This window comes from Stenotrophomonas sp. 21LCFQ19 (assembly GCF_056861425.1).
Map to the genome: position 1 here is coordinate 3547 of NZ_JBSPUF010000025.1, position 46115 is coordinate 49661.

Genomic DNA, 46115 nt, shown 5'->3' on the forward strand with positions numbered 1-46115 from the left:
TGTAGTGCCGAGCCATGCTCGGCAGAGGCGTTCCCGGTAAATCTCCTGCCGAGCATGGCTCGGCACTACGGCAGGGTGCTGGGGTTTGTAGGAGCGGCGTGAGCCGCGAGGCTGGTGCTGCTTGAAAGGCTGCAGAGCTACCCCTCCCCAGCCCTCCCCTTGCCTGCGGCAAAGGGAGGGGGCACAGCAGGCAAAGGGAGGGCAGAAAACAAAACCCCGCCTTTCGGCGGGGTTTTGGGTATTACCAGCAGCGGTGAGGCTGCGGTGGACTTAGAAGTCCATGCCGCCCATGCCACCCATGCCGCCCATGCCACCGGCGCCGCCCATTGCCGGCTCGTCCTTCTTCGGAGCTTCGGCAACCATGGCTTCGGTGGTGATCATCAGGCCAGCGATCGAGGCTGCGTTCTGCAGTGCCGAACGGGTCACCTTGGTCGGGTCCAGGATGCCGAATTCCAGCATGTCGCCGAATTCGCCGGACGCAGCGTTGTAGCCGAAGCTGCCGGTGCCTTCCTTGACCTTGTTGACGATGACCGACGGCTCTTCACCGGCGTTGGCAACGATTTCGCGCAGCGGGGCTTCCATCGCGCGCAGGGCGATCTGGATGCCGTGGTTCTGGTCTTCGTTGTTGCCCTTCAGGCCGGCCAGAGCGGAGACAGCGCGCACCAGGGCGACGCCGCCGCCCGGGACCACGCCTTCTTCGACGGCTGCGCGGGTAGCGTGCAGGGCGTCGTCAACGCGGTCCTTCTTTTCCTTCATTTCGATTTCGGTCGATGCACCGACCTTGATCACGGCAACGCCGCCGGCCAGCTTGGCAACGCGTTCCTGCAGCTTCTCGCGATCGTAGTCCGAAGAGGTTTCTTCGATCTGGGTCTTGATCTGCTTGACGCGCGATTCGATGGCAGCGGTATCACCAGCGCCGTCGATGACAGTGGTGTTTTCCTTGGAGACCTGCACCTTCTTGGCGCGGCCCAGGTCCTTGATGGTGGCCTTTTCCAGCGACAGGCCAACTTCTTCGGAGATCACGGTGCCGCCGGTCAGCACGGCCATGTCTTCCAGCATCGCCTTGCGACGGTCGCCAAAGCCCGGTGCCTTGACGGCCACGACCTTGACGATGCCACGGATGGTGTTGACCACCAGGGTCGCCAGCGCTTCGCCTTCGATGTCCTCGGCGATGATCAGCAGCGGCTTGCCGGCCTTGGCGACGCCTTCCAGCACCGGCAGCAGGTCACGCACGTTGGAGATCTTCTTGTCGTGCAGCAGGATGTACGGGTCATCCAGGTCAGCGGTCTGCGACTGCTGGTTGTTGATGAAGTACGGGGACAGGTAGCCGCGGTCGAACTGCATGCCCTCGACGACGTCCAGCTCGTTTTCCAGGCCCGAGCCTTCCTCAACGGTGATCACGCCTTCCTTGCCGACCTTCTTCATCGCTTCGGCGATGATGTTGCCGATCGACTCGTCGGAGTTGGCCGAAATGGTGCCGACCTGGGCGATGGCCTTGTCGTCAGCGGTCGGCTTGGAGATGTTCTTCAGCTCGGCGACGGCGGCGATCACGGCCTTGTCGATACCGCGCTTCAGATCCATCGGGTTCATGCCGGCGGCAACGGCCTTGGCGCCTTCGCGGATCAGGGCCTGGGCCAGCACGGTGGCGGTGGTGGTGCCGTCGCCAGCGTCGTCATTGGTGCGCGAAGCAACTTCCTTCACCATCTGCGCGCCCATGTTCTCGAACTTGTCAGCCAGTTCGATTTCCTTGGCGACGGACACGCCGTCCTTGGTGATGGTCGGGGCGCCGAAGCTCTTCTCGAGCACGACGTTGCGGCCCTTCGGGCCCAGGGTTGCCTTGACGGCATTGGCGAGAACGTTGACGCCGCGCACCATGCGCGAACGGGCGTCTTCACCGAAACGAATATCCTTGGCAGCCATTGCGATTACCTCTGAGTAGAGCCGAGCCGAGCTCGGCTGCTTTTATCGGGAAAGGGGGTTTACAGGAACAGGTGGCGCGGCAGCTCAGCCGATGACGGCAAGCACGTCGTCTTCGCGCAGCACCTTGTACTCGACGCCTTCGGCCTTGTAGGACGAACCGGCGTACTGGCCGTAAATGACCTTGTCGCCAACCTTCAGCGACGGGGTACGCACCGAACCGTTGTCCAGCGGCTTGCCCGGGCCCACGGCCACGACTTCACCCTTGGTGGACTTTTCCTTGGCCGAATCCGGGATCAGGATGCCGCCGGCGGAGATTTCGTCGGCTTCGATCGGCTTGACCACAACGCGGTCGTGAAGCGGCTTGATGCTCATGAAGGACCTCTTAAGTAATTGATTGGCCTGAAATTCCGGCGACACCGACTGGGAAACAGGGGGACGTCGGCATCACGCGTAAAAAGGCCCGTCGTGCGGGCTTGTTTGGGAGATGGGGCTGGCTGGGGGCCTTTCAAGGGCAGGCCGGAAAAATGATCATCCCGGCTGGCGGGGTCTGGTAACTGCCCCTGCGGGCGCCGGCGGCAATCGTGCCACCTGCCCCACCGCCGCAGTCCCGAATACGCCACGGACTGCGGGAGGCCTGCCTTACCTCCGCCCCTGCCGGTTTCGGCATCTCGAGCTCCGCCACGAACGGCGCCGTTTGATCGCGGGGATCGGGCACCGTTCGCGCCGCGAAAAAAATGGCGCGTCCCGGGGGATTGCGGGGCACGCCATATCAAGAGAGAGAGCCGCCCAGACCGCGGGCTGAACTACTTTTTTGGAATATCAGAGGTACCGCGACCACTGCACCGAGGCGCTGGCAGGGCTTGCCGGCAGCCCACCGCTGCCGGTGCTGCACACCGGGAGCAGATTCAGGCCGCCACCGCTGGGAACATCAACCGCGATGCCGCCGGCGGATATCTTGGTATCGGCGGTCTGGTTGCTGCCTACCGTCAAGCTGCCGTGGATGGTGACGGTGGCACCACTGGTCGACAGCTGCTTGCCCAGCATCACGCTGCCGCGCAGCTCCCAGCCCGCGATGTCGGCAGCGCCTTCGGCGATCACGGTGGTGTTGGCAATCGGCAGGCCCTGGTAGGTCTGCGGCTTGCCATCAGGTCCCTGCCCTTCCCACTCCACCAGCTGCGTGCGGCTGGCGCACAGGTTGGTCGGGTAGAAGTCGCCGCCACAGACCTTGGCCGCACCGGCGAAGTTCGGCGCGATCAGGTCGCGATGGCCGGCAGTGGTGAGGGTGACGTTGCCGCCACAGGTGGCCTGGCTCGGGTCGTCACAACCGCGTACCACCAAGGTATTGAGGAAATCGGTACTGGTACCGTCGATCTTCACCGACTGGTCAAACCACAGCACGCCGACCGGCATCTTGCTGACGCCGTGGAGCAACCAGCTGCCATCGCTCTGCCTGGCCTTCAGGCAGCCCTTCTCATTGGTGTAGTTGCAGGTCATCAGCTCCTGCAGGATCGCCAGTTGCGCAGGGCTGGGGCTACTCAACGGATACACCCCGTCGATGGAATCACCATTGGCACGCTTTACATTGCGGATGGTCAACTGCGCGGCACCATCAACCGTGCTGAAGGCGTAGTTGGCCATGGCCAGGAAGTTGTCGGCATCCACCGGTTTGACCCGCGCTTCGCAGTACGGGATGCCGGGCAGACCTGGACTGGTGCCAGCCTGCCTGATCTGCACGTTGTTCACCGGCATGTTGAGGTTGCCAGCGAGCCGGCCCGAACCGCTGACCGAAACCTGGTTGACCGTCATGTCACCGCCACCGAGCAGGTTCTTCACCGTGCCCGATGTCATTGCGATGTTTCCGCTGGCCCAGAGTGTCTCGTACTTGCCGCTCCAACCCGACACGGTGACGCTGTAGCCCCACAACTGGCCCACCGTGAGTGTTGCCAAGCCAACGGTGCCGCCGGCAATACGGGTGGAGCGGAAGCTCAGCGCGTCCGGCAGGCTGACATTGTCCGCGCCCTTCAAGCGCTCGGCAGTTGCCGCACCGGTTACCAGACCGGTGCTGGCATCGACGTTCACCAGCGGCGCGCCGGCACTGTCCTGCTTGCTGAAATCCAGCAGGAACTGGCTCTGATCGGCCAAGGTGACCACCGCGTGGCCGCTGTTGAGCGGCGCAACGGCACCCGTCACCCACGGCGTGCCGCCGGTTACGGTGGAGGCAATCAAGTTACCGCCGACTTCGGCGGTGCCGATCAGCGCGGTGCCGGAGTAAACGCCAACCGCATAAGCTCCAGCCTTGATCGCGGTGTAGTTGCCACCGCTGACACCACTGCCGATCTCGACATTGCGTGCCCACAGCGTGGTTCCATTGGGATTGCCCATGCCGTTGATGCGGATGGTGCCTTCCGAATACAGATGACCGTTGTCGGTGATGCCACCGCCGCTCAATGACACATCGCCCTTGACGCAACCGGAGATGCGCGCGGTCGAACCACCGCCAATCGTCAGGTTGCCGGCTACCACGATGTTCTCGTAGTCCACCGCGTTGGTGACGTCGAGCTTGCCGCCGCTGTAATCCAGGTTGCCGTTGAACACCATCGGCGCCTTCGGCATCGACGCGCATACCGGCGGAATGCCCGGGGTGCCATTTCCCGGTACCACGTCATAGATCACTTCGACGGTGGCTGTGGTCAAGGCACTGCCGACACCCGCGGTGCCAATGACCTGGGCACTGACCCGGTAGTGGTCGCTGCCGGCAGCCTCGATCGATGTCACCGTTGCAGCGCGCACGCCCAGCGCTTCAAGCCCGCTGACTGGCTTGGCATCATTGCCTACCCAGCCCGGCCATACGCTGGTATCCACCTGCAGCAGGTACAGCCGCAGTGCTTCGACACCGCGCCATGCCGCCGCCTGTGCAGCCGTGGCCGAATGCGTGGTGAGCTGCTGCGACTGGGTGCCGCGCAGCGAGTAAATGGTCGCGGCAACCGTGACCGAAACCGCCAGTCCGACCATCAACACGATCAGCAGCGTGGCAACGCCACGCTGCCGTTTGAATGCTGAAAAACGATTCCTGTCCATGCCAACACGTCCCCTGTGCATCAGATGGTCACTGCTAGATTGGGCAGGCAGGCCAGGAACAGATGGCTGCTGGCGTCGCTGCGTTCCAAGGCCAGTTGCTGGCCAACCGCTGCAGCAGGCGTGGTGCTGAAATCCTGCTGCATGTATGGGAGGCATTGACGCTCACCCTTGAGCGAAAACACATAGCCTGGCGCCAGGCTCATCGCACCGACTTCCTGCTCACCGGAGGCAAAGGCGCTGCCATCCTTCTGCATGGGAGTGAAGAAGGCCGCACTACCAGCAAGCAGGTGCCGCTCATCGCTTTTCCATGTGGCAGCTTGGGCATCGCCGCAGGCCTTGGGGGTAAAGCGGTACAGGCCCTCACCATCGACCAGCCGCAGGCCCGAGCAGACGTAGCCGCTGGCGGTCAGCTCGGCCTTGTAGCGCCACACCAACTCCTTGCCCGCGTCGCGAACATGCAGCTTGCTATTCAAACTGTCGGCTGCCGGCACGCCGAAGCCCGCGCTCTGCAGGTCCATCTGCGCGGACAACAACGCCGCTGATACCTGTCCGTCGCGCAACGCAGAACGCGAGGCGTTGCTGGAAACTTCAACCATGGTTTTGTACAGCGTCATCATCGCGGCGATGGTGATCAGCGAGATCAGCAGGCCCACCATCATGCTGATCAGGCTCTGTCCGCGTTGCTGCTGGCGGCCGATCCGGGTGGCAGTGCGTGCAAGCATGTTCATTGCTTCGTCGACACCAGCAGATCGGGATCGTTTTCGTTGGCGCCCTTGCTGCCGAGATCGGTCGCGGCGACCGTCAGATCCACCCGCTGTGGTGCCTCCACGGTGCGTGCAATACCCGCCATGGCTACCGTTGCGGTGGCGGCCTCGCAGCTGACCGCAGCGCTCCTGGACTCGCCGTTGGGCATGCCGATCTCCAGCGTGCCACTGCCGCACAAGCCCACGCCCTGGGTCTGCAGACTGTCGCGCAGGCGCTCGACCATCAGGTTTTCCACCTTGGCATCGCGCTGGTTGTTCATCACATTGGCCATTACATGGGCCAGACCGGCGCCGATGATGCTGGTGATCAACACGCCGACCAGAGCCTCGAGCATGATGTCGCCGCGCTGGCGGCGTGGCGGATCAAAGCAGGTCGACATAGAGCGGATCCTGGCTGTTCATGCCAATGGCAATACGCGAATGGGCGGCGGCACTGCTGCAGCTCGCCGCGCCCGGCAGGCGCTGGCCACGGTTGTCGAAGGCCACGCAGGACAATAGGTCGCCCGAGGCTTGCAGCTCGTCTGCATCGGCATAGTCATCGGCGCCGGTCAGGCGATACTCGCCACCGCGCGGCAACTCGCCCTGCCACAACACTTCATTGCCAGCGCCACGCAATATCTGCAGGCTGCGACCACTGTGCTGCAGCCGTGCCGAAACAGCTGCCCCGGTGACGTGCTCGGGATTGCGCAAGGCCAGCGAGCGGGTCTGCGACACGGCCTCCCACAGCAGGTTGCGTGCCTGCATCTGCCGATTGCTGTCGATCCATTGCAGTGTGAACGGCATGCCTGCCAAGGCCAGCACCGCCATCACCGCCAGGGTCACCATCAATTCGATCAGTGAAAAACCCGTGGCGCTGCGGCTCATGGCCAGTCACTCACGCCGGCACAGTTGCCGGACACCGTGCGGCTGTTGTCCGAATCGAGCTTGAGCGTGCAGCCACTGGCCTTGCCCAACGCGCTGCCGGCGACCGCCTTGAGCTCATAACCACTGTTGGTGGCGGTATAGCTATAGTTGAACTGGCCAGCCTTGGTCGCCGCATTCCAGCCCTTCTTGGCTGCCGCGTCATTGGCGGGGTAGCCCAGGGTGCGTTGGCGGAAATTCTCGACCGTACTGGACAACGCCATCAAATCGCTCTGCGCTGTACGGAGCTTGCTGCGCAGAACGTAGTCCGAGTACAGCGGAATGGCGATGCCGGCCAGAATGGCAATGATGGCCACGACGATCATCAGCTCGATCAGCGTGAAGCCCCGGTTTTTGTGTTGCTGCATATGCCCCCCTGTAGAGCCCTGCGAACACCTGCATCCGCCGTGACAAGAACCTTCGTAGGAATTGGCGTCCATCTGGCGTTAGATGAAAACCGCGTGAAACTGTGACCGGCCGCAATATACAATTCATGACAACGATGTCAACACTTCCATCCGAAAACGCCTCAAGCGCTTCTGCCACAATGGCTCGATGGACGTAAGACTGGTCTTCTGCACCTGCCCCGACGAACAAACCGCGCAGGCCTTGGCTCACCATCTGGTGGAGCAGCGTTTGGCTGCCTGCGTGAACTTGTTGCCTGCGATGCGGTCTGTGTACCGCTGGCAGGAGCAGATTGAACAAGCTGAAGAGATTCAGCTTGTTATAAAAACCTGTGCTGATCGGCTGGACGCGTTGAGCGCCGCGATCAGGTTGCACCACCCTTATGAATTGCCGGAGATCGTGGCGATCTCCCCCAGCGCCGGCCTGCCGGCGTATCTGGACTGGATCCGGGCGCAGACCCGGGAGGAAACATAATTAATGATGCTGTTGCGACAATTTGCCGCTTTCTGCCTGCTTACCCTGGCCGCCCTGCCGGCGCTGGCCATCAATGAGAAAGACCTGCTACCGGTAGACCAGGCCTTTGCCCTGCGTGCCGAGGCTCTCAGCCGCGACCGCATCGAGCTGCGCTGGGACATCGCCCCGGGCTATTACCTCTACCATCACCGCACCAGTGTCAAAGCCGGCCCCGGCTTCACTGCCGGCGCGCTGCAGATGCCACAGGGCGAGAAGAAGCACGACGAATTCTTTGGCGATGTGGAGACCTACCATCGCCAGCTGCGCGCGGTCCTGCCGGGTACCGCCGACGCGGGCGCCACCAGCGTCACCCTCGAAGTCCGCTACCAGGGCTGTGCCGATGCCGGCGTGTGCTACCCGCCGCAAAAGCGCAACGTCGAAGTAAGACTGCCCGCAGCAAGCGGCGCCGCGGCTGCGGCCGCTGCACCGTCTTCCGCACCCATCTTCAACCCGCTCGCCGGCAACAACGGTGGCGGCCTCAGCCTGCCCGGCGCGCCCGCCGTGCAGGGCCTGCCGCTGCCCTCGGAAAAGGCCTTCGGCTTCGAGGCCATCGTCGACAACGGCAACCGCCTGCTGCTGCGCTTCTCGCCGGCACCTGGCTATTACCTGTACCGCGACCGCACCTCGCTGGCACTGGAAGGCGCCGATGGCGTGCGCGCCGGCCGCCCACAATGGCCCGCCGGCAAGCCCTACCGCGACGAGCATTTCGGCAACGTGGTGGTCTATTTCGACCAGGTCGATGTACCGCTGCCATTGCGCCGCGACAAGCCCGACGCCACGCCTGCCACCCTGGTTGTCACGTTCCAGGGCTGCCAGACCGACGGGATCTGCTATCCGCCGATGACCCGCCGGGTGCGGCTGTCGCTGCCCGCCGGCAAGATCTCGTCGAAGGAAAAAGAAGAACTGGCAGTTGCCCCCTTGGTGATCCAGCCGTTGCCGGCCGGCAAGAAGGGCGAAGTCCCGCCGATGCCGCTGATCGACCCGGCCAACCCGCCGGCACCGCAGCCGCTGGTCGTGCGTCCGGCTGCTGCGGCCGCCAGTCTGGCCGAAGCCGCGCCCGATGCGTCCGCCGACAATACCCGCCGCAGCCAACCGCCCGCCGATACCGCCGGCAACGGCTCGCTGCTGTGGGTTCTGCTGCTGGCGCTGGCTGGCGGCCTGATCCTCAATCTGATGCCCTGCGTCCTGCCGATTCTGTCGCTGAAGGTGCTGGGCGTTGCACAGAGTGGTGAGAGCCGCCAGCGCGCGCGCAGCCACGCACTTTGGTATACGGCAGGCGTGCTGGTTGCGTTTGCTGCGATTGGTGGCCTGGTGCTGGCACTGCGCGCAGCCGGCCAGGCGGCCGGCTGGGGCTTCCAGTTGCAGCACCCGTGGTTCATCGCCGCGCTGGTGTACCTGATGTTCGTCGTTGGCCTGAGCCTGTCCGGGCTATTCACCCTGGGCGGCAATGCCGGCCAACTGGGCCAGAGCCTCGCCAGTCGCAGCGGCCCCAGCGGTGACTTTTTCACCGGCGTGCTTGCCTGCGTGGTCGCCAGCCCCTGCATCGCGCCGTTCATGGGCCCGGCCTTGGCCTACGCCTTCACCGCACCGCCGGCCTTGGCGATGCTTGTGTTCCTGGCATTGGGCCTGGGTCTGGCACTGCCGTTCCTGCTGATTGGTTTTGTACCAGCGCTGGCCGAGCGGCTGCCCAAGCCGGGCGCATGGATGGAAACCTTCAAGCACGTGATGGCCTTCCCGATGTACCTCACTGCCATCTGGCTGTTGTGGGTGCTGGGCAAGCAGCGCGGCATCGATGCGATGGGCCTGATGCTGGTCGGCCTGACCCTGCTGGCGCTGGGCCTGTGGTGGTTTGAACGCAGCCGCTGGCACAGCCGTCGGATCGGCATGGTGCTGGGCGCGGTGATCGCGCTGCTGGCGCTGGTGCCGGTGTGGGGCGTGACCCGCCTGCCGCCGCCGGGCGCTGCCATCGCCAGCGAAGGCACGGTGTCCTATTCGCCGCAGATGCTGGACCGCCTGCGCGCCGACAACCGCGTGGTGTTCGTCAACATGACGGCCGACTGGTGTGTCACCTGCAAGGCCAACGAACGCAACGTGCTGGACCGCGACAAGTTCCGTGACACGCTCAAGCAGGTCAACGCTGTGTACATGCGCGGCGACTGGACCAATGTGGATCCACAGATCAGCGCTTTCCTCGAGCAGCACAAGGCGGTCGGTGTGCCGCTGTATGTGGTGTATGGACCGGGGGCACCGCCGCGCGTGCTACCGACCGTACTCACCCAATCCATCGCTGAAGAAGCGCTGCTGCGCGCGGCACGCTGATGCGCCGCGCCGTGTGGTGGGTGGCAGGTATCGCGGCCGCAGCCGGGCTGTCGGCCGGTGCATGGCTGAGCCACCCGACCACACCGCCACTGCCGTCGATGAACACGCCCTCTGCGCCACTGAAATCCGCGACGCCGGTGCAGGGTGTGCGTGTCGGCGAATTGATGCCCTCATTCACCCTGCCCGACCTTGATGGCATGCCGGTGAAGTTCCCGGACCAGTTCAAGGGCAAGCCGCTGTTGATCAATGTGTGGGCCAGCTGGTGTGCGCCCTGCATCGAGGAGATGCCCGAGTTGGCGCGCTTTGCTGCGCGTCATGCGGACACTGGACCGCAGGTGGTGGGCTTGGCCTTGGACACGCCGGAAGCGGTGCTGGATTTCCTTGGCAACGTGCCGGTGTATTACCCGATCGTGATCGAAACGCCGGGGCCGCAGGATGCCAGCGTCAAGCTGGGCAATTCGCAGGGACTGCTGCCTTACAGCGTATTGGTTGATGCGCAGGGGCGCGTGCTCAAGCAGAAGCTTGGGCCGTTCAAGGTTGGTGAGATTGATGCGTGGGTTGCCGGTGTGGAGCCTGCTGCCAGGCAGTGACCCTGCAAGCCCTGGATTGATGTTTGCGCTTGGATTGGTCGCACGGATAAGCGCAGCGCGCCCGAGGTTTGGTTGGCGCCAAGAGCCAAGAGCTCCCCTCATCCGCCCCTTCGGGGCACCTTCTCCCCCTTGCGGGAGAAGGGAATGCACTCCGCTCGTGTTCAGCTGCAACTGACGCATTCCCAGCTCGGCTCTGCTCCGCCCTGCTCCGCTTTGCTTTGCCCTGCTTTGCCCTGCCCTGCTTTGCCCTGCTTTGCTCTGCTCTGCTCTGCTTTGCCCTGCTCTGCTTTGCCCTGCTCTGCTCTGCTCTGCTTTGCTTTGCCCTGCTCTGCTTTTCATCCCTTCTCCCGCCTGCGGGAGAAGGTGCCCCGAAGGGGCGGATGAGGGGAAGCTTTGCTTTGAGCTTTTGCCTTTGAGCTTTTGCTCTTGCGCATCTGCTTCTGGCTTCTACAAGGTGCTTCGCACCTCACCCTCTCCCCAACCCCTCTCCCGGTGGGAGAGGGGCTTTAGAAGCCCTGGATCACCAGAACGCCGCGTACAGCGCGACCAGGATCGCGATCACCGCCACCGAGCCGATGTTGAACACGCCGCCCGTGCGGTAATCCACGTCACGGGTGTCGATGATGTCCTTCTCCGGCGCCGCCGGCGTCAACAGTGATACGCCTACCGCCAAGGCCAACGCCAGCAGGAACACCAGGCCGACGCGGTCGATGAAGGGCAATGCCGGCCAGGCCAGCTTCAACACGATCGACAACACGAACGAACCAATCGCCGCCGACAAGGCACCCGCCTCATTGGCACGCTTCCAGAACAGGCCCAGCATGAAGATCACCACGATTCCCGGGGTGAAGAAGCCGGTGTATTCCTGGATGTACTGGAACGCCTGGTCGAAGCTGCCCAGCAAGGGCTTGGCGGTGAGAATACCCAGCACCACCGCCACCACCGCAGCGATACGACCCACACGCACCAGCTTGGTCTGATCCGCTTCGGGATTGCGCTTGGCGTAGAAATCCAAGGTGAAGATGGTCGCCACCGAATTGATCTTCGATGCCAGCGAGGCAACGATGGCCGCCACCAGCGCGGCAAACACCAGGCCGAGCACGCCGGTCGGCAGCATCCGCATCATCGTCGGATAGGCCTGGTCCGGCTTGTCCAGGTTCGGTGCCAGCATCACCGCGGCAATACCCGGCAATACCACGATCACCGGCATCAACAGCTTCAGGAACGCAGCAAACAACACGCCCTTCTGTGCTTCACCGATGCTCTTGGCCGCCAGCGCACGCTGGATGATGTACTGGTTGAAGCCCCAGTAGCTGATGTTCATGATCCACAAGCCACCCAGCAGCACGCTCAGGCCTGGCAGGTCCTTGTAGAAGGGGTTGTCCTTGCTGAGGATCATCTCGAAGTGACCCGGCTGCGCCTGCCACAACTTGTTGAAACCGGCGACGATGCCGGCACCATCGCCGAGCTGGTTCAAGGTCAGCCCTGCAACGAACAGGCCGCCGAGCACCAGCAGCGTGACCTGCACGATATCGGTAAGCGCGACGGCCTTCAGGCCGCCGTACAACTGGTACAGCAGCGCGAACACGCCGATCAGCACCACCGCGGTCATCTGGTCGATGCCGGTGACCTGGTTGACCGCCACCGCGCCCAGCCACAGGATCGAAGTGACGTTGACGAACACGTACAGGCCCAGCCAGAACACCGCCATCACCGTGCGGATGCGGCTGCCATAACGCTGTTCCAGGAACTGCGGCATGGTGTAGATGCCGTTGCGCAGGAACACCGGCAGGAACCACTTGCCGACGATCAACAGGGTCAGCGCCGCCATCCACTCATACGAGGCCACTGCAAGACCAATCGCATAGCCCGAGCCGGACATGCCGATGATCTGCTCGGCGGAAATATTCGCCGCGATCAACGATGCGCCGATCGCCCACCACGGCAATGACTTGCTGGCCAGGAAGTAGTCCTTGGCGTCCTTGCTGTGCCCGGCTTTCTCCCGCGACACCCATTGCGCAAGGACGAAGATACCGGCCAGGTAGACCAGTACGATCGCGATATCCAACGTACCCAAACCCATCTCATCACTCCCTGTTGTGCACCGACCGGGCTGTCATCCCTGCGCCCTTTCGCTACCGCCCCCAACGGGCCACATCATCAGGTGCGCCGGCACCCTCCCGTACCGGCGCTTTCGCTGTTTCAGCGTGTTGCGCAGTCTACGTTTACCTCGGCCTCACCGGCAGCGCCAAGAGCGATCCGTGATACCGAAATATCCGCAACGGCAGCCGTTTCCAGCTCAGTGGTATGTTGGATCCTGGACAGATCCGCACCCGCGGCGGCAAAGCACTTGAGCGGCACGCCAACGCTGACCCACTTGCCAGCCGGAATCGCCGACAAGGTGGCTTGCAGATCGACCTTGGCCGCACAACCCGCGCCGCAACCCACGCCCACCGTCAACGGTGCCGATACCGCGCTGTCACGGCGCAGCGTCAGCTGCAGCTGCACGTCGCCGTTGCTCTCGCGGGTAACGTCGATCGGCGTAGCGGCAACCAAGGCGAACTTTGCCAGTGCCGTGCCCGACCACTGCAGGCGGCGTGCGTCTTCCTGCGCCTTGTGATCGACCGCGGTCATCTTCAAGGTGCCGTCGGCCAGCACGGTCGGCACGGTGGTGGCCGGCATGTCCGGCTGCGATGCGCTGGACAGCTGCAGCGACAGGCCCAGCGACGGACGGCCCTTGGCGAAGTACACGCCGCTGCCGGCCTGCTCACCGCTCACGCCGGAGTCTTCCGGCAGCGCTGCCACATCACCCTTGTCGGCATAGCTCAGGCCATGGCCGAATTTGTACAGCGGGTTGTGGCCCGGCTTGTTCACCGCCGAGTCGATCGCGGTGCGCGGCCAGGAGAAGCTGAGCTTGCCCTTGAAGTCGTGGTTGACGCTGCCATCGGCCTTGCGCAGCAGCACATCGGCGATACCAGCGCCTTCCGAACCCGGCAACCAGGCCGCGACGAAGGCGTCGGAGGCATTGATCTCGCGGTTCATCCACAGCGGACGACCGCTGATGAACACCGCCACCACCGGAATGCCTTCGCTCTTCAGGCGCTTGAGCAGTTCCAGGTCGGCATCGTTGCCCGGCTTGTACAGCAGGTTGGGGATGTCACCCTGGAATTCGGCATAAGGCTCTTCGCCGAACACCACCACCGCCACATCCGGCTTGGCCTTGTACTTGCCATCGACCGCCAGCTCGGCGCTGCCACCAGCAGCACTGACCTCGCGCTGCAGGCCTTCCCAGATGGTGTCGGCGTTGGGGAAGTCGGCACGGGTGGTGCCGGTGCCCTGCCAGTTCAAGGTCCAGCCACCGGCCTGCTTGCCGATGTTGTCGGCGCCATCACCGGCCACCAGCACCTTCTGGTCGGCGCGCAGCGGCAGGATGCCGTTGTTGTTCTTCAGCAGCACCAACGATTCGCGCACGGCCTGACGGGCCACCGCACGGTGCTCGGCTGCGCCCAGCAATTCGAACTTGCCGCCCAGTGCACGCGCCGAAGGCTTGGGCGCATCGAACAGGTTCATGCGGAACTTCACCCGCAGCACGCGACGCACGGCGTCATCCAGGCGCTCGGTCGAGAGCTTGCCCGACTTCACCGCGGCGACGGTGGACTCGTACATGCCCTTCCAGCTGTCGGTGGCCATCGCCATGTCCAGGCCGGCGTCATAGGTGGCCGGGCAATCGGTGGTGCTGCAACCGGGAATCTGGCCTTGGCCATTCCAGTCGCCGACCACGAAGCCGCCGTAGTTCATGCGGCCCTTCAGCACGTCGGTCAGCAGCGGCTTGTGGCCGTGCATCTTGACCCCGTGGAAGCTGTTGAACGAAGCCATCACCGACTGTGCACCGGCCTTGATGGCGGTGACGTAACCGGCGCTGTGGACATCGCGCAGCTCGGCCTCGCTGACCGCGGTATCGCCCTGGTCCTTGCCGTCGGTGGTGCCGCCGTCGCCGACGAAATGCTTGACCGACACCATCACGTGCTTGTCGTCGAGGAAGTCCGGCGCGCCGACCTTGCCCTGCAGGCCTTCGACCATCGCCGCGGCGAACTCGGCCACCAGCTGCGGGTTCTCCGAATAGCCTTCATAGGCGCGGCCCCAGCGCACGTCCTGCGGCACCGCCACGGTCGGCGCGAACGCCCACTCCATGCCGGTGGCGCGGGTTTCGGCGGCGGTGATCTGGCCGATCCGGCGCTGCAGTTCAACGTTGCGGGTTGCACCCAGACCAACGTTGTGCGGGAACAGCGTCGCGCCCACCACGTTGCTCTGGCCGTGCATCGCATCGATACCGAACAGGATCGGGATCGCCTTGCCGCCGGTCGAGGTATCCATCGACGCGGCCCAGAAATCATCGGCCACCTGCAGCCAATCCTTTGCCGGTGCGTTGTACTTGCCCCCCGGGTCGGAGCTGCCACCGGCCAGGATCGAGCCCAGCCGGTACTTGCGCACGTCCTCCGGGGTGATGCTGGCCAGGTCGCCCTGCACCAGCTGGCCGACCTTCTCCTCCAGCGTCATCGTCGCCAGCAGATCGTTGACGCGCTTTTCCAGCGCCGGATCTTCCGCCAGCGGCCATTCCACCACCGGCCACTGTTCCGGATGGATCGTGCCGTCATACGCGGCATCGGCCGTGGCCGCCTGCGGTGCAGCCTTGTCGCCGCTGTTGCAGCCGGCCAGCACCGCGATACCCACTGCCAGCGCGCCAACCAGGGCAGCGCGGCGTGTCGAAAACGTCATCATCCTCAACCCTCCATCTGCTCGAGCGAACGACCCTTGGTCTCACGCACGAACTTGATAACAAAGAACACCGAGATCACCGCCGACACCAGGTAGATGCTGTACGTCGATGCCAGACCAATGCCGGCCAGCAGCATCGGGAAGGTCACCGTGACGATGAAGTTCGCCGTCCACTGCGCCGCACCGGCAACCGCCAGCGCCGAACCACGGATCTGGTTGGGGAACATCTCGCCCAGCATCACCCACATCACCGGGCCCCAGGACACGTTGAAAAACACCACGTAGGCATTGGCCGCGACCAGCGCCAGCGTGCCCATGTGGCCGGGCAGCTGCAGGTGGCCTTCCACCATCGAACCACTGGCGAAGGCGTAGACCACCAGTCCCAGCGATACCGCCATGCCGCTGGAGCCGATCCACAGCAGCGGCTTGCGACCGATCTTGTCGATCAGCAGCACGGTGACGATGCAGGCACCAATGCTGAGCGCGCCGGACAGCACGTTGATCAGCAGCGCATCACTTTCCGAGAAGCCCACCGCCTGCCACAGCACCGCGCCGTAATAGAACACCACGTTGATGCCGACCAGCTGCTGGAACACCGCCAGGCCAACACCCACCCAGACGATCGGGCGGATCTTGCGGGTGGCCTTGTCGACCAGATCCGACAGCTGCGGACGGTGGTGGTCCTGCGACAACGACGCGTCGATCTCGCCCAGCGTGGCCTGCGCCTGCTCGGCACCGAACAGACGGGTCAGCACTGCCAGTGCTTCGTCCTTGCGGCGCTTGACCACCAGGAAGCGCGGGCTTTCCGGGATGAACAGCAACAGCAGCAGGAACAGCAGCGACGGGATCGCCTGCATCCAGAACATCCAGCGCCATGCGGCCTGGCCGGCCCACAGCGGCTCGGTCGAGGCGCCAGCGGCCTTGGCCAGCAGGTAGTTGCTGAGGAAGGCAATGAACAGGCCGGAGATGATCGCGATCTGCTGCACCGTGGCCAGCCGGCCGCGATAGCGCGCCGGTGCAACCTCGGCGATATAGGCCGGCGACATCACGCTGGCCGCACCCACCGCGAAACCACCGACCACGCGCGCGGCGATGAACACCAGCGAGCTGTGCGCACCGCCGGCACCCAGGGCCGACAGCAGGAACAGCACCGCCGAGATGATCAACACCGAGCGCCGGCCCAGCCGATCGGCCAGGCGGCCGGCGAAGAACGCGCCGATCGCACAGCCCAGCAGCATCGAGGCCACTTCAAAACCCAGCTGCGCCTCGGTGGAACCAAAGGCCTGCTTCAGGCCATCGACGGTGCCGTTGATCACGCCACTGTCGAAGCCGAACAGGAACCCGCCTATCGTCGCCACCACGCTGATCAATACGATCAGCGCGGTGTTTTCCTTGTTTGCTGCTGACTGCCCCATCCCCTCACCCTCTCTGTCTGGTTATGTCGTCGGCCTGGTGCTCAGCGCAGCAGGTACTGGTTGAGCAGGTTCTCGTAGCGCTCCTGCTTGCCGCTGGCCTGCACCGGTTCGCCGTTGCCGGCCGCGAGCTTGGCCAGCTCGGCCAGGCCCAGCTTGCCGCTGGCGAAGTCCTTGCCGGCGCCGGCGTCGAAGCTGGCGTAACGCTGTGCACGCCACTGTTCCCACGGCGAGTCATTGAGCAGGCCGTGGGCCACTTCCAGACCGCGTGCGAACGCATCCATGCCACCGATGTGGGCAATGAACAGGTCTTCCATGTCGGTGGATTCGCGGCGCGGCTTGGCGTCGAAGTTCAGGCCGCCGACCAGGCCGCCCTGGCGCAGCACCACCAGCATCGCGCCGACCGTGTCGTACAGGTCGGTCGGGAACTGGTCGGTGTCCCAGCCGTTCTGCGCGTTGCCACGGTTGGCATCGATGCTGCCGAGCAGGCCGTGATCGGAGGCGACCTGCAGGTCGTGCTCGAAGGTGTGGCCGGACAGCGTGGCGTGGTTGGCCTCGATGTTGAGCATGAAGTCGTCCTGCAGGCCATTGGCCTTGAGGAAGCCGGCGACGGTTGCCGAGTCGAAATCGTACTGGTGCTTCATCGGCTCCATCGGCTTGGGTTCGATGAAGAACTTGCCGGTGAAGCCGATGCTGCGGCCGTAGTCGCGCGCGGCGCTGAGGAAGCGTGCAAAGTGCTCGAGCTCGCGCTTCATGTTGGTGTTGTGCAGGCTGGCATACCCTTCGCGCCCCCCCCAGAACACGAAGTGCTCGCCGCCCAGTTCAACCGTGGCTTCCAGCGCGGCCTTGACCTGCACCGCGGCGCGGCTGACCACGTTGAAATCCGGGTTGGTCGCCGCGCCGTTCATGTAGCGCGGGTGCGAGAACAGGTTGGCGGTGCCCCACAGCAGCTTGGTGCCGGTGGTCTGCTGGCGTTGCTTGGCCAGCGCCACCACGTGCTTGAGATTCTTTTCGTAGGTGCCGATGTCATCGGCGTCCGGCGCCATGTCGACGTCATGGAAGCAGTAGTACGGCACACCGAGCTTGGTGAAGAACTCGAACGCCGCATCGACCTTGGCCTCGGCGGTGGCCATGGCATCGCCCTTCTCCCACGGGAAGCGGCGCGTGCCCGGACCGAACGGATCGGCACCGGCGTTGCAGAAGGTGTGCCAGTAGCAGGCAGCGAAGCGCAGGTGCTCGCGCATGCTCTTGCCACCGACCAGCTTGTCCGCGTCATAGACCTTGAACGCCAAGGGGTTGTCGGAGTCGCGACCCTCGAACGGGATCTGGCCGATGCCGGGGAAATACTCGGTGGCGCCGATGAAGGGCTGCTTGCTCATGGTGCGAATTCCTGTGTCGACAAACTACGGGGAAAGAATCAACCGCGGTACAGCGGCATGACGGCGTGCAGGTGTTGCAGGTAGCGCTGGTAGGCCAGCGCATAGTCCGCGCTGCGCGCGCGGTCAGGCGTGGCAGTGGCTGCGGCATCGGGGGTTACATGGGTGGCCGCGAGTGTGGCCAGGGATGCGTCGTTGCCGGCGCTGCGCTGCAATGCCCACAGCGCCTGCAGGGCGGCACCGAATGCGGCGCCTTCGGACTGCTGCGGCACTTCCACCGGCAGGCCGAACACATCGGCGACCATCTGCCGCCAGGCAGCGCTGTTGCTGCCGCCACCGGTCAGCACGATGCGGTCGAAGCGCATGCCGGCACCGACGAAGGCATCAAAGCCGTACTTCAGTGCATAGGTCGCCCCCTCCATCGCCGCGCGGTAGAAGTGCGAGGGGTTCATGGTGGTGGCGTCCAGGCCAGCCAGCACACCCTTGCCCAGCGGCAGGTCGGGGGTGCGCTCGCCATTGAGGAAGGGCAGCATCACCAGCCCATCTGCGCCCGGCGTGGTCGCATTGATGTGCGCATCGCCGTCGCGGCTGCTGAAGCCGAACATGCGCGCCACCTGCTCGGTGACCACGGTGCAGTTCATCGTGCAGATCAGCGGCAACCAACCGCCGCTGGACGAGCAGAACGCCGCCCATGCGCCACCAGCATCCACCACCGGCACATCGGAACTGGCAAACAGCGTGCCCGAAGTACCCAGGCTCATCGCCAGCTTGCCCGGCGCAACGCAGCCGGTGCCGATCGCAGCCATCATGTTGTCACCGCCGCCTGCGCCAATCTTCACCGTGGCCGGCAAACCCAGGCGTGCTGCAGCCCCGGGCGCGATGTCGAACAGGACATCGGCGCCCACCAGCGGCGGCAGGCAGGCAGCGAGATCGCGGTTGGCGTCGGTCGCCTTCAGCAGTTCCGGCGACCACTGGCGCGTGCGCACATCCAGCCAGCCGGTGCCCGAGGCATCGCCGTGCTCGCAGTAGTACTGGCCGGTCAGCACGAAGTTCAGGTAGTCGTGCGGCAGCAGGATATGCGCCAGCTTTGCGTAGGCATCCGGCCGGTGTTTGGCCGTCCATGGCAGCTTGGAGGCGGTGTAGCCTGCAAGGATGGGATTGCCGGCCAGTTCGATGCAGCGCTGCGCGCCACCGGCCGCATCCATGATCTGCGCGCATTCCGCGCTGCTGCTGGTGTCGCACCAGAGCTTGGCCGGGGCCAGCACCTTGCCGTCCGCATCCAACGCGACGAAGCCATGCTGCTGGCCGGACACCGCCAGCGCCTGCACCTGCTGGCGCAGTTGCGGGTCGATGCGGGCGAAGCAATCCTCCATCGCCGCGACCCACGCTGCCGGATCCTGCTCGCGGCTGCCGTCATCGGCACTGTGCAGCTGCAACGGCGCGCTGGCCGTGGCCAGCAACTGCCGTTGCGCGGCGTCGTAGACCACGACTTTCAGGCTCTGCGTGCCCGCGTCGATACCGGCGACGATGCTCATGCCGCACACCAGCGGGAAGCGAGGTGACTCATGCAAGACTCCATTGACCATCGTGCAGCTGCGCGGTGATGCGCTGGCCGGCACGCAGGTCCAGTTTCAGTTCGTGGGTTTGGTAAACGAGGTTGAAGGCGCCGCCGCGTTCGGCCAGCAGGCTGACCTGCTGCAGGCGGCCAGCGCTCCACTGCAGGTCGAGCACGCCGGCATTGCGCACACGCACGCCCTGCAAGGTGCCCTGCGCCAGTTCGGCCGGCAGCGCAGGCAGCAGGAACACCGCCCCGCCCCAGCTCTGCACCAGCATCTCGACGATGCCGGCGGCGCCACCGAAATTGCCGTCGATCTGGAACGGCGGATGTGCGTCGAACAGGTTTGGATAGCTGCGCTGCGGTGCCAGCAGCAGGCGCAGGATCTGCAGGCAACGCTGGCCTTCGCCCAGCCGCGCCCACAGGTTCAGGCGCCAGGCGATGCCCCAGCCGGTCGCTTCGTCACCGCGCAGTTCCAGGGTGCGGCGTGCGGCGGCGCTGAGCTCGGGGTTGTCGCGGCGGTTGATCTGGCTGGACGGGTGCAGGCCGTACAGATGCGAGACGTGACGATGCTGCAGTTCCGGCGCCTGCATGTCCCAATCCTGCTGCCATTCCATCAACTGGCCGGCGCGGCCGACCCGGTTCGGCGGCAGCTGCGCACGCAGCGTGTCCAGTTGTGCGGCGAAGGCGTGATCGGTATCGAGCAGGCGAGCGGCTTCGATGCATTGGCCAAACAGGTCGCGCAGCAGCTGCGCATCCATGGTCGGCCCGGCGCAGATCGCCGCGCCGTGCGGATGCTGGTTCTCCGGCGAGATCGACGGCACCGTGACCTGGTGGCCGGTGTTCGGATCGCGCTGCAGGCTGTTGACGAAGAACAGCGCCGCGCCCTTGAACAGCGGCCAGACCTGGCGCAGGTAAGCCGGGTCGCGGCCATAGTCCCAGCGGTCCCACAGCTGCTGCAGCAGCCATGCGCCGCCGGTCGGCCACAGCGCCCACTGCGCGCCATCGGGCGGCGTGCTGACGCGCCACAGGTCGGTGTTGTTGTGCACCACCCAGCCATCGACGCCGTACATCTGCTGCGCGGTGAGCGCGCCGCTGCGGGCCAGTTCGCCGATCATCCGCTGCAAGGGCTCCACGCATTCGGGCAAGGCCGCCGCTTCGGCCGGCCAATAGTTCATCTGCGTGTTGATGTTGAGCGTGTACTTGCTCTCCCACGGCGGGTCCATCAGATCGTTCCAGATGCCCTGCAGGTTGGCCGGCTGGGTGCCGGGACGCGAGCTGCAGATCAACAGGTAACGGGCATAGGCGTGGTACAGCGCGACCAGTGCCGGATCATCACCGCTGGCAAAGGCCGCGATGCGTTCGTCGGTAGGCTTGTCGGCGGCAACAGTGCGGCCCAGGTCCAGGCGCATGCGCCGGTACAGGCGCTGGTGTTCGGCCAGGTGATCGGCGCGCAGCTGCGCTGCGCTTCTGCCTGCGGCCTTGGACAACTGTGCGGCGGTGATCGCTTCCGGATCGCCGCCGACGTCATCGAAGGCGCGGTAGCTGGTAGCGGCGACCAGGCGCAGTTCCAGCTCACGCACGCCGTCGAAGGCGATGTGATCGGTGTTGATGCGCAGCTTGCCGCCAACGTGGCGCACCTGCACACGGAACGCAAAACGCAGCTTGCCGGGCACACCGTCGCGCGACACGTTGTGGCCGCTGACCAGCCAACCATCGTCGGTGGCCGTCGTACTGGTTGCGTGCTCGTTGGCGGTGCGGATGAAACCGCCCATCGGCTCACCGTCTTCCACGGTGTAGCGCAACACCAGGCATTGATCGACCGGCGAGATGAACACCTCGCGGCGATGCAGGCCGGCACCGGCGCGGAACGTGGTGCGGGCAATGGCCGCATCCAGATCCAGCTCGCGGCGGTATTCGCTGATGCCTTCCAAGCGATGGAACTCCAGCCACAGGTTGCCCAGCGGCTGGTACGGCATCTGTTTGACCGGCCGCGAGATCAGCGTCTCGTTGGCCAGTGCTTCGGCGGCGGCATAGTTACCGGCGAAGACCAGCTCACGCACGCGCTGCACGCTGTCGCGCGCACGCGGGTTGACCGCGCTGTACGGACCACCAGCGTAGAGCGTGTCTTCATTGAGTTGCAGGCGCTCGTTGGCGACGCCACCGAACACCATTGCGCCAAGCCGGCCATTGCCCAGCGGCAGGGCCTCCACCCAGCTGCGCGCCGGCTGCCGGTACCACAGCAGGTCGGCGGCCGACGCCGCGGCTTCCGACGTCGCCGCCTGCAGCACGCCCGCCAGCGGCAGGTTGCCGACGGCCAACGCGGCCGCCGCGCCCTTGAACAGCGCACGGCGGCCGGGCTGTGCCAGCCCGGCGCTTTCAGTGGTCATCCCGACGACCGGGACAGGACCGTTTGCAGCGTTCATTCCGGCCCTCCCAGACTCAAATGTCCACCGGTTTCCATAATGCCGAACTTGGCTGCCGCTGTCAGCGGGCAGCCGGACGGGTGATGGCCTGCGCCTTGCCGTCGTAACGCACCACCACGTCGGCCTTGGGCTCCAGCGTGCCGATGCCGTCACGCGGGCCATCGACCCAACGCACGCGCAGTTCGCGCTTGTCCTGCATGCCCGGGTAACTGCCCTCGCGCGCACCGATGCTCAGCACGCCCTTGGCCTGGTCCCACTGCAGCGCGATGCGGCTGGACTGGCCACGCTCGTAGCCATAGTTCCGGCCGTTGTCCTCGTACAGCGAGAAGCTGCCGTCGGCGCCGGTATAGACCTCGATGGTGACCGGTGCGTTGGGCTGCTCGTCGACGTACTGCTGGACCACGGTGCGCGGCACGATGGAGCCGGCACGCACGAACAGCGGGCTGCGCTCCAGCGGCGCGGCGGCGGTGATGGTCTGGCCACCGGCATGACGCTCGCCGGTGTTGAAGTCGATCCAGCTGGTGCCGGCCGGCAGGTAGACCTGGCGGCTGGTGGCCTTGAACTCGGTCACCGGCGCGACCAGGAAGGCCGGGCCAAACAGGTACTGGTCGGCGATGTCACGCACCTTGGGGTCGGCCGGGAAGTCCATCGCCATCGCGCGCAGGATGGTGCCGTCCTTCTGCCAGGTATCGCCGGCCAGGGTGTAGATGTAGGGCAGCAGCGTGTAACGCAGCTTCAGGTAGTGAACGAAGCTGTTGTAGTGCGCCGAGCCTTCCGGGGCGATTTCCCAGATCTCGCGGTACGGGAACTGGCCGTGCAGGCGGAACACAGGCACGAAGGCGCCGTACTGGAACCAGCGCAGGCTCATCTCGCGCCACTCCGGCAGGTGCGCCGGGTCCTTGTCGATGAAGCGCTGCTCCGGCGAGAAGCCACCGATGTCGAAGCTGACGTTCGGCGCACCGGCCATCGAGGCATTGACCAGGCCGGATATCTGCTCACGCATGTCGTCCCAGCGCGGCACGATGTCACCGCTCCAGAAGGCCGCACCGGCGCGCTGCTGGCCGGCGAAGTAGGCACGCGAGAGGATGAACACGCGCTTGTCCGGATCGACCTCGCGCGAGCCTTCGTACACGCCTTCGGAATGCACCAGCGGATAGGAGTTGAAGTACTCCACCGAGGAACCGATCGCGGTCGGCGTGGTGCGCGCCTTGCGCTCACCGATGTCGATGTTGCTGTGCAGGTCCGGCTCGGAGGCGTCCAGCCACCAGGCATCGATGCCACGGCTGTTGAGCTTCTCGTTGACCTGACGCCAGAAGATGTCGCGGCCCTTCTGCGAGTACGGGTCGTAGAAGGAATTCAGGTAGCCCTTGCCGATCCAGTCCAGCTCGCCGACTTCGACGTTGCGGTGGTACATGGCACCGGCGGCGTCGAGTTCCTTGTAGTTGGCGGTGGTCGGGTAGAACTTTGGCCACACCGAAATCATGATCTGCGCATTCTGGTCGTGCACGTGCTTGATCATGCCGGTCGGGTCCGGGAAGTTCTTGCTGTCGAAGTCGTGCGAGCCCCAGGCGTCTTCCGGCCAGTACGACCAGTCGAGCACGATGGCGTCGATCGGCAGCTTGCGGCGGCGGTACTCGTCCAGCGCACCGGTCAGCTCGTCCTGGGTCTTGTAGCGCTCGCGGCTCTGCCAGAAGCCATACGACCACTTCGGCAGCAGCACAGCCTTGCCGGTCAGTTCGCGGTAGCCGGCGATCAGTTCGTCGGCATTGCTGCCGGCAACCACGTAGTAGTCGATCATCTGCCCGGCTTCGGACCAGATCGAAAGATCATTGGCCTCGGCGGCGGGCAGCGGGTCGCGATGCAGCAGCGCGATATAGGCCGGATCGATCGCGTCCCATTCCACCTTCACCTGATGCTTCTGGCCCGGCTGCAGGTCCAGGGCGAACTCGTGGTGCCACGGGTTCCAGTTCTGCCGCCAGCGGTCGATCACCAGCTTGCCGTCGATGTAGACCTTGGCGTACTCGCTGTTGTACATCGAGAACGTGTGGCGACCGCCCTGCTTGGCTTCGATGGCGCCTTCCCACACCACCTGGGTACGGCCGCCCTGGGCCTTGTTCCAACCGTCGGCGGGCAGCGCCTTCAGGTCCTTGATGTACTGGTAGTTGATCTCGTTCTCGCGACGCACCACACGCTGCTGGCCATCGAACGAATAGGTCGCGGTGAATGCACCCGGCTTGCCCTGCGCGTCATAGACCACCAGGTCTTCCTGCAGCGGTCGCAGGCCCTTGGGGTCGCCGTAACGGGTGATCGAGTTGTTGTCCCAGAGGATGCCGTAGTTGCGGCTGGAGATCAGGTAGGGAATGGCGTTGTCGATGTTGTGCTGGAGCAGTTCGACATCGCGGCCCTTGAGGTTCATCCAGCCCTGCTGGTGCAGGCCGGTGCCGTACAGCGCTTCGCCTTCGACCGAATCGAAGCGCTGGCGCACGCTGTACATCGGCTTGCCTTCCACCTGCCCGGCGCTGAAATCACGCGTTGCGGCCGACTCAGCCAGCAGCGGCTTGCCGGCGGCATCGAAGAAGCTGACGCGGCCATCGGCCAGGGCTACCTGCGCGGAGATGCCCGCGGCCTTCAGGGTCACCGCGCTGGCGTCCTGGCTGAGCTCGAATGCCGGCACCGGCGCGCTGTTGGCCACGCGCATCAGGCTCGGGCTGCGCTGGAAATCACCATCCACGTCCGCGCTGACGCGCACGATACGGTCGTCCACCAACTGCAGGCGCACATCGGCGGCTTTGGCATTGGCCGGGCGCACGATCACACCATCGGCCTGGCGCTCCACGGTCTGTGCCGATGCGGCCAGCGGCGCCATCGCGGCGGCCACGGCCAGTGCCAGCAGGCTGGTGCGCAGCCGCGCGTGCTTGTTCTGCAACATCATTGGATCTCCCTCCGTTGGGGCGCCTGGCTGGCGCCTTGCTGTATGCGACTGCTCAGTACGTGGCCAGCTTCACCCGCAGCAACTGCGGTGCGCTGGAGAAATTGAGGCCGTAATCGGTCTGGTCACCGTTCCAGCGGCGGCGGAACGTCCACTCGCCGTCGACATAGGTGCCTTCATCCACCGAGTGGTAGATCTGCCGCTCGGCAACCGCCGGATCGGCCGCCACCAGGCTGATGCGCGCGTGCGCACCGGTGACCAGGAATTCATCCGCTGCCAGCTGCACTACCAGCGCCCGGCCAATCGGCTCGGGATTGCCCGGCGGCTCGCCCTGGAACCAGAACTGCGGCACGCCATAGGTGATGACCGCGTTCCACTTGTCGTCGATCTTCAGGGTCTGCACGGCCTGCCCTGGCTGCTCGGCGGTGGCGCGCACCTTGCCCTCGAAGCTGGCCTTGGCGATCACCCCGGCAGCCGGCGCCACCAGGCGATAGTTGAGCGCGAACGGCTCCAGCGTCTCCGGGTTCATGGTCCGTGCGCCGAGTGGATAGTTGGAGTACTTGGAGTAGTCGATGCCGAACGGCGACCAGCCGATGGCCTGGTGACCCAACGCGGAGAAGAAATAACGCGCGTACTCCTCGCGGTTGCCGGTCTCGGCGACGAACAGCGGATTGTCGGCGCGCGAGTAGCGCTCCAGCACCGTGGTGTACATCGTGTATTCGGGCATGTAGATGTCCGGCGCCAACAGGTCGATGTTCGGCGCTGCTGCCTTGTAAACGTCCAGCACGTTGTCGGTGGGGCCACCGCTGGCGTACTGCCCGGGCTGGCCCGGGTTGAACGGGCCGCGCAATGCTGCATTGACCAGCATCGGCAGGTTGTACTCGGCCTTGCCGGCAGCAGCCACTTGGTCAATGAAGTGGGCGATATGCCAGGCATGGAAGAACTCGTCGGCATCGGCACCGAACACGTCACGCCACGTCCCCGGCTGCTTGCCCAGCTTCTTCAGCAAGGCCTCGGGCACGGCTGCATCGAAATCCTTCTGCGCAAGCGGCGAGAAGTCACGCACGCTGCCATAGGTGCCCGGCTCGTTCTGCGGCTGCACCATGATCACGGTGTGCTGCGGGTCCTTGGCCTTGAGGTGACGCATCAGCTGCACGAAGGCCTTGCGGTCGGCCTCCAGGGTTGCCGGTGCATGCGGCGACAACGAGTTGAGGGTGCGGCCATCGGCGGTGATCACGCGCGGGAAGCGCTGGTTGTCCAGCTTTACCCACTCCGGCGCGTAGTTCGGGCCGTTGTTCTTCCAGGTGGCGAACCACAACAGGATCAACCGCACTTTCTTTTCGCGGGCCTGCTCCAGCAGGGTATCGACGAAGGCGAAATCGAACTCGCCCTCCTTGGCTTCCACCTGTTCCCAGCCTACCGGCACCATCACCGTGTTCGGCTTGACGATGTCGATGGCCGGCCATACGTCGTCCAGCGCCTGCGGGTAGTTGCTGGAGTTGTTGACCTGCGCGCCAAGGATCAGGAACGGCTTGCCATCGACGAACAAGGCATGGCGACCATTCTCGGTGACCACGCGCGGCAGGTCCGCTGCAGTGGCCGCGGCCGCGGCTGCAGTCTTGGCTTCGCCACCTTGCGCAGTGGGTGCGTCCGGGTTGGCGCTGCCACAGGCAGCCAACAGCAATGCCATCGCGGTTGCGAGCAGGCCACCGGTGACCGGCGCGGAACGTCGGGATGTCAGCTTCATGGTCGTTTCCTTTTGCTTCATGCAGGTGTTCCGCACGCTCATGGCCCGGTGCGGAAAGGCGACGCCGGCAAGCCGGTGGCACCTGTCAGGTTGGCGCCCTGCGCGGTATCGCTCCAGCCGTAGCGTGCGGCCACTGGCGCCTGCACTTCGCTGCTCTGCAGGATCACCCGGTTGCCATCGATGCGTGCCTGCGCGCGATGGAAATGCCCATCACTACCGGCAACCTCAAAGCCCTTCAGTTCACCGCCACCGCCTACCTGCAACGGCGCAGCGCCCGCGTCAAAACGCAGCACCAGGCTGCTGCCCTGCACGTCATGGCCGACATGGCTCGGGCCGGATGCAACGACCGTGCTGTCGCCATAAACCAGCTTCCCTGCGGCGAGCGCCAGGCGATCGCCAACAGTGCGCTTGTTGCGCGGGTGGATGTCGTGCACATCACCGACGTCGGCAATCACCACCTGGCCGGTGGCTGGCAGCGCCAGTGTCGTGCCCTGCGATTCACGCAGCAGGGCCCACGGGCTTTCCAACGCCACATCGTCCGCATCGCGCTTGTCCGCGCCGGACGAGAACGGCGCCAGCTGCACCCACAGGAACGGTAGCGCAGGTGCCTTCCACTGTGCGCGCCATTGCGTGATCAACGCCGGGAACTGCTGCCGGTACTTCTGCGCCTGCGGCAAGGTGTTGGCGTTGGACTCGCCCTGGTACCAGAGCACGCCGCGCACGCCGTAATCCTGCAGTGGATGGATCATCGCGTTGTACAACAGGGTTGGATGCTGGTTCTTGTCGTCCACCAGCGCGACCTGCGCGCTCTCGACACGGAAGCTCCAGCCATCCAGTGCACGCGCGGCCGCACCCTGCGGCTGCACGAACACCTCGCTGGCTTCGCCGTGGATGCCACCACCGCCACCGAAGTCCTGCACGCGCACGGCGACATGGTTGAGCCCAGCGTGCAATGCGGACGCGGGCACGCTGTAGCGACGCGCCAGGTTGTACTGCAGCTTGGTTTCGCCGACCTGCTGGCCGTTGACCCAGGTGGTATCGCTGTCGTCGATGCGGCCAACGCCCAAGGTCACGCCCTTGGCGGCTTCATCGGCACTGAGACGGAAGCTGGCGCGGTACCAGGCAACGCCGTCCATGCCATTCCAGCCCTGGCTTTCCCACAGGCCGGGGACAGTGATGGTGGTCCACTGCGCCGCATCGACATCAGCCTCATGCCAGTGGCTGGCATCGGCCGGCAGTTGCGGCCAGCGCGCAAGGTTGGCGTGGGTTACCTGCAGCGCCTTGGTGTCGGCCTCGCGCAGCGCAGCCGCCTGCGCGGCCAGCGCGGCGCTGTCCAGGCCCTGCGTTGCTGCATCACTCCAGGCTTCGATGGTGCTGCCGCCCCAGGTGCTGTCGATGATGCCGACCGCAACACCAGTGCGCGCACGCAGCTGTTGCGCGAAGTAATAGGCTACTGCCGAAAAGTCGCCGGCGGTACGCGGCGTTGCCTGCCGCCAGTCGCCGCCAGTGAGCTGCCACTGCGGTGCGCCGGCCCACGACTTGGGGATCTTGAAATGGCGGATCAGCGGATCATTGGCAGCTGCAATCGCCGCCTCGGCGCCATCGGTCTGGGCCAGTGGCCATTCCATGTTGGACTGACCCGAGGCCAGCCACACTTCACCGACGTAGACGTCACGCAACTGCTTTGGCGCAGCCTTGTCGTCGATGCTCAGCACATACGGGCCGCCAGCCGGCAGCGCGGCCAACTGCGCACGCCAGTTGCCGTCGGCAGCGGCCTTCACCGTCACCTGCCTGCCCGCGAAATCGACGCGTACCTGTGCACCCGGTGCAGCCTTGCCCCATACAGGCACGGGCTGGTCACGCTGCAGCACCATGCCGTCGGCGAACACGCGCGGCAGCTCCACTGCCTGTGCACTGCTGGCAAGCGCTGCCAGCCCAATCACTGCGAACAACGATTTCAATTCGATTCTCCGTACCAGATGCCACGGCCTTCGGTGCCGAAATAGACGCGACCGGGAATACGCGTATCACCGGTGACGTGACGGATCACGCCGCCAAAGCGCTGCGCGTCGTTGTCGATGCGGGCCCAGCGGCGGCCACCGTTGTCGGAACGGTACAGGCCGCGTTTGCCGGCCATCTCGCCGAATACGAACAGCACCGGCGTGTCACCCTCCTTGAGCGGCTTGCCGAGCCCGACCGAAAACACATTGTCCAGGCCTTCCACACGGCGCAGCTTGCCCGGCGACCAGTGCAACAGCCCACGCCAGCCGGCGGCAACCCAGGCCTCACCGGCCTGCCACGGATTCGGTCGGATCTCGGCACGGAACCAATCACCCACCGCGCCGACGCCGGCCTCGGCCTGACGGAATTCCACGCCGCCATCGCCACTGACATACAGCGCGCCGCTTACCGGATCGAAGCCGTAGTACACGCCGGCCTCCAGCTTGTCCGCTTCCACCACCGCATTCTTCGGCAGACCCTTCACCGCCTGCCAGCGGCCGCCGAAATCGGCGCTGAGCCAATGGCCGCCATTACGGGTCTGCCAGATAACGCGCTTGCCGTCGGCGGCCAGGGTGATGCGGCCCGCACCTTCGCCATCGGGCGGCTCGTGCGCGAATGCCGTCCACGTGCGCCCGCCATCCTTCGACCAGGCCGCACGCACCGCACCTTCGGGGCGGTCGTGGAAGTAGCCGGTACGCACCATCAGCTGCGGTGCCTGCCCGGCATAGGCAAGGCTTTCGGTATTGGAGAAGCGCACGCCGGCAAACCGCTGCTGCGGCGTGTCCAGATCGTCATGCACGAAGCCGTCGATGTCGCCCAGGCCACTGACCAGGTGCGCACCCTGCGGCGGGCTGACCAGCGCCAGCGGAACGGTCTCCTCGAAGCCAGCCAACGGGAAACGCCAGGTCAGGCGCTTGCCGTCGTCGAAGCTGCGCAGGTCGCGCGTATCCCAGATGCCGTAGCCGGTGACGAACTGCAGGTGGCCAGGGTCGTGCGGATCGATCGCCAGCACACCCATCCAATGCGGCCGCGCCTCTTCGGTCCACGGTGCATAGGAGTGGTCGAAGTCGGCGCGCGTGGACAGCGCGGTCCAGCTGCGGCCGCCATCGACGCTGCGAAAGATGTCGTCATGCGGCGCGAAGCGATTGAAGGTGCTGGCGACGATACGCTGCGGGTCCTGCGGATCCACCGCCACCGCGCCCCAGCCGAAGCCGTCGCCCTGCAGGTCGGTGGACTGCGGCACCGGGGTGATGTCGGTCCATGCACCGTCGCGCGGATCAAAGCGCCACAGCGCACCGTTGTTCATGGTGTTGGGACCGGGCTGGTCGCCGTAGCTCAGCAACCAGCGGCCCAGGCTGTCGCGCACCATATGGTTGGGGCGCAAGCCGATCGGCTGGCCCGGCACTGCCTGCCAGCTGCTGCCGGCATCGTCGGAGCGGTACAGCGCGGTCTGCTGGGTGGAGACGCCGGCGTAGACCGTGCGCGATGCACCGTCGCCACCCTTGCTGTCTGGTTCGAAATTGATGAAGGCCACGCCGATGGCCTGCGCACCGCCCCAGCTCTGCGCGGTGGCTGCGGTGGATTTGGCGATTGCCGGGAACGAGGTCAACTCGCTCCAGCTGATACCACCGTCGGCACTGCGCCACACGCCGTTGGCGCGGGTACCGAACAACAGCACCTTGCCGTCGTTCGGGTCCACCGCCAGGCGCTCACCATTGGCGCGGCCCAGTTCGTTGCCCCCCATCTTGAAGGGCAGTTCGGTGCGCTGGAAACTCCGCCCGCGGTCGTTCGAACGCAGGATCACGCCGTTGCTGCCACGCTCGTGCAGATAGGTGCCCACCGCCATGTACAGGCGTTCGGGGTCGGCCGGATCGACGGCCATGCTTTCCACGCCGAAGCGGCCCTGGTCGCTGGCGTCCATCCAGTCCAGCAGGGGTTGCCAGCGCTGCTGCGCCGGCTCCCAACGGTACGCGCCACCGATATCGGTGCGCGCGTACTGCAGCCCCTGTTGCTGCGGGTGGAAGACCAGCCCGGTGACGAAACCTCCGCCGCCGATGGCGACGTTGTGCCACTGGTACTCCGCTGGCGCCGCCGCGGGTGCGGACAGCGCGACCGGCGCTGGCAGCAGCATCGCCGCCGCCAGCATCCACCGCCGCAGGAGCCCGGCGCCCGTGGCCGCGTGTTGCTGCGTACCACCCGTATTGAAGCGCCCGACACCTGCCATCACCGCACCTCCGTTCAAAGATCCAGGTTGGCCCGGATGCTCAATCCATAACGACGATCATTGACGTACCAGCCGTTGGGACGGCTGCTGCTGCCGTAGTAATCCGAACGCACCTCATCGAGCAGGTTGGTGCCGTCCAGGGTCAGCGACCAGATCTTGTTGAGGTTGATGCGCAGCGAGGCATCCAGCTGGCCGGTGGCGTCGTGGTACTGCGGCACGTGACCCGCATTCGGCGGCCGCGTGGTGACCAGCCAGGTATCACGCCAGTTGTAGGCGGCACGGAAGGACACACGTTCCTTTTCGTACATCAACACCACGTTGTAGCTCTTCTTCGACAGGCCTTCCAACGGCAGGTAGGAAATCTCGATGCCGTCGGTGCTGGCGGCGTCCGGTGCCGGTGCCTTGCTGTCCACGTAGGTGTAGTTGGCCTCGAAGCCCAGGCCGTCCAGCGCGCCCGGCAGGAAGGTGAAGAACTGGCGGTAACCGAGTTCGAAGCCCTTGATCTTGCCGTCCTGGCCGTTGGCGCGGGTCTGCAGCTGGAACTCGCGCACGCACTCCATGCTCACGCATGGACGGGTCTCACCGGTGGTGGAACCTTCCAGCGGCATGTCGAAGTTCGGGTCGAAGTAATTGGCGGCGATCGTGTCGTAGTAGTAGAAGCCGTCAACCTGCTTGTAGAACGCGGTGCCGTAGATCATCGAGCCCAGGCCGAAGTACCACTCCAGCGAGGTATCGAACTGATTGGAGTACATCGGATCCAGGTTTGGATTGCCGCGGCTGGCGTAGGAAACGCCACCGGTGTTGAAGTCGAAGAACGTGTCGTTGAGATAGACGTAGGGGTCCATCAGGTTGAAGTCCGGGCGCGACATCGCCCGCGAGGCAGCCACGCGCCACTGCAGGCTGTCGGTCAGGAACATGCGGAAGTTCAGGCTCGGCAGCACGTCGGTGTACGAGTGCTTGGCGTTGACCTGGTTGGTGTCGTTGGTGGCCGAATTCTGCGCCAGCTCATAGCCGTTGACCGTGGTCTCGGTGCGCACGACGCGCGCGCCGACGTTGACATCCCACGGGAAGCGCGCCGAGTCGTTGCCCAGGCGCAGCATCGCATACGCGGCGTAGGTCTTCTCGGTGTACTCGCGGATGTCGGTGATCGGGTTGTAGGCGATCGGCTCGTGGCCGAACATGCGCACGGTGTTCTCGTAGTCGGCGACCATCTCGTCGCAGGCAACGTAGCCGGTCGGCAACCCGCTGTTGCCACGGAAGTGGTCACTGAACGGGAACAGCCGGTAGCAGGCATTGGGGTAGTCGGCGAAGGGCGCCGGGGTGAAGCTGCCCCAGGCATTGTCGGTACCGGCCGGTGCGATCTTCTGCCAGTTCCAGCCCGAGCTGCGGGTGATGGCGCTGCGGTCGGTGTAACGCACGCCCATGCGCAGGTCGTTGAGCAGGTCGCTGTCGAGGAAATCCCAGCGCAGGTCGGCGCGCCAGGAGAACTGGTCGGCGTCGTTGTTGTCGCGCTTGTCCAGGTGCGAGTACCAGCCACCGTAGTTGCTGATGTCGCTCATGTAGCCGTTGATCGGCTGGCCGGTCTCGCGGTCGAGCACGGTCACCGACGGATAGCGGCCGCTCATGTCCACGCGCACCGGCGGCACGCCGTACAGGCCGGACCAGCCACGCCAGTCATCCGGATCCACCTGGCCGGCGAGCAGGTCAACCCAGTAGTTGACGCTCTCGGTGGTGGCATCGATGTACTGGAAGTCGGTGGACAGGTGCAGGTTGTCATTGACCTGCCACTTGCCGCCCAGCGCATAGTCGGTGGTCACCGAGTTGCGCCAGTCCATGCGCGCGGTGGTGGTGATCAGCGCGTTGTTGAAGGTGCCGTACTGGAACTCGCCGTTGCCGTCGAAGCCGAATGGGTCGTTGAACGCTTCGTAGCCCGGGATGCTCGGCGAAACGAAGCCCCAGCCGTTGTTGGACCAGTTCACCAGGTCCTGGGTGTTGTTGTTGAGGTTGCCCACGCGCACGCTGTATTCGCGGTTGCGGAACTTGTAGTCCGAACGCAGCACGGTGCCGTAGATCTCGACGTCGTCGTTCGGCTTCCACTGCAGCGCCACGTACTGGCCGTCACGCTCGCGATCACCGAAGTGGCTGTACATGCCGACTTCGCTGGGAATGACAACGCTCTGGCCTTCGTAGCCGGGCACATCGTCATAGGACAGGTAGCTGCCCATGTTGATGCGGTCTTCGCGGTACTGGCCTTCCTGGTGGGCGACGTTGAACAGCACGCCGAATTCACCGGCTTCGGTGTTCCAGCGGTTGGAGAACAGGATGGACGCCGAGGGCTGCAACGAGTCGCGCAGGTCCCATTTGTTGAGAGTGAAGCTGCCGGAGACCTTCATGCCGTCCTGGTCGAAGGGCATGCGGGTGCGCAGGTTGACCAGGCCACCGAGGCCGCCTTCGATCATCTCCGCACTGGGGTTCTTGTAGACGTCCACACCGCCGAGCAATTCGGCCGGCACGTCTTCCCAGCTCAATGCACGGCCGGCGTTGGCGGTGAAGATATCGCGGCCATTGAGCTCGCTGCGCACCTGGGTGAGGCCGCGCACCATGATGCCGCTGCCTTCGCCCTTGTTGCGGGTGATCTGCACGCCGGTGATGCGCTGCAATGCCTCGGCGACGTTGTTGTCGGGCAGCTTGCCGATGTCCTCGGCCACGATCGAATCAACGATCTGGTCGGACTGTTCCTTGATGATCTGTGCCTTGGTCAGGCTGCCACGGGTACCGGTGACCTCGACCTTGTCCAGGTCGGTGGTGGTCGGCGTGGTGGCGGCTTCCTGTGCTTGAGCGGCGGCCGAAAGCAGCAGCGCCACACTCAGGGCAAGGACGGTCGGTTGCAGACCGCTACAAGCGCGGCGACGCGCGCTATTGGCCACCGTGAGGCGGCGCTGGAACGTTGACATGAATGTTCCCTCCCAGGACACATGACGACGATTGAGTTGTCCCCAGCACCGACGTCATTGCGTCTTTGGCACCAGGTGAAGCTGATTGAAAACCGCGTACCTGCACACCCCGCCATGGCCGGGCGCCCGACTTACCGCTCTCCACATCACTTTGCCGGTGGATCCGCATGCCCCCCACTGACGCACGCGGGCCATGGCCCTGATACCAATGACCTGAAACAGCCACGGCGGCGAGCATAGGCGGGGGTACTCATTCCCGACCAATGAAAAAATGCGCAGGATCTATATCAGAAGCGAATACCAAAGGATCAGCCCGCCGGCGGATACAAGCGCCGCGCAGTCAGCCGCAGTGCCTCCAGGACCCGCTCCGCGCCTGGCGAGAGCAGTTGATCGCGGCGGCGGATGATGCCGAAAAACTCCATGCGTACGTCCAGGGCGATCGGCAGCACCAGCATCTGCCCGGTCTGCAGGTAGGGCGCGACCGACTCGGCCGGCAGTGCGGTCAGCAGGTCGCTGTGCCGCAGCAGGTGGATGGTGACCGGCAGCGAGGTGGTCTCGACGATGTTCTGCGGCGGTACCAGGCCATGCTCGAGGAATACCGCGTCCAGCCGTGAGCGCAGCACGCTGCCCTCCGGCGGCATGATCCAGCCGTGGTCGATCAGGTCGCCGTAGCTGACCCGCTGGCGCCCGGCCAGCGGATGCCCTGCACGCACGATCACCGAGTGCGGCTCGTCGGCCAGCGGCTCGAATTCCAGCTCGCTGCTGCCCTCGGCGCCCATGATGCGGCCGACCACGATGTCCAGTTGGCCATCCAGCAGCTTGGCCACCAGCGGCCGGCTGTAGTCCATCTCGATCCGGATCAGGATGTCGGGGAAGTCGCGCTTGAGCGCGGCCACCGCCTGCGGCACCAGGTTGGTGCCGGGGTTGACCACGGTACCGATCGCGGCCTGGCCGGTAAGGCCGCTGCGCAGCGCCGCGATCTCGTCCTGGGCGCGGCCGATCTCCGACAGCGCCGAGCGTGCGCGGCGGATCATCACCTGCCCGTACCAGGTGGGCTCAACCCCGCGCGCATGCCGCTCGAACAGCGGCACACCCAGCAGGTCCTCCATTTCGGCCAGCAGCTTGGATGCCGCCGGCTGGGTCATGTTGGCGGCCTCGGCCGCGCGCAGCACCGAGCGCTGCTCGTACAGATGCAGCAGCAGCAACAGGTGACGGGTCTTCAAACGGGTGGCATTGAACCAGCCGGTAGTAGGTTGAACCATGCGCGCCGATCCCCTCGACTGAGTAGCTATTCGCCCAGCGAATACATTACGACAAAAATTTCATTTGTCGCACATAGGTTCTCACGCAAGGCTATGCCACGCTTCCGTCAGCACCGCTGCCGCCCTGCCGGGCAGGCGCGGCCAGTACCGACAGCAGGCTTCAGGGAGAAAGGGATGAGGATTTCACGATCAGCCGGCGCCAACAGCGCTGGCGGATGCTGCGTCTGCCGGGCCGGAGGCCGCCGATGAGCGGGCGCCTGGCCGGCAAGGTGGCCGTGGTGACCGGCGCCGCCAGCGGCATAGGCGCGGCCATCGCCCGCCTGTTCCATGCCGAAGGCGCGCAGGTGATCGGCATCGACCTGACAGCCGGCGATGCCGATGGCTTCAGCCTGCTGCAGGGCGACATCACCGATACCGCCGCGATGCGCCGCCTGGTCGACGGCATCCTTGGCCAGCACGGTCGTATCGATGTACTGGTCAACAATGCCGGTGCCGACGTGTTCTCCGACCCTCTCGCGCTGGACGACGCGCAGTGGCAGCGTTGTTTCGCCCTGAACCTGGAAGGCGCCTGGCAGCTGTGCAAGGCCGTGCTGCCGGGCATGGTCGCGCAACAGGCTGGCGCCATCGTCAACATCGCCTCGGTGCATGGCCACAAGATCATTCCCGGCGCGTTCCCGTACCCGGTGGCCAAGCACGCCTTGATCGGCATGACCCGCTCGCTCGGCATCGAATACGCCGCGCATGGCATCCGCGTGAACTCGATTTCGCCGGGGCTGATCCTGGTGCCGCGCATCGAGGCCTGGTTCGAGCGTGAACCCGGCGCCCGCGAACGCCAGACCGCCTTGCTGCCGCCGCGCCGCATCGGCACACCGGGGGAAGTCGCCTACACCGCGTTGTTCCTGGCCGGCGACGAAGCGCGCTTCATCAACGCTACCGACATCCTGATCGATGGCGGCCGCTCACAGGTGTACCACGACTGACATGACCACCCTGCCCTTCCAGCTGCCTTTGATCGCCATCCTGCGCGGCATCACGCCAAGCGAGGTGGACGCGCATGTCGATGCGCTGGTCGAGGAAGGTTTCGACGCGATCGAGATCCCGACCAATTCACCAGGCTGGCTGGAAAGCGTGCAACGCAGCGTGCAACGCCATGGCCAGCACGCCTGCATCGGTGCCGGCACGGTCGTGCAGCCCGCGCACATCGATGGGTTGTTGCAGGCCGGCGGCCGCTTGATGGTCACGCCCAATACCGACCCGCAGCTGATCCAGCGCGCGGTCGCCGAAGGACTGCTGGTGGCGGCGGGATTCGCCACTGCCAGCGAAGCATTCCAGGCACTGCGGGCAGGCGCGCAGATGCTCAAGCTGTTCCCGGCTTCCATCCACGGCCCGGCACTGGTGCGCGCGTTGCGCAGCGTGCTGCCGCCAGTTCCCCTTTTCGCCGTCGGTGGCGTCTCCCCCGACACCCTTGCCAGCTATCTTTCCGCTGGTTGCGTGGGTGCGGGCATCGGCGGTGACCTTTATCAACCCGGCCAGGCGGTGCAGACCACGCGTGAACACGCGCGGCGCTTCCGCCAGGCCTACCTGGACCACTCCGCATGAAGATCGTGCGTCTGACCACCTACCAGGCAGCACCACGCTGGCTGTTCCTCAAGATCGAGACCGACGAAGGCATCAGCGGTTGGGGCGAGCCGGTGATCGAAGGGCGTGCCGCCACGGTGGAAGCGGCCGTGCACGAACTCGGCGACTACCTGATCGGCAAGGACCCGGCACGCATCAACGACCTGTGGCAGGTGCTGTACCGCGGTGGCTTCTACCGCGGCGGCGCGATCCTGATGAGTGCCATCGCCGGCATCGACCAGGCGCTGTGGGACATCAAGGGCAAGGCGCTGGGCGTGCCGGTCTACCAGCTGCTCGGCGGCCTGGTGCGTGACCGCATGAAGACCTACCGCTGGGTCGGCGGTGACCGCCCCGCCGAGATCGTCGCGCAGATGCGGCATTACCAGTCGCTCGGCTTCGACACCTTCAAGTTCAACGGCACCGAGGAACTGAAGCTGATCGACAGCCCGCGCGCGGTGGATGGCGCGATTGAAAAGGTCGCCGCGATCCGCGAGGCACTCGGCAACAGCGTCGATTTCGGCATCGATTTCCACGGCCGCGTGAGCGCACCGATGGCGCGGATGCTGCTGCGCGAACTGGCACCCTACCGGCCATTGTTCGTCGAAGAACCGGTGCTGCCGGAACAGTGGGAGTACTACCGGCCGTTGTCGGAGATCAGCAGCATTCCGTTGGCCGCTGGCGAGCGCATGTATTCGCGCAGCGAGTTCAAGCCGGTGCTGGCTGCCGGCGGACTGGCCATCCTGCAGCCGGACCTGTCGCATGCCGGCGGCATCAGCGAGTGCTACAAGATCGCCGCGATGGCCGAAGCGCATGACGTCGCGCTGGCGCCGCATTGCCCGCTCGGCCCGGTGGCGTTGGCTGCCTGCCTGCAGCTGGACTTCGTCGCCCACAACGCGGTGCTGCAGGAACAGAGCATCGGCATCCACTACAACGAGGGTGCGGACCTGCTGGACTACGTCATCAACAAGGACGACTTCGCGTGCGACGCACAGGGCTGCATCGCTGCCCTGCCGAAGCCGGGCCTGGGCGTGGAGATCGACGAAGCACGCCTGATCGAAGCCAACAAGAATCCACCGCGCTGGCGCAACCCGCTGTGGCGCCACAGCGACGGCAGCGTTGCCGAATGGTGAATGCACAGGTGCCGCAGGTAACCGAAGCCGACGCACGGCTGCTGGTGGACAGCCGCTGCGAGCTCGGCGAAGGCATCCTCTGGTGCGACCGCCGCACTGTCCTGTACTGGACCGACATCCTCGCAGCACGCCTGTGGCGCTACGATCCCGCCAGCGGCCACAGCCAGTACTGGCAGCTACACGAGCCGCTGGGCTGCCTTGCGCTGGCAAACGACGGCCGCCTGCTGCTGGGCCTGGCCAATGGCCTGCATGCAGCCGACCCGGAAGCCCAGCTGCAGGACCGCGAACTCAGCCTGCAACTGCTGGCACAGGTGGAAGCCGACAACCCCAACACCCGCATCAATGACGGCCGTGCCGACCGCCACGGCAACTTCGTGTTCGGCACCAAGAGCGACCATGCCGACGGACGCCGCGGCGGCAGCTTCTACCAATGGAGTGCGGGCAAAGGCCTGCGCCGCCTGCCCTTGCCACACGTCGCCATTCCAAACGCGATCTGCTTCAGCCCTGACGGTGAGCGCATCTACTTCTGCGACTCACCGCAGGCCAACATCATCACTGGCCGTTATGACCCGCACAGCGCACTGGTTGAAGAGCTGCAGGCATTTGCCAGTTTGAGCGAACCAGGCATCGAACCTGACGGCGCGGTAGTCGATGTCCAAGGTCGCGTATGGAACGCACAGTGGGGCGCAGGCCGGGTTGCCTGCTATTCCGCCGATGGCCGCATCGAGCAGCTGGTTCACATCCCCACCCAGCACGCCTCCTGCTGCGTACTGGCACCCGGTGCGCTGTACATCAGCAGTGCCCGCGTCGGTCTGGATGCCGCCGCCTTGAGCGCGCAGCCCGATGCAGGAGGCATCTTTGTCTGGGAGCACCCGCAGTTGAAGGCAAGCGTGGATCGCGTGGAGTTGCCATGATCGCCGTGGACTGGGGCACCAGCAGCCTGCGCTTGTACCGCCTAGATGAGAGCGGCCATGTCTGCGAGCGCCGCCGCAGCGAACGCGGCCTGCAAGCCAGTGCCGGACAGTTTGAAGCAGTGCTGGCAGAAGAGATTGTCGGCTGGGATGACCGTTTGCTGCTCCTGTCCGGCATGGTCGGCAGCCGCAGCGGTTGGCAGGAAGTACCTTACCTGCCCTGCCCCGCCGGCATCGACGACCTTGCCGCTGCCTTGGTACCACTGCAGGCACCGGCCTTGGCAGATCGCGCGTTATGGGTCGTGCCAGGTGTCAGCGATACCGGCGGCGACGCCGTACCCGACGTAATGCGCGGCGAAGAAACCCAGCTGGCCGCCTTGCTGGCGGTACTGCCACGCGGCAATCATGTCGTCTGCCTGCCCGGCACGCATAGCAAGTGGGTTTCGATTGCCGATGGCCAGATACGTCGCCTGACAACGGCGATGACGGGCGAGCTGTACGCGGTACTGCGCACCCACAGCCTGCTGGGCAAGCTGATGCCCGAAGATGACAGCCGTTTCGACGCCTGGGCATTTGAAAGTGGACTCAAGCGCAGCCGGCAGAAGGGCGGACTTCTGCATCACCTTTTCGGTGTGCGCACCCTCGGTCTGTTCAACCAGCTGGAAGGCAGCGCCCTGCCCTCTTATCTGTCAGGCCTGCTGATCGGCCACGAGATACTTTCCTCCGGTGTACTCGAACACACCCCGCGCTTGTCGCAGGTGCACCTGATTGGCAGTGACCGCTTGCTGGCACTGTATGCACAGGCGTTGATTTCCTGGGGCATCGGCGTACAACGCCACCCGGAAGACCTGGCTGCGCGCGGCGTGCATGCGCTGTGGCAGCGACGGCTGGAGCTGGGTGGTGTTTGAGCTTCAACCAGTTGTATGGCTGAGCTGAGCTGATCAACGGGCCAGGTCAACGCATATAGCGCTTGGTGGAGCACCTTTCGCTGCCAAGCGCTCCTCTAGAAACTCTCATCAACCGAACAAGGTTCGACGGAAGCCAAGCCGTTTTGGTCTTGGTCTTGGTCTTGGTCTTGGTTTTGGTTTTGCCTTTGCCTTTGGCTTTGCCCTTGCCTTTGCCCTTGCCCTTGCCCTTGCCTTTGCCCTTGCCTTTGCCTTTGCCCTTGCCCTTGCCTTTGCCCTTGCCTTTGCCTTTGCCTTTGCCTTTGCCCTTGCCTTTGCCCTTGCCTTTGGCTTTGCCCTTGCCTTTGGCTTTGCCCTTGCCTTTGGCTTTGGCTTTGGCTCCTGTCCCTTCTCCCGCTCGCGGGAGAAGGTGCCCCGAAGGGGCGGATGAGGGGGCTTTTGCTTTTTTGGCTTTTGCAAGGTGCTTCGCACCTCTCCCTCTCCCCAACCCCTCTCCCGGGGGGAGAGGGGCTTCAAGCAAGGCTTCAAGCAAGGCTTCAAGCAAAGGCTTCAAGCAGACATGCTTCTGCTCACTTCTTGAACAACAACGCCAACACACTCGGCCGCAGCGCCAGCTTCATCATCTGTCGAAACTCAGCAGGCGTCAGACTGGTCTTGCACGGCAGCATGCCCGCAACACCGTCCATCACCAGCAGCCCTTCCTCGGCCTTCACGTCATTGATACGCACATCCAGCTTCATCGCGGGGGTAGCAACCTTCATGCTCAAGCCTCCCAGTTGCCAAGGCCTACGACTTCACGACCCGCAGCGCGTCCAGAGATCATTGCCTCGGTAAGGTACGAACCGTTCTGATAAAGATCGGAGAACATCGACCCCATCTCACCGGCTTCATACAAACGCGGGATGTGCTTGCCATCATGGTCCAGCACCTCGGACTTGATGTTGCGGCGCGCGCCACCGCCCGTGCACACGATCACCGGATCAATCCGCATGGCATAGAACGGCGCCTGCGCGATCGGGAACAAGGTCTCAGGGTTACGCCCGAAATCGGCATCATTCCTCGCTGCACAGGCCGCGTTGTAGCGCTCAACCTCGGCACGCAGCTTGGCCGGATCGCGGTTGATCTGCGCTGCCAACTCTTCCAGCGTATCGGCCTTCTGGATCCACCCCTTCTCCACTTCCACCGAATTGTCATCTGACCACTTGTAACCACGTACCACCGGGTTCCAGCTCATCACTTCAACCACCAGCTTGTTGTACTGGCAGGTGATGGCATCAAAGATCATATGCACCGGTTGCGCACGGTAATGCGGGGTGTCCACCCAATGACCGTGCTTCTTTTCCTTGTAGTGCGTGAGCTGCAATTCTGCAGTTTCGTTGTAGAAGCGCTCGGTGTTCGCATCCACCTCGATCCAGCTGAAGCTCTGCCAGAAGAAGTTACGCAGGAAGCCATTGACGAAGCCTTCCGGCTTGAAGCCCGGCCAGATGCCACCGGACTGGCCCTGGTTGCGCATATGCCACAGATCCGCACCCGCCTTCTGCAGGATCTTGATGCCGTCGCCGGTGTTGTGCGGCGTACCCAGCGGTGCCGGATTGGCGAGGCCGAAGTAATTGCGCTGCATGTCCAGGTTGGCCTCAAAGCCACCGGTCGCCATCACCACGCCCTTGTTGGCACGGATGGCCACGCGCTGGCCGTTCTGCTCGGCGATGACGCCAAATACTTCCAGCGTATCCGGGTCCTGCACCAGATCCGTGAGCGGCGATTCATAGGCGATCTGGATGCGCGGGCGCAGGCGGATGTTCTCGCGGAAAGCGAGGTATACGCCGGACGGGATCGGCAGGATGGTGGCGGTGCAATGCACGGCCTCACGCGCACCGAACTCCGGGAACTCCAGCACCGCATCACGCTCGGAGAAGCCGGTGCCGTGGATGAACTGCGCACCGGCCTGGGCCGCACGCTCCTGGATCCACGGTTCCAGCGCTTCCATGGCCTCTGACCACGGCACCAGCATCTCCTCCGGGATCGGGTTGGCTACGCTCATCTTGCGCTGGTACTCGGCCAGCACCTTGGCGTTCCTGGTGATCAGCAACGACTGCCCGGCAACGCGGCTGTTGCCACCGGTCTCAGCCTCATTGGCCTTTTCCAGAATAAGAATGGATAGGTTCGGGTCCAGATCGTGCGCCTCGATGGCGGCACACATGGCGGCCAGACCAAAGCCGGCGATGACGAGGTCGTACTGCTGGTCCCACTGTTTGACGGCGTTGCGGCTGGCCATGGTTCCCCTCTGGGAGATGCGATCAGCCGACTATCGATGCCCTGCCCCGATTACCGCCAACCAATTCGAGTACGATCCACAACCATTGGTTGTTACCTCGTGCCGCCATGGACCTCCGCCAGCTCCGCTACTTCCTGTCCGTGGTCGAACACGGCAGCTTTACCCGCGCCGCCGCGGCCACCGGCCGCACCCAGCAAGCCCTTAGCAAGGGCATCCAGGCACTGGAGCAACAGCTGGGCGCACGCCTGTTCGAGCGCGGCAGCCGCGAGGCCCGGCTCACCGACGTCGGCCGCCTGCTGATGGAACACGCCCAGCCTGCCCACGACGCGGTGCGCCGCTTCGAGGACCGCCTGCAGGAACTGCAGACCGGCGCCGAAGGGCAAGTCCGCATCGGCACCGGCCCCAGTACCGCCGGCTCGCTGGTGGCGCCGGCGGTGCTGGCCCTGCGCCGGCATTGGCCGAAAATCGGCATCCACGTCAGCAGCGGCATCCTGCCCGAACTGCTGCCCAGCCTGCTGGCGCGCGAACTCGATGCGGTAGTCACCCTACACACCTTTGGCGATGGCGACCCCGACCCGCGCATCAAGAGCGAAGTGCTGATGCACGACGAGTACCGCGTACTTGCCAGCGTGCGTCACCCGCTGGCGCGGCAACGCGCCATCACGCCGGCACAATTGCTGGAGCAGGCATGGATTTTCGGCCGTCGCCTCGGCGCGGTGGAAGGCGCGTTCCGCCAGCGCTTCCATGAAGCAGGGCTGGAGCCCCCGCTCAACACGATGGAAAGTGGTTCCCCGGAATTCATGCGCGCGATGATTCGTGACGGCGGCTATCTCACGTTGTTGCCCAGCCGTCTGGCGCAGGCAGAGCTGCTTGCCGGACAGTGGGTGAAACTGGATGCACCAGGGTTTTCCTGGCAGCGGCCGGTGATGGTTTACACGCGTGACGGCGAGCCGCAAAACGCGCCACTGGCGAGATTCCTACAAGCGCTGCGGAATGCGGCGGAGTTGGCGCGGGTGCGGGAAGTGGAGTAAGGGCTTGAGCAAGCGTGGCGGAGCACTTGGTCAACTCCGGATTCGTCACGCGGCCTGGATGGACCGACGGAAGAATCATCGCGATCACAGCATTCCAAGCGCCAATACGCCCGCCGGGAAAGGGGTGTATTCGATATAACCGTGAACAAACGATCCTAAACAGGGAGGGAGGAGGTGATCGCAAGCCGCGCCGCATGTTGCAAGCCATTGTTTATACGGAGAACCACTCCCGTTTCAAAGCGGTTCGAAAGTGGGCATACTCAGCTTTACACCGCTTTTAGGCGGTCTACTAAGAGTTAGGTGCCACAAGAGGGTCCAATGATTGCTCCGGTCACAAAGCAGGAAGCTGAAACTCTTCGGAAAATATTGCAGAGCCCCATGGAGAGAATTGAGCTATTTCCAGAGGCAGATGCTTATGGCGCCTGGCTCAGCAAAATAGGTCGCTTCGTTAGCTCCAAAGGCGGGTCGTCTGCAATTGGCGTAGAAGAGTACAAGGCAGACTTCGAATTCTTCACTGCAAGCTCTGAGGAACAGTTGGCATTGCTCTTCCTCACTAAGCTGACCCCACTCGAACTTGTGTTCTTTGGTCAAAATTGGGTGATAAGTGTGTCCTCATACCCAGAGCATGAAGGCTCTCCATCTCTTGAGCGGTCAGTTCGCCTTTACGGGTCAGCCAAGATGGAGATCGCAAGCTAGTGTCTATCGCTTCGATGGCACCTAACAATTCATTCAAGCCGAACCCGCTTCGCGGGTCGGCTTAATTCAGGCGTTAGGCGGCGGTGTGTTTGGTTGGCTGGCCCTTCTTCTGTCGGCAGTAACATCGGCAATTCACCGGTCGGCTCCGGGTAACAGCTCCAACGGTTCCTGGCAGCGGCAAGCCCGCCACTTCGTCTTACACCTCGCTGCTCTGCCGCAATCAATTCATCGCACTTCGGCGGCAGCGCTCGGCAAGGTTTCCCGGGCAAGCTCCATCCCGCAAGCTGTGGCATGATCGGCTCGCATTGGGTTGTGCAAGCAAGGCAGCATTGGTTCTGGGCTCAGTCAATGGCCAAAGCCGCCTAACAGTTCATTCAAGCCGAACCCGCTTCGCGGGTCGGCTTAATTCCAGAGTTAGGCAGCAACGGAGATCTTATGGCACATCGGAAAGTTCCTACCTTGTACTGGCTTGTTCCAATATTTGTTCTGGTCACGTTTTCTGCAAATTTTTGGTTTCTCCGTAACAGCCCCGACAAGGGCACCATTGGTGACTTATTTGGAGCTTCAAACGCAATATTCACAGGTCTTGCGCTTTGCGCTGCCGCCATTGCAGTGCATCTTCAATCGACAGAGCTTGCTGAGACTCGCGCGGAACTAGCAAAAGCAGCTTCTGCACAGCAGGAGGCTGCAGTCCTGCAGAAAGAGATACTTGAGCTGCAACGGTTAAATGCGATTGTTAGCATCAAGTTGCAAAAGGCACAGATCGACGCCACTCTCGCAGATAGTGGCCAGGTCACTACTGGTTGGTTCGATAAGGAAATTGAGGAACTAACAGAGAGCATACTGGGTAAGCGCACAGACTCAGCTGCCTAACAATTCATTCAAGCCGACGCCACTCCGCGGCGCGGCTTAATTCAGGCGTTAGGCCAATGAAGCAAGTGTGCCGCAATCTGATGCTCGCGCTCTTGCCACTGGCCAGCTTTCTCGTTTGGCGGATCGGCAAATGGGCATTTGGCTACTTTGGATGCCAGGACTCCGGTAAGTTCGTCGAGCCATGCTTTGCATATGGTCACAACATCCAAGCATGGCTTGGCATTTCACTTTTCTGGCCCCCACTTCTACTATTGGTGTCACTTCCGGTTTGCGGCTGGTTGCTGTTTGAGGGTCTTCTACGCAGGCTCCACTCCAATGGGGCCTAACAGTTCATTCAAGGCGACGCCGCTACGCGGCTCGGCTTAATTCCAGAGTTAGGCGCTAACACATGCCTGCAAGTCTACTGACAGAGATCATCTTCCGCAGTGCTTTCGAGGTTGTTCTGTATGGCCTCGGATACATCATTGGTTGGCTCCTAGTCCCAATCTTCTCGTTTGGCCACTACGCTGTTGCACCTTGGGATTTCAAGAGCCGAAAAGTATCCACTAGTCACGCAAAGCTATCCCCACCCAAGACAATTTCAGCTGACGCAGCGTGTGCAATCGGGTTTTGCGCCCTGGCAGCAGCATCAACAACTGCTTACTTCGTATGGCGTGCTGCAAGCGCCTAACAGTTCATTCAAGCCGAACTCGCTTCGCGAGTCGGCTTAATTCCAGAGTTAGGCCCAATGACAGCTTCGGACGAATTCATGGCAAATCCCAGCGAGCTATTAGCCGTCTTAACCGTTGCAGCGGTTCCAGAGATCGTGCGCCTGTCGGGCGAGCTAGGCGTGGACTGTTCGTACTCCGCCCATGCATTCACACGCGGGGAACAATCGCCTTCTATTGGTCCAACTCCATCTACTTGGTCTGTCCGCGCCATCTTCCGGGCAGCTCACGCGCCGGGGCGTGTTCTTGTACAAGTCCAAGCCAAGCTGACTACCCCCAACTCTTCTGGCTATAGCGGCTTCGTCGTAAAGGGCGCCTATGATTCTGGAAACCCAAGCAGAACTTTTTCGGCAAAGTCCAGGACCAATGAGTACAACGTCACCGGGTTCCGGGCTTGGACCTAACAATTCATTCAAGCCGAACCCGCTGCGCGGGTCGGCTTAATTCCAGAGTTAGGCAGCGGTGGGTTTGGTTGGCTGGCCCTTCTTCTTTCGGCAGCAGTATCAGCAATTCACCGGTCGGCTCCGGGTAACAGTTCCCACTGTTCCTGGCAGCGGCAAGTCCGCCACTTCGCCTTACGCTTAACTACTCTACCGCAATCATTTCATCGCACTTCGGCGGCAACGCTCGGCAAGGCTTCTCGGGCAAGCTCCATCCCGCAAGCTGTGGCATGATCGGTTCGCGTTAGGTGGCGACGTCCCCCCGACCTGAGTAGAGGTCGGGTTTAGAGTCCTGTTTTGATCTTATCTGTCTTCGCCGCCAGCTGCGCGGCGTAGTGGGCAGGTGTCATTCCGCCGAGTGCTCTTTTGGGTCTTTCTT

General features: G+C 64.2%; 33 protein-coding genes. 11 read left to right on the top strand and 22 right to left on the bottom strand.

Annotated features, from left to right (window positions below):
- Positions 1–270: 270 nt before the first annotated feature.
- From groL to AC13FW_RS19745, 7 genes are all read right to left on the bottom strand, one after another.
- Complete coding sequence (groL, locus tag AC13FW_RS19715; protein WP_282267471.1) at positions 271–1920, bottom strand: chaperonin GroEL; 1650 nt, start codon at positions 1918–1920, stop codon at positions 271–273.
- A gap of 84 nt (positions 1921–2004) precedes the next feature.
- Positions 2005–2292 carry a co-chaperone GroES gene (locus AC13FW_RS19720; protein ID WP_282267469.1) on the bottom strand — a complete coding sequence of 96 codons (288 nt, stop codon included), beginning with the start codon at positions 2290–2292 and terminating at the stop codon, positions 2005–2007.
- A gap of 447 nt (positions 2293–2739) precedes the next feature.
- A complete protein-coding gene (locus tag AC13FW_RS19725; RefSeq protein ID WP_482990209.1) occupies positions 2740–4998 on the bottom strand; it encodes a hypothetical protein in 2259 nt (752 codons plus the stop codon).
- A gap of 20 nt (positions 4999–5018) precedes the next feature.
- The gene (locus AC13FW_RS19730) at positions 5019–5720 is read right to left on the bottom strand and encodes a PilW family protein (RefSeq protein WP_482990210.1); all 702 of its coding nucleotides are present in this window, start codon (positions 5718–5720) and stop codon (positions 5019–5021) included.
- Between the two features lie 2 nt (positions 5721–5722).
- The gene (locus AC13FW_RS19735) at positions 5723–6142 is read right to left on the bottom strand and encodes a hypothetical protein (RefSeq protein WP_296252852.1); all 420 of its coding nucleotides are present in this window, start codon (positions 6140–6142) and stop codon (positions 5723–5725) included.
- Entirely contained in the window at positions 6126–6626 is a 501-nt protein-coding gene (locus tag AC13FW_RS19740; protein ID WP_482990211.1) for a pilus assembly FimT family protein, read from the bottom strand. Before AC13FW_RS19740 ends, AC13FW_RS19735 begins: the two co-directional genes overlap by 17 nt.
- Complete coding sequence (locus AC13FW_RS19745; RefSeq protein WP_482990212.1) at positions 6623–7030, bottom strand: type IV pilin protein; 408 nt, start codon at positions 7028–7030, stop codon at positions 6623–6625. The genes AC13FW_RS19740 and AC13FW_RS19745 overlap by 4 nt, the downstream gene beginning before the upstream one ends.
- Before the next feature lie 187 nt (positions 7031–7217).
- On the opposite strand from AC13FW_RS19745, the gene cutA reads away from it, so the two are divergent.
- From cutA to AC13FW_RS19760, 3 genes are read left to right on the top strand one after another with little or no spacing between them, the layout of a single operon-like run.
- Positions 7218–7541 (top strand): divalent-cation tolerance protein CutA, encoded by a 324-nt coding sequence (gene cutA, locus AC13FW_RS19750; RefSeq protein ID WP_282267453.1) that lies wholly within the window; start codon positions 7218–7220, stop codon positions 7539–7541.
- Positions 7542–7544: 3 nt separating this feature from the next.
- The gene (locus tag AC13FW_RS19755; protein ID WP_482990213.1) at positions 7545–9899 is read left to right on the top strand and encodes a protein-disulfide reductase DsbD family protein; all 2355 of its coding nucleotides are present in this window, start codon (positions 7545–7547) and stop codon (positions 9897–9899) included.
- On the top strand, positions 9899–10489 hold the full coding sequence (locus AC13FW_RS19760; RefSeq protein WP_482990214.1) for a TlpA disulfide reductase family protein: 591 nt from the start codon (positions 9899–9901) through the stop codon (positions 10487–10489). Before AC13FW_RS19755 ends, AC13FW_RS19760 begins: the two co-directional genes overlap by 1 nt.
- A 520-nt stretch (positions 10490–11009) precedes the next feature.
- On the opposite strand, the gene AC13FW_RS19765 is transcribed toward AC13FW_RS19760, so the two are convergent.
- The 12 genes from AC13FW_RS19765 to AC13FW_RS19820 all read right to left on the bottom strand — a co-directional run bounded on the left by AC13FW_RS19765 (position 11010) and on the right by AC13FW_RS19820 (position 35151).
- Positions 11010–12572: a sodium/sugar symporter gene (locus tag AC13FW_RS19765; protein WP_282267447.1), complete on the bottom strand. Its 1563-nt coding sequence runs from the start codon at positions 12570–12572 to the stop codon at positions 11010–11012.
- Positions 12573–12691: 119 nt separating this feature from the next.
- Entirely contained in the window at positions 12692–15268 is a 2577-nt protein-coding gene (locus tag AC13FW_RS19770; RefSeq protein ID WP_482990215.1) for a glycoside hydrolase family 3 protein, read from the bottom strand.
- A gap of 2 nt (positions 15269–15270) precedes the next feature.
- Positions 15271–16680, bottom strand: a complete 1410-nt coding sequence (locus AC13FW_RS19775; protein WP_482986507.1) for a sugar porter family MFS transporter — start codon at positions 16678–16680, stop codon at positions 15271–15273.
- 41 nt (positions 16681–16721) lie between these two features.
- Entirely contained in the window at positions 16722–18056 is a 1335-nt protein-coding gene (xylA, locus tag AC13FW_RS19780) for a xylose isomerase (protein ID WP_482990216.1), read from the bottom strand.
- Positions 18057–18094: 38 nt separating this feature from the next.
- Positions 18095–19588, bottom strand: a complete 1494-nt coding sequence (xylB, locus tag AC13FW_RS19785; RefSeq protein WP_482990217.1) for a xylulokinase — start codon at positions 19586–19588, stop codon at positions 18095–18097.
- Positions 19589–19616: 28 nt separating this feature from the next.
- Positions 19617–21998, bottom strand: coding sequence for a glycoside hydrolase family 95 protein (locus AC13FW_RS19790; RefSeq protein ID WP_482990229.1), 2382 nt, complete (start codon positions 21996–21998; stop codon positions 19617–19619).
- Between the two features lie 97 nt (positions 21999–22095).
- Positions 22096–24963: a TIM-barrel domain-containing protein gene (locus AC13FW_RS19795; RefSeq protein ID WP_482990218.1), complete on the bottom strand. Its 2868-nt coding sequence runs from the start codon at positions 24961–24963 to the stop codon at positions 22096–22098.
- Positions 24964–25018: 55 nt separating this feature from the next.
- Positions 25019–26710, bottom strand: a complete 1692-nt coding sequence (locus AC13FW_RS19800; protein WP_482990219.1) for a DUF5597 domain-containing protein — start codon at positions 26708–26710, stop codon at positions 25019–25021.
- 38 nt (positions 26711–26748) lie between these two features.
- Positions 26749–28584, bottom strand: a complete 1836-nt coding sequence (locus tag AC13FW_RS19805) for a sialate O-acetylesterase (RefSeq protein ID WP_482990230.1) — start codon at positions 28582–28584, stop codon at positions 26749–26751.
- 83 nt (positions 28585–28667) lie between these two features.
- Complete coding sequence (locus AC13FW_RS19810; RefSeq protein ID WP_482990231.1) at positions 28668–30857, bottom strand: cellulase; 2190 nt, start codon at positions 30855–30857, stop codon at positions 28668–28670.
- A gap of 92 nt (positions 30858–30949) precedes the next feature.
- A complete protein-coding gene (locus AC13FW_RS19815) occupies positions 30950–33889 on the bottom strand; it encodes a TonB-dependent receptor (protein WP_282267428.1) in 2940 nt (979 codons plus the stop codon).
- A gap of 308 nt (positions 33890–34197) precedes the next feature.
- Entirely contained in the window at positions 34198–35151 is a 954-nt protein-coding gene (locus tag AC13FW_RS19820; protein ID WP_482990220.1) for a LysR substrate-binding domain-containing protein, read from the bottom strand.
- A gap of 245 nt (positions 35152–35396) precedes the next feature.
- Between AC13FW_RS19820 and AC13FW_RS19825 the strand changes: the two genes are divergently transcribed.
- From AC13FW_RS19825 to AC13FW_RS19845, 5 genes are read left to right on the top strand one after another with little or no spacing between them, the layout of a single operon-like run.
- The gene (locus tag AC13FW_RS19825; protein ID WP_482990221.1) at positions 35397–36131 is read left to right on the top strand and encodes an SDR family oxidoreductase; all 735 of its coding nucleotides are present in this window, start codon (positions 35397–35399) and stop codon (positions 36129–36131) included.
- On the top strand, positions 36100–36750 hold the full coding sequence (locus AC13FW_RS19830) for a 2-dehydro-3-deoxy-6-phosphogalactonate aldolase (RefSeq protein WP_482990222.1): 651 nt from the start codon (positions 36100–36102) through the stop codon (positions 36748–36750). Before AC13FW_RS19825 ends, AC13FW_RS19830 begins: the two co-directional genes overlap by 32 nt.
- Complete coding sequence (gene dgoD, locus AC13FW_RS19835; RefSeq protein WP_482990223.1) at positions 36747–37898, top strand: galactonate dehydratase; 1152 nt, start codon at positions 36747–36749, stop codon at positions 37896–37898. The genes AC13FW_RS19830 and dgoD overlap by 4 nt, the downstream gene beginning before the upstream one ends.
- Positions 37892–38812, top strand: coding sequence for an SMP-30/gluconolactonase/LRE family protein (locus AC13FW_RS19840; protein WP_482990224.1), 921 nt, complete (start codon positions 37892–37894; stop codon positions 38810–38812). Before dgoD ends, AC13FW_RS19840 begins: the two co-directional genes overlap by 7 nt.
- On the top strand, positions 38809–39717 hold the full coding sequence (locus AC13FW_RS19845) for a 2-dehydro-3-deoxygalactonokinase (protein ID WP_482990225.1): 909 nt from the start codon (positions 38809–38811) through the stop codon (positions 39715–39717). The genes AC13FW_RS19840 and AC13FW_RS19845 overlap by 4 nt, the downstream gene beginning before the upstream one ends.
- A gap of 46 nt (positions 39718–39763) precedes the next feature.
- Here AC13FW_RS19845 and AC13FW_RS19850 read toward each other — a convergent pair whose 3' ends face one another.
- The 3 genes from AC13FW_RS19850 to AC13FW_RS19860 are packed head-to-tail and all read right to left on the bottom strand — an operon-like array spanning position 39764 to position 41989.
- The gene (locus AC13FW_RS19850; protein ID WP_482990226.1) at positions 39764–40267 is read right to left on the bottom strand and encodes a hypothetical protein; all 504 of its coding nucleotides are present in this window, start codon (positions 40265–40267) and stop codon (positions 39764–39766) included.
- 16 nt (positions 40268–40283) lie between these two features.
- A complete protein-coding gene (locus AC13FW_RS19855) occupies positions 40284–40475 on the bottom strand; it encodes a hypothetical protein (protein ID WP_282272769.1) in 192 nt (63 codons plus the stop codon).
- Between the two features lie 2 nt (positions 40476–40477).
- Positions 40478–41989, bottom strand: a complete 1512-nt coding sequence (locus tag AC13FW_RS19860; RefSeq protein ID WP_482990227.1) for an FAD-dependent oxidoreductase — start codon at positions 41987–41989, stop codon at positions 40478–40480.
- Between the two features lie 107 nt (positions 41990–42096).
- Between AC13FW_RS19860 and AC13FW_RS19865 the strand changes: the two genes are divergently transcribed.
- From AC13FW_RS19865 to AC13FW_RS19875, 3 genes are all read left to right on the top strand, one after another.
- Entirely contained in the window at positions 42097–43020 is a 924-nt protein-coding gene (locus AC13FW_RS19865) for a LysR family transcriptional regulator (RefSeq protein WP_282272765.1), read from the top strand.
- 318 nt (positions 43021–43338) lie between these two features.
- On the top strand, positions 43339–43716 hold the full coding sequence (locus AC13FW_RS19870) for a hypothetical protein (RefSeq protein WP_482986520.1): 378 nt from the start codon (positions 43339–43341) through the stop codon (positions 43714–43716).
- Between the two features lie 435 nt (positions 43717–44151).
- Positions 44152–44589, top strand: coding sequence for a hypothetical protein (locus tag AC13FW_RS19875; protein ID WP_482990228.1), 438 nt, complete (start codon positions 44152–44154; stop codon positions 44587–44589).
- Positions 44590–46115: the final 1526 nt, after the last annotated feature.

Bases quoted from the DNA above. Each gene is read 5' to 3' on its own strand.
- AC13FW_RS19860 (WP_482990227.1), bottom strand. From the start codon at position 41,989: ATGGCCAGCCGCAACGCCGTCAAACAGTGGGACCAGCAGTACGACCTC.
- AC13FW_RS19825 (WP_482990221.1), top strand. From the start codon at position 35,397: ATGAGCGGGCGCCTGGCCGGCAAGGTGGCCGTGGTGACCGGCGCCGCC.
- AC13FW_RS19735 (WP_296252852.1), bottom strand. From the start codon at position 6,142: ATGTCGACCTGCTTTGATCCGCCACGCCGCCAGCGCGGCGACATCATG.
- AC13FW_RS19830 (WP_482990222.1), top strand. From the start codon at position 36,100: ATGGCGGCCGCTCACAGGTGTACCACGACTGACATGACCACCCTGCCC.
- AC13FW_RS19720 (WP_282267469.1), bottom strand. From the start codon at position 2,292: ATGAGCATCAAGCCGCTTCACGACCGCGTTGTGGTCAAGCCGATCGAA.
- groL (WP_282267471.1), bottom strand. From the start codon at position 1,920: ATGGCTGCCAAGGATATTCGTTTCGGTGAAGACGCCCGTTCGCGCATG.
- AC13FW_RS19745 (WP_482990212.1), bottom strand. From the start codon at position 7,030: ATGCAGCAACACAAAAACCGGGGCTTCACGCTGATCGAGCTGATGATC.
- dgoD (WP_482990223.1), top strand. From the start codon at position 36,747: ATGAAGATCGTGCGTCTGACCACCTACCAGGCAGCACCACGCTGGCTG.
- AC13FW_RS19865 (WP_282272765.1), top strand. From the start codon at position 42,097: ATGGACCTCCGCCAGCTCCGCTACTTCCTGTCCGTGGTCGAACACGGC.
- AC13FW_RS19845 (WP_482990225.1), top strand. From the start codon at position 38,809: ATGATCGCCGTGGACTGGGGCACCAGCAGCCTGCGCTTGTACCGCCTA.
- xylB (WP_482990217.1), bottom strand. From the start codon at position 19,588: ATGAGCATCGTCGCCGGTATCGACGCGGGCACGCAGAGCCTGAAAGTC.
- cutA (WP_282267453.1), top strand. From the start codon at position 7,218: ATGGACGTAAGACTGGTCTTCTGCACCTGCCCCGACGAACAAACCGCG.
- AC13FW_RS19795 (WP_482990218.1), bottom strand. From the start codon at position 24,963: ATGTTGCAGAACAAGCACGCGCGGCTGCGCACCAGCCTGCTGGCACTG.
- AC13FW_RS19815 (WP_282267428.1), bottom strand. From the start codon at position 33,889: ATGTCAACGTTCCAGCGCCGCCTCACGGTGGCCAATAGCGCGCGTCGC.
- AC13FW_RS19875 (WP_482990228.1), top strand. From the start codon at position 44,152: ATGGCACATCGGAAAGTTCCTACCTTGTACTGGCTTGTTCCAATATTT.
- AC13FW_RS19800 (WP_482990219.1), bottom strand. From the start codon at position 26,710: ATGAAGCTGACATCCCGACGTTCCGCGCCGGTCACCGGTGGCCTGCTC.
- AC13FW_RS19820 (WP_482990220.1), bottom strand. From the start codon at position 35,151: ATGGTTCAACCTACTACCGGCTGGTTCAATGCCACCCGTTTGAAGACC.
- AC13FW_RS19775 (WP_482986507.1), bottom strand. From the start codon at position 16,680: ATGGGGCAGTCAGCAGCAAACAAGGAAAACACCGCGCTGATCGTATTG.
- AC13FW_RS19805 (WP_482990230.1), bottom strand. From the start codon at position 28,584: ATGGTGCTGCAGCGTGACCAGCCCGTGCCTGTATGGGGCAAGGCTGCA.
- AC13FW_RS19725 (WP_482990209.1), bottom strand. From the start codon at position 4,998: ATGGACAGGAATCGTTTTTCAGCATTCAAACGGCAGCGTGGCGTTGCC.
- AC13FW_RS19770 (WP_482990215.1), bottom strand. From the start codon at position 15,268: ATGATGACGTTTTCGACACGCCGCGCTGCCCTGGTTGGCGCGCTGGCA.
- AC13FW_RS19810 (WP_482990231.1), bottom strand. From the start codon at position 30,857: ATGCTGGCGGCGGCGATGCTGCTGCCAGCGCCGGTCGCGCTGTCCGCA.
- AC13FW_RS19755 (WP_482990213.1), top strand. From the start codon at position 7,545: ATGATGCTGTTGCGACAATTTGCCGCTTTCTGCCTGCTTACCCTGGCC.
- AC13FW_RS19740 (WP_482990211.1), bottom strand. From the start codon at position 6,626: ATGAGCCGCAGCGCCACGGGTTTTTCACTGATCGAATTGATGGTGACC.
- AC13FW_RS19870 (WP_482986520.1), top strand. From the start codon at position 43,339: ATGATTGCTCCGGTCACAAAGCAGGAAGCTGAAACTCTTCGGAAAATA.
- xylA (WP_482990216.1), bottom strand. From the start codon at position 18,056: ATGAGCAAGCAGCCCTTCATCGGCGCCACCGAGTATTTCCCCGGCATC.
- AC13FW_RS19760 (WP_482990214.1), top strand. From the start codon at position 9,899: ATGCGCCGCGCCGTGTGGTGGGTGGCAGGTATCGCGGCCGCAGCCGGG.
- AC13FW_RS19790 (WP_482990229.1), bottom strand. From the start codon at position 21,998: ATGACCACTGAAAGCGCCGGGCTGGCACAGCCCGGCCGCCGTGCGCTG.
- AC13FW_RS19765 (WP_282267447.1), bottom strand. From the start codon at position 12,572: ATGGGTTTGGGTACGTTGGATATCGCGATCGTACTGGTCTACCTGGCC.
- AC13FW_RS19730 (WP_482990210.1), bottom strand. From the start codon at position 5,720: ATGCTTGCACGCACTGCCACCCGGATCGGCCGCCAGCAGCAACGCGGA.
- AC13FW_RS19840 (WP_482990224.1), top strand. From the start codon at position 37,892: ATGGTGAATGCACAGGTGCCGCAGGTAACCGAAGCCGACGCACGGCTG.
- AC13FW_RS19855 (WP_282272769.1), bottom strand. From the start codon at position 40,475: ATGAAGGTTGCTACCCCCGCGATGAAGCTGGATGTGCGTATCAATGAC.